The organism is Serratia sp. NCCP-200, from assembly GCF_059697885.1.
This window is the reverse complement of record NZ_BAAKUJ010000002.1, coordinates 115,343-171,915: the sequence shown is the minus strand read 5'-3', so window position 1 is coordinate 171,915 and position 56,573 is coordinate 115,343. Positions and strand designations below refer to the sequence as shown.

Annotated in this window: 53 protein-coding genes, 1 tRNA gene, 1 other RNA gene and 1 pseudogene (1 of these 56 cut by a window edge); 39 read left to right on the top strand and 17 right to left on the bottom strand. The window is 54.8% G+C overall.

The window, feature by feature from the left end:
- Positions 1-293: 293 nt before the first annotated feature.
- The 3 genes from epd to fbaA all read left to right on the top strand — a co-directional run bounded on the left by epd (position 294) and on the right by fbaA (position 3,781).
- Positions 294-1,310, top strand: a complete 1,017-nt coding sequence (gene epd, locus AC6HVW_RS06070; protein ID WP_071681946.1) for an erythrose-4-phosphate dehydrogenase — start codon at positions 294-296, stop codon at positions 1,308-1,310.
- Positions 1,311-1,382: 72 nt separating this feature from the next.
- Positions 1,383-2,546, top strand: coding sequence for a phosphoglycerate kinase (gene pgk / locus AC6HVW_RS06065; RefSeq protein WP_037375818.1), 1,164 nt, complete (start codon positions 1,383-1,385; stop codon positions 2,544-2,546).
- A 155-nt stretch (positions 2,547-2,701) separates the two neighbouring features.
- On the top strand, positions 2,702-3,781 hold the full coding sequence (gene fbaA / locus AC6HVW_RS06060) for a class II fructose-bisphosphate aldolase (protein ID WP_021179781.1): 1,080 nt from the start codon (positions 2,702-2,704) through the stop codon (positions 3,779-3,781).
- A gap of 92 nt (positions 3,782-3,873) precedes the next feature.
- Here the strand turns inward: fbaA and AC6HVW_RS06055 are convergent, their stop codons facing one another.
- Positions 3,874-4,542, bottom strand: coding sequence for a DUF1345 domain-containing protein (locus AC6HVW_RS06055; RefSeq protein WP_071682032.1), 669 nt, complete (start codon positions 4,540-4,542; stop codon positions 3,874-3,876).
- A 230-nt stretch (positions 4,543-4,772) separates the two neighbouring features.
- Here AC6HVW_RS06055 and mscS point away from each other — a divergent pair, with 230 nt between their 5' ends.
- On the top strand, positions 4,773-5,639 hold the full coding sequence (mscS, locus tag AC6HVW_RS06050) for a small-conductance mechanosensitive channel MscS (RefSeq protein ID WP_071681944.1): 867 nt from the start codon (positions 4,773-4,775) through the stop codon (positions 5,637-5,639).
- A gap of 43 nt (positions 5,640-5,682) precedes the next feature.
- Here mscS and AC6HVW_RS06045 read toward each other — a convergent pair whose 3' ends face one another.
- Positions 5,683-6,882 (bottom strand): NAD(P)/FAD-dependent oxidoreductase, encoded by a 1,200-nt coding sequence (locus AC6HVW_RS06045; RefSeq protein WP_497569304.1) that lies wholly within the window; start codon positions 6,880-6,882, stop codon positions 5,683-5,685.
- 229 nt (positions 6,883-7,111) lie between these two features.
- Between AC6HVW_RS06045 and AC6HVW_RS06040 the strand changes: the two genes are divergently transcribed.
- From AC6HVW_RS06040 to AC6HVW_RS06030, 3 genes are all read left to right on the top strand, one after another.
- Positions 7,112-7,618, top strand: a complete 507-nt coding sequence (locus AC6HVW_RS06040) for an RrF2 family transcriptional regulator (RefSeq protein WP_021806214.1) — start codon at positions 7,112-7,114, stop codon at positions 7,616-7,618.
- 124 nt (positions 7,619-7,742) lie between these two features.
- A complete protein-coding gene (gene argO / locus AC6HVW_RS06035; protein ID WP_071681940.1) occupies positions 7,743-8,360 on the top strand; it encodes an arginine exporter ArgO in 618 nt (205 codons plus the stop codon).
- A gap of 82 nt (positions 8,361-8,442) precedes the next feature.
- Positions 8,443-9,174 (top strand): oxidative stress defense protein, encoded by a 732-nt coding sequence (locus tag AC6HVW_RS06030; protein WP_071681938.1) that lies wholly within the window; start codon positions 8,443-8,445, stop codon positions 9,172-9,174.
- A 37-nt stretch (positions 9,175-9,211) separates the two neighbouring features.
- Here AC6HVW_RS06030 and AC6HVW_RS06025 read toward each other — a convergent pair whose 3' ends face one another.
- Positions 9,212-10,105, bottom strand: coding sequence for a LysR family transcriptional regulator ArgP (locus AC6HVW_RS06025; protein ID WP_021179788.1), 894 nt, complete (start codon positions 10,103-10,105; stop codon positions 9,212-9,214).
- Positions 10,106-10,321: 216 nt separating this feature from the next.
- Between AC6HVW_RS06025 and rpiA the strand changes: the two genes are divergently transcribed.
- Positions 10,322-10,981, top strand: coding sequence for a ribose-5-phosphate isomerase RpiA (gene rpiA / locus AC6HVW_RS06020; RefSeq protein ID WP_024530750.1), 660 nt, complete (start codon positions 10,322-10,324; stop codon positions 10,979-10,981).
- A 425-nt stretch (positions 10,982-11,406) separates the two neighbouring features.
- On the top strand, positions 11,407-12,645 hold the full coding sequence (gene serA, locus AC6HVW_RS06015; protein ID WP_021179789.1) for a phosphoglycerate dehydrogenase: 1,239 nt from the start codon (positions 11,407-11,409) through the stop codon (positions 12,643-12,645).
- A gap of 47 nt (positions 12,646-12,692) precedes the next feature.
- On the opposite strand, the gene AC6HVW_RS06010 is transcribed toward serA, so the two are convergent.
- The 3 genes from AC6HVW_RS06010 to zapA form a co-directional block, all read right to left on the bottom strand.
- Entirely contained in the window at positions 12,693-13,301 is a 609-nt protein-coding gene (locus tag AC6HVW_RS06010) for a 5-formyltetrahydrofolate cyclo-ligase (RefSeq protein ID WP_071681934.1), read from the bottom strand.
- A gap of 52 nt (positions 13,302-13,353) precedes the next feature.
- A non-coding RNA gene (gene ssrS / locus AC6HVW_RS06005) (6S RNA) lies at positions 13,354-13,537 on the bottom strand.
- 41 nt (positions 13,538-13,578) lie between these two features.
- Positions 13,579-13,908 carry a cell division protein ZapA gene (zapA, locus tag AC6HVW_RS06000; protein ID WP_021179791.1) on the bottom strand — a complete coding sequence of 110 codons (330 nt, stop codon included), beginning with the start codon at positions 13,906-13,908 and terminating at the stop codon, positions 13,579-13,581.
- A 295-nt stretch (positions 13,909-14,203) separates the two neighbouring features.
- Here zapA and AC6HVW_RS05995 point away from each other — a divergent pair, with 295 nt between their 5' ends.
- The 8 genes from AC6HVW_RS05995 (at position 14,204) to AC6HVW_RS05960 (ending at position 24,813) form a co-directional block, all read left to right on the top strand.
- The gene (locus tag AC6HVW_RS05995; RefSeq protein ID WP_024486381.1) at positions 14,204-14,782 is read left to right on the top strand and encodes a YecA/YgfB family protein; all 579 of its coding nucleotides are present in this window, start codon (positions 14,204-14,206) and stop codon (positions 14,780-14,782) included.
- 90 nt (positions 14,783-14,872) lie between these two features.
- A complete protein-coding gene (gene pepP, locus AC6HVW_RS05990) occupies positions 14,873-16,186 on the top strand; it encodes a Xaa-Pro aminopeptidase (protein WP_071681932.1) in 1,314 nt (437 codons plus the stop codon).
- A 1-nt stretch (position 16,187) separates the two neighbouring features.
- A complete protein-coding gene (ubiH, locus tag AC6HVW_RS05985) occupies positions 16,188-17,366 on the top strand; it encodes a 2-octaprenyl-6-methoxyphenyl hydroxylase (RefSeq protein ID WP_071681930.1) in 1,179 nt (392 codons plus the stop codon).
- A 335-nt stretch (positions 17,367-17,701) separates the two neighbouring features.
- On the top strand, positions 17,702-18,904 hold the full coding sequence (ubiI, locus tag AC6HVW_RS05980; RefSeq protein ID WP_497569303.1) for an FAD-dependent 2-octaprenylphenol hydroxylase: 1,203 nt from the start codon (positions 17,702-17,704) through the stop codon (positions 18,902-18,904).
- A gap of 510 nt (positions 18,905-19,414) precedes the next feature.
- Positions 19,415-20,512 (top strand): glycine cleavage system aminomethyltransferase GcvT, encoded by a 1,098-nt coding sequence (gene gcvT / locus AC6HVW_RS05975; protein WP_059201694.1) that lies wholly within the window; start codon positions 19,415-19,417, stop codon positions 20,510-20,512.
- Positions 20,513-20,541: 29 nt separating this feature from the next.
- Positions 20,542-20,928 (top strand): glycine cleavage system protein GcvH, encoded by a 387-nt coding sequence (gene gcvH / locus AC6HVW_RS05970; protein ID WP_021806203.1) that lies wholly within the window; start codon positions 20,542-20,544, stop codon positions 20,926-20,928.
- Between the two features lie 85 nt (positions 20,929-21,013).
- A complete protein-coding gene (gene gcvP / locus AC6HVW_RS05965) occupies positions 21,014-23,893 on the top strand; it encodes an aminomethyl-transferring glycine dehydrogenase (RefSeq protein WP_071681928.1) in 2,880 nt (959 codons plus the stop codon).
- Between the two features lie 173 nt (positions 23,894-24,066).
- A complete protein-coding gene (locus AC6HVW_RS05960) occupies positions 24,067-24,813 on the top strand; it encodes an SDR family oxidoreductase (protein ID WP_071681926.1) in 747 nt (248 codons plus the stop codon).
- A gap of 33 nt (positions 24,814-24,846) precedes the next feature.
- On the opposite strand, the gene AC6HVW_RS05955 is transcribed toward AC6HVW_RS05960, so the two are convergent.
- The gene (locus AC6HVW_RS05955) at positions 24,847-25,455 is read right to left on the bottom strand and encodes an HD domain-containing protein (protein WP_071681924.1); all 609 of its coding nucleotides are present in this window, start codon (positions 25,453-25,455) and stop codon (positions 24,847-24,849) included.
- Between the two features lie 237 nt (positions 25,456-25,692).
- Here AC6HVW_RS05955 and trhA point away from each other — a divergent pair, with 237 nt between their 5' ends.
- A complete protein-coding gene (trhA, locus tag AC6HVW_RS05950; protein ID WP_071681922.1) occupies positions 25,693-26,367 on the top strand; it encodes a PAQR family membrane homeostasis protein TrhA in 675 nt (224 codons plus the stop codon).
- Positions 26,368-26,598: 231 nt separating this feature from the next.
- Entirely contained in the window at positions 26,599-27,096 is a 498-nt protein-coding gene (locus AC6HVW_RS05945) for a DUF2165 family protein (RefSeq protein WP_071681920.1), read from the top strand.
- A gap of 39 nt (positions 27,097-27,135) precedes the next feature.
- Here AC6HVW_RS05945 and ygfZ read toward each other — a convergent pair whose 3' ends face one another.
- The gene (gene ygfZ, locus AC6HVW_RS05940; RefSeq protein WP_037375809.1) at positions 27,136-28,128 is read right to left on the bottom strand and encodes a tRNA-modifying protein YgfZ; all 993 of its coding nucleotides are present in this window, start codon (positions 28,126-28,128) and stop codon (positions 27,136-27,138) included.
- Positions 28,129-28,428: 300 nt separating this feature from the next.
- Between ygfZ and sdhE the strand changes: the two genes are divergently transcribed.
- The 5 genes from sdhE to creD all read left to right on the top strand — a co-directional run bounded on the left by sdhE (position 28,429) and on the right by creD (position 32,700).
- Positions 28,429-28,695 (top strand): FAD assembly factor SdhE, encoded by a 267-nt coding sequence (gene sdhE / locus AC6HVW_RS05935; RefSeq protein WP_021179805.1) that lies wholly within the window; start codon positions 28,429-28,431, stop codon positions 28,693-28,695.
- Positions 28,676-29,098, top strand: coding sequence for a protein YgfX (locus tag AC6HVW_RS05930; RefSeq protein ID WP_071681918.1), 423 nt, complete (start codon positions 28,676-28,678; stop codon positions 29,096-29,098). Before sdhE ends, AC6HVW_RS05930 begins: the two co-directional genes overlap by 20 nt.
- Positions 29,098-29,793, top strand: coding sequence for a two-component system response regulator CreB (creB, locus tag AC6HVW_RS05925; RefSeq protein ID WP_021806195.1), 696 nt, complete (start codon positions 29,098-29,100; stop codon positions 29,791-29,793). Before AC6HVW_RS05930 ends, creB begins: the two co-directional genes overlap by 1 nt.
- Complete coding sequence (gene creC, locus AC6HVW_RS05920) at positions 29,790-31,208, top strand: two-component system sensor histidine kinase CreC (RefSeq protein ID WP_021806194.1); 1,419 nt, start codon at positions 29,790-29,792, stop codon at positions 31,206-31,208. The genes creB and creC overlap by 4 nt, the downstream gene beginning before the upstream one ends.
- Positions 31,209-31,311: 103 nt before the next feature.
- Entirely contained in the window at positions 31,312-32,700 is a 1,389-nt protein-coding gene (gene creD, locus AC6HVW_RS05915) for a cell envelope integrity protein CreD (RefSeq protein WP_071681914.1), read from the top strand.
- Positions 32,701-32,735: 35 nt separating this feature from the next.
- Here the strand turns inward: creD and fldB are convergent, their stop codons facing one another.
- Positions 32,736-33,254: a flavodoxin FldB gene (gene fldB / locus AC6HVW_RS05910; RefSeq protein ID WP_071681912.1), complete on the bottom strand. Its 519-nt coding sequence runs from the start codon at positions 33,252-33,254 to the stop codon at positions 32,736-32,738.
- Between the two features lie 93 nt (positions 33,255-33,347).
- On the opposite strand from fldB, the gene xerD reads away from it, so the two are divergent.
- The 7 genes from xerD (at position 33,348) to AC6HVW_RS05875 (ending at position 41,444) form a co-directional block, all read left to right on the top strand.
- The gene (gene xerD, locus AC6HVW_RS05905) at positions 33,348-34,247 is read left to right on the top strand and encodes a site-specific tyrosine recombinase XerD (RefSeq protein ID WP_021179811.1); all 900 of its coding nucleotides are present in this window, start codon (positions 33,348-33,350) and stop codon (positions 34,245-34,247) included.
- A 27-nt stretch (positions 34,248-34,274) separates the two neighbouring features.
- Positions 34,275-34,988, top strand: coding sequence for a bifunctional protein-disulfide isomerase/oxidoreductase DsbC (gene dsbC / locus AC6HVW_RS05900; protein ID WP_021806191.1), 714 nt, complete (start codon positions 34,275-34,277; stop codon positions 34,986-34,988).
- A gap of 6 nt (positions 34,989-34,994) precedes the next feature.
- Positions 34,995-36,728, top strand: coding sequence for a single-stranded-DNA-specific exonuclease RecJ (gene recJ, locus AC6HVW_RS05895; RefSeq protein WP_024530769.1), 1,734 nt, complete (start codon positions 34,995-34,997; stop codon positions 36,726-36,728).
- Positions 36,729-36,924: 196 nt separating this feature from the next.
- Positions 36,925-38,023 (top strand): peptide chain release factor 2 gene (gene prfB / locus AC6HVW_RS05890; RefSeq protein WP_098929871.1). Its coding sequence is split into 2 segments (ribosomal slippage): positions 36,925-36,999 and positions 37,001-38,023, totalling 1,098 coding nucleotides; the frame shifts between segments, so codons are not numbered across the junction.
- Between the two features lie 9 nt (positions 38,024-38,032).
- Positions 38,033-39,550 (top strand): lysine--tRNA ligase, encoded by a 1,518-nt coding sequence (gene lysS, locus AC6HVW_RS05885; RefSeq protein ID WP_497569302.1) that lies wholly within the window; start codon positions 38,033-38,035, stop codon positions 39,548-39,550.
- Between the two features lie 157 nt (positions 39,551-39,707).
- Positions 39,708-39,781 (top strand) — tRNA-Gly (locus AC6HVW_RS05880).
- Positions 39,782-40,043: 262 nt separating this feature from the next.
- Complete coding sequence (locus tag AC6HVW_RS05875; protein WP_071681889.1) at positions 40,044-41,444, top strand: HdeD family acid-resistance protein; 1,401 nt, start codon at positions 40,044-40,046, stop codon at positions 41,442-41,444.
- A 3-nt stretch (positions 41,445-41,447) separates the two neighbouring features.
- Here the strand turns inward: AC6HVW_RS05875 and AC6HVW_RS05870 are convergent, their stop codons facing one another.
- From AC6HVW_RS05870 to AC6HVW_RS05855, 4 genes are all read right to left on the bottom strand, one after another.
- Positions 41,448-41,960 carry a DUF3828 domain-containing protein gene (locus AC6HVW_RS05870; RefSeq protein WP_071681887.1) on the bottom strand — a complete coding sequence of 171 codons (513 nt, stop codon included), beginning with the start codon at positions 41,958-41,960 and terminating at the stop codon, positions 41,448-41,450.
- 48 nt (positions 41,961-42,008) lie between these two features.
- Positions 42,009-42,950 (bottom strand): hypothetical protein, encoded by a 942-nt coding sequence (locus tag AC6HVW_RS05865; protein WP_071681885.1) that lies wholly within the window; start codon positions 42,948-42,950, stop codon positions 42,009-42,011.
- 193 nt (positions 42,951-43,143) lie between these two features.
- Positions 43,144-43,479, bottom strand: coding sequence for a low molecular weight protein tyrosine phosphatase family protein (locus AC6HVW_RS05860; protein ID WP_071681883.1), 336 nt, complete (start codon positions 43,477-43,479; stop codon positions 43,144-43,146).
- A 2-nt stretch (positions 43,480-43,481) separates the two neighbouring features.
- The gene (locus AC6HVW_RS05855; protein WP_021806176.1) at positions 43,482-43,700 is read right to left on the bottom strand and encodes a hypothetical protein; all 219 of its coding nucleotides are present in this window, start codon (positions 43,698-43,700) and stop codon (positions 43,482-43,484) included.
- Positions 43,701-44,161: 461 nt separating this feature from the next.
- Here AC6HVW_RS05855 and AC6HVW_RS05850 point away from each other — a divergent pair, with 461 nt between their 5' ends.
- The gene (locus tag AC6HVW_RS05850) at positions 44,162-44,383 is read left to right on the top strand and encodes a hypothetical protein (RefSeq protein ID WP_021179822.1); all 222 of its coding nucleotides are present in this window, start codon (positions 44,162-44,164) and stop codon (positions 44,381-44,383) included.
- Between the two features lie 41 nt (positions 44,384-44,424).
- Here the strand turns inward: AC6HVW_RS05850 and AC6HVW_RS05845 are convergent, their stop codons facing one another.
- From AC6HVW_RS05845 to AC6HVW_RS05835, 3 genes are all read right to left on the bottom strand, one after another.
- On the bottom strand, positions 44,425-44,799 hold the full coding sequence (locus AC6HVW_RS05845) for a lysozyme inhibitor LprI family protein (protein WP_021806174.1): 375 nt from the start codon (positions 44,797-44,799) through the stop codon (positions 44,425-44,427).
- 119 nt (positions 44,800-44,918) lie between these two features.
- On the bottom strand, positions 44,919-47,999 hold the full coding sequence (locus AC6HVW_RS05840) for an efflux RND transporter permease subunit (RefSeq protein WP_497569301.1): 3,081 nt from the start codon (positions 47,997-47,999) through the stop codon (positions 44,919-44,921).
- Positions 47,999-49,084, bottom strand: coding sequence for an efflux RND transporter periplasmic adaptor subunit (locus AC6HVW_RS05835; RefSeq protein ID WP_186485919.1), 1,086 nt, complete (start codon positions 49,082-49,084; stop codon positions 47,999-48,001). The genes AC6HVW_RS05840 and AC6HVW_RS05835 overlap by 1 nt, the downstream gene beginning before the upstream one ends.
- Before the next feature lie 456 nt (positions 49,085-49,540).
- Between AC6HVW_RS05835 and AC6HVW_RS05830 the strand changes: the two are divergent.
- The 3 genes and pseudogenes from AC6HVW_RS05830 to AC6HVW_RS05820 form a co-directional block, all read left to right on the top strand.
- Positions 49,541-49,660, top strand: a pseudogene (locus tag AC6HVW_RS05830) (hypothetical protein); the annotation flags it as partial.
- Positions 49,661-50,013: 353 nt separating this feature from the next.
- Complete coding sequence (locus AC6HVW_RS05825) at positions 50,014-51,666, top strand: multidrug ABC transporter permease/ATP-binding protein (RefSeq protein ID WP_497569300.1); 1,653 nt, start codon at positions 50,014-50,016, stop codon at positions 51,664-51,666.
- Positions 51,667-51,891: 225 nt separating this feature from the next.
- Positions 51,892-52,092 (top strand): YciX family protein, encoded by a 201-nt coding sequence (locus AC6HVW_RS05820; RefSeq protein WP_496543653.1) that lies wholly within the window; start codon positions 51,892-51,894, stop codon positions 52,090-52,092.
- Here the strand turns inward: AC6HVW_RS05820 and AC6HVW_RS05815 are convergent.
- Positions 52,033-53,247, bottom strand: a complete 1,215-nt coding sequence (locus AC6HVW_RS05815) for a CynX/NimT family MFS transporter (RefSeq protein WP_071681875.1) — start codon at positions 53,245-53,247, stop codon at positions 52,033-52,035. The genes AC6HVW_RS05820 and AC6HVW_RS05815 overlap by 60 nt on opposite strands.
- Positions 53,248-53,943: 696 nt before the next feature.
- On the opposite strand from AC6HVW_RS05815, the gene agaR reads away from it, so the two are divergent.
- The 4 genes in view from agaR to agaW are tightly spaced (at most 20 nt apart) and all read left to right on the top strand, a layout consistent with a single transcriptional unit that may run on beyond the window.
- On the top strand, positions 53,944-54,720 hold the full coding sequence (agaR, locus tag AC6HVW_RS05810; protein ID WP_037375671.1) for a transcriptional repressor AgaR: 777 nt from the start codon (positions 53,944-53,946) through the stop codon (positions 54,718-54,720).
- Positions 54,721-54,740: 20 nt separating this feature from the next.
- Positions 54,741-56,024, top strand: a complete 1,284-nt coding sequence (locus AC6HVW_RS05805) for a D-tagatose-bisphosphate aldolase, class II, non-catalytic subunit (RefSeq protein ID WP_071681873.1) — start codon at positions 54,741-54,743, stop codon at positions 56,022-56,024.
- A gap of 1 nt (position 56,025) precedes the next feature.
- Entirely contained in the window at positions 56,026-56,502 is a 477-nt protein-coding gene (gene agaV, locus AC6HVW_RS05800) for a PTS N-acetylgalactosamine transporter subunit IIB (RefSeq protein WP_024529457.1), read from the top strand.
- A gap of 14 nt (positions 56,503-56,516) precedes the next feature.
- Positions 56,517-56,573, top strand: the beginning of a protein-coding gene (gene agaW, locus AC6HVW_RS05795; RefSeq protein ID WP_021179850.1) for a PTS N-acetylgalactosamine transporter subunit IIC. Its footprint extends 723 nt past the window's final position; the window shows 57 of its 780 coding nt (coding positions 1-57); it begins with the start codon at positions 56,517-56,519; the stop codon falls past the right edge of the window.

Genomic DNA, 56,573 nt, shown 5'->3' with positions numbered 1-56,573 from the left:
GTGCGCTAGATCATTTTATTTTCGCAAAGTCCCCTCGACATGACAGGCAGCGCATTGCACCTGTTCCTTTTGGCAAAACTTTGGTTTATGCTCGGCTGAAGCGTTTCAGTTATCACTGTTGTTAGTGGAAATGCAGAGTGAGCGGTTGCGATGAGCAACGGGGTTTGACGAATAATGCAAAGCAGCGATTCACAGCAGGCAGTACGCTAAAGTACTCTAGGCGAGATAATCAGTCTGCGCGATCCTTGAAGTGGAACACCACCGTCAGGGAGCGCCCTTTTTCAGGGAGTAGCATGACCATCCGCATAGCGATAAACGGCTTTGGCCGTATTGGCCGCAGCGTTTTACGCGCACTGTACGAATCGGGACGACGCGCCGAAATTTCCGTCGTCGCCATCAACGAACTGGCACATGCCGAGGGGATGGCCCACCTGCTGAAATATGACTCCAGCCACGGCCGCTTTGCCTGGGATGTGCGTCAGGAATGCGACGTGTTGAGCGTGGGGGATGACAGCATTCGTTTGTTGCATCAGCCAGAGCTGGACCAGTTGCCCTGGGGCGAACTGGGCGTGGATGTGGTGCTGGATTGCAGCGGTGTGTACGGCAGCAGGGCAGATGGCGAAGCTCATCTGGCGGCAGGAGCAAAAAAGGTGCTGTTTGCCCATCCGGGCGGTAACGATCTGGATGCGACCATCGTGTTTGGGGTTAACCACCAAACGCTGTGTGGCGAGCATCGCATCGTGTCCAACGCCTCCTGTACCACCAACTGCATTATTCCGATTATCAAGCTGTTGGACGATGCCTACAGCATTGAGTCCGGCACGGTAACCACCATCCACTCCTCGATGAACGATCAGCCGGTGATAGACGCCTATCATCAGGATTTGCGGCGTACCCGCGCGGCGAGCCAGTCGATTATTCCGGTCGACACCAAGCTGGCAGCGGGCATTACGCGCATCTTCCCGCAGTTTTGCGATCGTTTCGAAGCGATCTCCGTGCGGGTGCCGACGATCAACGTAACGGCCATCGATCTTAGCGTCAGCGTAAGCTCGAAGGTGTTGGTCACAGAGGTAAACCAGCTGTTGCAAAAGGCGGCACAGGGATCATTTCGTGGTATAGTTGACTATACAGAACTACCATTAGTCTCGATTGATTTTAACCATGACCCGCACAGCGCCATCGTTGATGGGACGCAAACCCGGGTCAGCGGACAGCACCTGATCAAGACCTTGGTCTGGTGTGATAACGAATGGGGCTTTGCCAACCGGATGTTGGATACAACACGGGCAATGGCCGCAAGCGGTTTCTAGTAAGGCGCTATCAACGTGGTGTTGATGCGTCGCTCAGGCAACTTTATAGAGAATCAACAAAGAGGGTTCACCATGTCTGTAATTAAGATGACCGATCTGGATCTGGCGGGTAAACGCGTTCTGATCCGTTCCGATCTGAACGTACCAGTGAAAGACGGTAAAGTGACTTCCGATGCGCGTATCCGTGCCTCCCTGCCGACTATCGAAGCTGCGCTGAAACAAGGCGCCCGCGTGATGGTAACTTCCCACCTGGGTCGTCCTACCGAAGGCGAGTACAACGAAGAATTCTCCCTGCTGCCAGTGGTCAACTACCTGAAAGAGCATCTGAAATCCCCAGTCCGTCTGGCGAAGGATTATCTGGAAGGCGTTGACGTTGCAGAAGGTGAACTGGTTGTTCTGGAAAACGTTCGCTTCAACAAAGGCGAGAAGAAAGACGACGAAGTGCTGTCCAAGAAATATGCTGCGCTGTGCGACGTGTATGTGATGGACGCCTTTGGTACCGCACACCGTGCACAGGCTTCTACACATGGCGTGGGCAAATTTGCTCCGGTTGCCTGTGCAGGCCCGCTGCTGTCTGCGGAACTGGAAGCCCTGGGCAAAGCGCTGGGTAACCCGGCTCGCCCAATGGTGGCTATCGTTGGTGGTTCTAAAGTGTCTACCAAACTGACCGTACTGGATTCTCTGTCTAAAATCGCCGATCAGCTGATCGTGGGTGGCGGCATCGCTAACACCTTCGTGGCGGCGCAAGGGAATAACGTGGGGCAGTCCCTGTACGAACCGGATCTGATCCCGAACGCGCAAAAACTGTTGGAAACCTGCGATATTCCGGTGCCAACCGACGTACGCGTAGCGACCGAGTTCTCTGAAACCGCAGTGGCTACTGTGAAGCAGGCCAACGAGATCCAGGACAACGAGCAAATTCTGGATATGGGCGACGTCTCTGCCGAGCGTCTGGCCGTGATCCTGAAGAACGCCAAAACCATTCTGTGGAATGGCCCGGTTGGCGTATTCGAGTTCCCTAACTTCCGTCGTGGCACCGAAATCGTTGCACGCGCTATCGCAGATAGCGAAGCCTTCTCCATTGCAGGCGGCGGCGACACTCTGGCAGCTATCGATCTGTTCGGTATCGCTGACAAAATCTCCTACATCTCTACCGGCGGCGGCGCCTTCCTGGAATTCGTTGAAGGGAAACCTCTGCCTGCAGTAGTGATGCTGGAAGAGCGCGCTAAGCAGTAATTCAGATAACGGGGGGCGCAAGCCGCCCGTTTGTTTATGCTCCCCAGCTTGGCTGTGGGAGTAAAAAATCGCTATTTATCCATCGCTACCACTAGCTTGCAGGTTGTAGCTTGCAAGACGACGGGTATACGGCCAACGAAACAGGACAACGTCTAATGTCTAAAATTTTTGATTTCGTAAAACCAGGTGTCATCACAGGTGATGACGTGCAGAAAGTCTTCGCAGTTGCCAAAGAGAACAACTTTGCACTGCCAGCGGTAAACTGCGTGGGTACCGACTCCATCAACGCAGTGCTGGAAACAGCAGCCAAGGTGCGTGCTCCAGTAATCGTTCAGTTCTCTAACGGCGGTGCTGGCTTTATCGCGGGTAAAGGCATCAAAACTGACGTGCCACAAGGTGCTGCGATCCTGGGCGCAATCTCTGGCGCACATCACGTGCATCAGATGGCTGAGCATTACGGCGTGCCAGTGATCCTGCACACCGACCACTGCGCGAAGAAACTGCTGCCATGGTTAGACGGCCTGTTGGACGCGGGTGAGAAGCACTTCGCGGCGACCGGTAAGCCACTGTTCTCTTCACACATGATCGACCTGTCTGAAGAGTCACTGGAAGAAAACATCGAAATTTGCAGTAAGTACCTGACCCGCATGGCGAAGATCGGTATGACCCTGGAAATCGAACTGGGCTGCACCGGCGGTGAAGAAGATGGCGTAGACAACAGCCACATGGACGCTTCTTCCCTGTACACTCAGCCACAAGACGTTGATTACGCGTACGAAAAACTGAACGCTATCAGCCCGCGCTTCACCATCGCTGCCTCTTTCGGCAACGTACACGGTGTTTACAAGCCAGGCAACGTGAAACTGACCCCAACCATTCTGCGTGATTCTCAGGACTATGTTTCCAAGAAACACAACCTGCCGCACAATGCGTTGAACTTCGTGTTCCACGGTGGTTCAGGTTCTACCGCAGCAGAAATCAAAGAAGCGGTCAGCTACGGTGTAGTGAAAATGAACATCGATACCGACACCCAGTGGGCAACTTGGGAAGGTATCCTGAACTACTACAAAAAGAACGAAGGCTATCTGCAGGGCCAACTGGGTAACCCAGAAGGTGCCGACAAGCCGAACAAGAAATACTACGATCCACGCGTATGGACTCGTGCTGCCCAGACTTCCATGATCACCCGTCTGGAACTGGCATTCAAAGAACTGAACGCGGTAGACGTGCTGTAATAGCGTCCCTCCGTTCATGTCGCTAAAAGGCTCCCGAGGGAGCCTTTTCTTTTTTTGTGCAAAGCTATCTAGGCACCCATTAACCCAGTCAGCTACCCCAATAATCCCGCCCCGACGTTAATCGACAGCCCCAGGATCAAGATATTGAAGACAAAAGCGATCACCGATTGCAACAGGGTGATTTTACGCACGTCCGCGGTGCCCACTGCCACGTCGGCGGTTTGGGTTGCCACGGAAATGGTGAAGGAGAAATAGGCGAAGTCCCAATAGTTTGGCTCCGTCAGCTTGCCGGGGAACAATAGCGGTAACACCTCCGTAACGGCCCGCTGGTGGTAAAACAGGTGGGCGTAGTGCATGGTGAAGGCCGTGGGTAACAGCAGCCAGGAAACTACCAGTGTGGAGCCGGTCAGGGCCAGGTGCAGCGTTTTCAACGTGCCGCTGACGTGTTTGGCGGTGCTCAATTCAAACAGGATGGCCAGAATGCTCACCACGCAGCCCAAAGTGACCATCGCCAATACCTGGCTTGCACTCTCGTCCTGCTTGCGTGCCAATTGCCGGGTACGTTGTGGCGTGCAGCCCAGCATCAGGTGCCAAAGGCACAGTAAATAGATCCATGCCATCACGTTCCAACCAACGATCAAACGTTGCAGCCATGGGAGATGCGCAGGAAGCAGCCCGACACACACAAGCCCAGCACCTACCGAAATCAATAATCTGGGGCGCACTTGCCAATAGTGTTTAAGCGAGGTGGAAATGGCGATCACGATAAGCTCTCCTTGTCCCGTAAATTCATTTCTATCATAGTTGAAATCAGGTTAACCCGAGATTTATTCAGGTTATACCCGCTAAAACCGGTGGAAAATTTTACCCGTAGTGGTTGGCACTGCGGCAAAATGTTGGTTACCCTTAGCTGTGGTTGGTTTATTGGCCCTGTTTTGCCAGTATATTTTGCTCATTTTCCCCGCACGGGGATGTCAAGTAGGACGTCAGAATGGAAGAACTTAACGTAGTAGAAGGCATTAACAATGCCAGCAGTTGGCTAGTCAATCATCAGGATATGCTGATCCAGTATGCGGTGAATATTGTTGCCGCGATCGTGATTTTCATTATTGGTTCAGTAGTGGCTCGCGCAGTGAGTAATGCGCTCAGCCGCGTGATGAAGCTGCGTGGCATCGATGCCACCGTGGCAGATTTCCTGGCTGCGATGGCACGTTACAGCATCCTGGCGTTTACCTTTATTGCGGTGCTGGGGCGTATTGGTGTCCAGACCACCTCAGTGATTGCCGTGCTGGGGGCCGCTGGCTTGGCTGTGGGGTTGGCGCTGCAAGGCTCCTTGTCCAATTTTGCCGCTGGTGTGCTGCTGGTGGCCTTCCGTCCGCTGCGGGCCGGGGAGTTTGTCGATTTGGGTGGCGTTTCAGGTACGGTAGATCAGGTGCAGATCTTCTCCACCACGCTGCGTACTTCAGATAACAAAACCATTGTGGTGCCGAACGGTAAAATCATTGCGGGCAATATCATCAACTACTCCCGTGAGCCAAACCGCCGTGTGGATATCGTGGTCGGTGTGGCCTATGACGCCGATATCGATCTGGTGAAGAAAGTGTTGGGTGACGTGATCGCGGCAGATAAGCGCATCATGCACGATAAAGGCGTGACGGTTCGCCTCAATGAAATGGCACCTTCTTCACTGAACTTTGTGACTCGCTCCTGGACCACCAATGCCGAGTACTGGAACGTGTACTTTGATCTGATGGAAAACTTCAAGCGTCAGTTGGATGCCCACCAGATCGGTATTCCATTCCCGCAGATGGACGTGCATGTACGCCATGTAGCGAAAGCGGCAGAGCAGCCGGAGTAATGATCTGACGTTCCCTCACCTTGTGTGAGGGAACGGATTTCAATCAAACAAACGGTGCTAACGGATCGGCGGCGGCAAAGGCCACTTCACGTTCTGCCTGTGGGGGATAGATCAACTCGTTGGTAATGGAGACTTTGATTTTCTTTCCCTCTTCTTGGGTGAATTTCACCACCTGATCCCAACCTTCGCTGTAAACCGCACCCCATGCTCCAAGATCCAGACAGGTAACGTAATTCACCTGGCGGTAGGGTAGGGGGTCAATACCGATCAGATCGGCGACGACGTTATGGCCGACAAAGCGCCCTAACATAATGGCGTGCTGGCAGGTCATTAGGGCGTGATTGCCCTGATCGTCTGTACTGGCAAAGGCGACATCGCCGGTGGCATAAACCGCGTTCTGCCCAATCACTCTTAAATGCTGATCGACATGCAGCCTGCCTTGCGGATCGCGCTCACCCGGGATTTGCCGGGTTAACGGGCTGGCCTGCACGCCCACGGTTAAAATCACGGTGCTGGAGGCGACATGTTCGCCGTTTTTCAGCGTCAGCCCGCTCTCGTCAATGGCCTTAATCTCGCTATTCAGCCGCCACTCGACGCCTAACTCTAGCGAGGCTTGGCTAATCACGTCGCGCAGTTGCTCGCTGTAACGGCCTCCCGGCACCGGGCTGCGATCGACGACAATCACACGAATTGCAGCAGAGTCACCGAGGATCGCCCGTAAGCGTGCAGGCATTTCGGTGGCCACCTCAATACCGGTAAAGCCGCCGCCACAAACGATGACGGTATTACGTGCGGCGCTGTCAGGCTGATCGGCCAACGCAGCAAGATGCCGCTCCAGGCGGGCTGCGCTTTCCATTTGATCGACGTCGAAGGCGTACTGCTGTGCTCCAGGCAAGGCATGAGCGATGTGGCTACCGGTCGCCATGATCAGGCGATCGTAACGTACGGCAGTCAGTTGGTCCTGCTCGTTGTGGTACCAAACCTGCTGGCTGGCGCTATCAATCTCACTGGCAACCCCAGCGATAAATTTTACTCCGGTTACTGCGAATAATGGCAGCAGCGGAGCGGCGTAGTTCTCCACCTCGGACTCATAGAAACGGGGGCGAATACGCAGCTCTGCCTGAGGGGACAGCACGGTGATCTCGATATCGTGACGACCATGGAGATCGGTTAATCGTGCCGCGCTCAATGCCGCCCACATCCCTGCAAAACCGGCACCCAGGATAAGAATTTGTTGTTTCATGCAGTCACTCCGCTGTTGTTTCATCTGTAAATTGGCTTAATCCTTAACTGCGACTATATTGATCGTAGTTAATGTCATCAAGCCTTTTACACTCAATCGTTGGCGGGATTTATTTAATTATTTGAATTTTATGTTGTTTTAATTTTATTCGGTGTGAGTGTCAGCTGGCATTGCATCGTTGAGGAGAAGAAATTACTATTTAACTCAGAGTCAATCGTGCGGAGAAAACATGGCGTTCTACAGTTCCGGGGTGGAGTATGGCATCCATAGCCTGATGTGTATGGTCGATAGCAAAGGCGAAGGGCGTGAGATGAGCGTGCGCGAAATCGCCGAATTGCAGGGCGTGCCTTATGACTACCTGGCCAAGATATTCACCAAGTTTTCCAAGGCGAAGTTGGTTGAAAGCAGCGAGGGTAAGGGCGGCGGCTTCCGGCTGGCCAAACCGGCCGATCAGATCACCGTACTGGATATCGTGGCGGCTATCGACGGTGAAAAGGCCATCTTCGACTGCAAAGAAATCCGCCAACGCTTGGCCGTCTTTGATGAACCTGCGCCTGACTGGGCCTGTGAAGGCATCTGCGGCGTGCGCCAGGTGATGAATATTGCCCAGCAACGTATGGAAGAGGCGCTATCGCAGCATACCGTGCTGGATCTGGTGCGGCGGATGCTGAGAAAGGCGCCGGATGTCTTCCCGATCCAGATTGAAGAGTGGATAGATCATCGCCGTAACGATTGAGCATTAGTATGACTGATGCCTGATTAGAAATATCCATTTCCCCTAATAATTTTCTCTTCGTATGATGCGCGTGTTGAACAGCACATGCCGCTTTCCCGGTGCTGATATTTCCAGAAGGAACACCATGTTAGCCATCTATCTGCAAGGCTTTGCCTTGAGCGCCGCGATGATCCTGCCGCTTGGCCCACAAAATGTGTTTGTGATGAACCAGGGGATCCGCCGCCATTATCATCTGATGACCGCCTCGCTGTGCGCATTGAGCGATATCATTCTGATTTGCGCCGGTATTTTTGGCGGTAGCGCCTTGCTCAGCAGTTCACCTATGCTATTGGCGTTGGTGACCTGGGGAGGCGTTGCTTTCCTGCTGTGGTACGGCTGGGGGGCTTTCCGCACCGCGTTTAGCCAACATATGGAGCTGGCAGCGGCGCAAGAGATGAAGCAAAGCCGCTGGCGCATTGTGGTGACCATGTTGGCCGTTACCTGGCTGAACCCGCATGTATACCTCGATACCTTTGTGGTGCTCGGCAGCCTGGGAGGGCAACTGACGCCAGACATTCGTTCCTGGTTTGCCCTTGGCGCGGTCAGCGCTTCGGTCGTCTGGTTCTTTGCCTTGGCATTGCTGGCCTCATGGCTGGCGCCGTGGCTGAAAACCCTGACGGCACAACGGATTATCAACGTTCTGGTCGGGCTGGTGATGTGGGTAATTGCACTGCAACTGGCCTGGCATGGCGCTAATTTATAGCTTTTTGTCACTAATCCGAATTTAAGAGGCCGTGGGATGTGTTAGCTTTGAAGGTAAGCATTTAGTCATTCAAGGAGACACTGTGAAGCTTAAAGCATTGGCCATAGCCGCAATGATTGGATTAGGCACGTTACCTCTGGCGCTGCAGGCAGCAGAAGTACCTGAAGGGCCGCATGTGGTCACTTCCGGTACGGCCAGCGTGGACGCCACCCCGGATATTGCTACGCTGGCGATCGAAGTCAGCGTCTCTGCCAAAGATGCCGCCCAGGCGAAAAAACAGGTTGATGAACGCGTAGCGCAGTATTTTGACTTCCTGCAGAAAAACGGCATTGAAAAGAAAGATATCAATGCGGCCAACCTGCGTACTCAGCCAGAATATGACTATCTGAAAACCGGTGAATCGCAGCTGAAAGGCTACCAGGCCGTGCGCCAGGTGCAGGTAACCTTGCGCCAGTTGGATAAACTCAACGAGCTGTTGGACGGTGCGCTGAAATCGGGTTTGAACGAAATTCGTGCGGTTGAGCTTGGGGTAGCCAAGCCAGAGGTTTATCGCGAGCAGGCACGTCAGAAAGCGATTGAAAATGCCACTCAGCAAGCCGCTTCGTTGGCGCAGGGCTTTAAGGCCAAGCTGGGGCCGGTGTACAGCATTCGCTATCACGTTGCCAACTACCAGCCGATGCCGGTAGCTCGCATGTTTAAAGCCGCTTCTGCGGCACCGGAAAGCGATGCCGCTCAGACTTACGAGCAACAAAGCATTCACTTCGACGATCAGGTGGACGTGGTGTTCGAGCTGAAAACCAACGCCGCGCAGTAAGCAATCTCTTACCTGGGCGCGGCGTCATGCTGCGCCTTTAATCCTGCCTTAACACCTGATGCCCATGTGACAGCAGTGCATCGGTGACCTTACGCATCATGCGGCTTTCCGGTGCAAAGCGGTGCCAGAACAGCATACGGCGCTGGAACAGGCCCGGTGTCAGGTCGATCAGTTCTCCGCTGGCCAGCTCTCTCTCAATCTGCAAATGCGGGATCATACAGCAGGTGGTGCCTTGCCGTGCCAACTGAACAAATGCCTCTGACGAGTTAACGATATGGCAGGGAACGCTGCCCGGCGAGAGATCGAAGTTCTGCTGTAAAAACGCCTGATGCATATCATCAAGATGATCGAATGCCACTGCCGGTGCCTTCAGCAGGGCGGAACGGGTCACCCCGTTGGGGAAATAGCGATCGGCAAAGGCCTTCGACGCGACGAACAGATAGTCCAGCGCGCCTAACCGATCGACCAGGCAGCTTGGCAGCGGCTGCGGTTGGATACTGACCGCGCCCACCACTTCCCCCCGGCGCAGACGTTCCTGCGTGCGGGTTTCGTCTTCCACCTGTAAATTCAGGCGCACCGGGGAATCGGCCAGCACCGGTTTTAGCGCCGGTAACAGCCAGGTTGCCAGGCTGTCGGCGTTGACCGCCAGTGACAGCAACAGCGGCGTATCGACCCCATTGTCATTCCCTAACCACTCCTCTTCCAGCAGCTCGACCTGATGCAGCAAGGCCAGCAGTTTTTGACCCTGCTCGGTTGGGCGCGGTGGTACGGTGCGTACCAGTAGCGGTTGGCCGAACAGGTTTTCCAACTGTTTGATGCGCTGGGATACCGCCGATTGGGTGATACAAAGTTTTTGTGCCGCGCGCTCAAAGCCACGCTCACGGATCACCGCGTCCAGCGCTTGCAGCGTTCTATAGTCTGGGCGTTTCATCGGAGAGAAGATCCCTTTTAGTAAATTGATTCAGGCACTATGCCACATTTTTGCACTTTCTCAGGTGAAAAAATCCCGCCGCTCTTTTCAGCGCGGGCGTCGTAGGGAGGAGCAGAAATGTGCGTCAGGTTAAATAAGTGTGTTTTAGCCTAAGTTGCCGTCAGTGATTTACCCTATAATACGCACACGTTTTCGTACATAGGCAATGAGCACATCATGACTCAGGATGAACTGAAAAAAGCGGTAGGTTGGGCAGCATTGGAATACGTGAAGCCTGGCACTATCGTGGGCGTGGGCACCGGCTCTACCGCGGCTCACTTTATTGATGCGTTGGGTTCGATCAAACACCAGATCGAAGGCGCGGTATCCAGCTCAGACGCGTCGACCGCCAAGCTGAAAAGCCTGGGGATCCACGTTTTCGATAGCAATGAAGTGGATTCGTTGGATATCTACGTGGACGGTGCCGATGAAATCAACGGCCACATGCAGATGATTAAAGGCGGTGGCGCGGCTCTGACCCGTGAGAAGATCATTGCTGCCATTGCCCGCCAGTTTATCTGCATTGTCGACTCCACCAAGCAGGTTGATGTGCTGGGTAAATTCCCGCTGCCGGTAGAAGTGATCCCGATGGCCCGTTCCTATGTAGCGCGTGAGTTGGTCAAGCTGGGCGGCCTGCCGGAATATCGCCAGAACGTTGTAACCGATAACGGCAACGTGATCCTGGATGTGTACAACCTGGAAATCCTCGATGCCATCGCGTTGGAAAACAAAATCAACGGCATTGCTGGCGTGGTTACCGTTGGCCTGTTTGCCAACCGTGGCGCGGACGTCGCGTTGGTTGGCACACCGGATGGCGTAAAAAAAGTGGTCAGATAATCTGGCCGTAAAGCGGTGAGCCTGCTGACAAAGTCTCAGCCGGCTCGCCGCTTTTTACTGGCTTACGGTCCGCCACGCATAATTCTTGTCTTAAAATATCTTTTCTTAAAACGGGCGAATTTGGTGACATATGTCACATTGCGTGAATAACCTCCGTTAAGCTTCTGCCTAAATCTTTCCCAATGGCATTTTCCACCAGAAAGCACCGACATCGCTGAGCCTTGTGCTAACGGGCAGGCAATCGTTTGTATTGCCGGGCGCGTTATTTTTGTTATGTTGGAGGGACGTGCTGTTGATTTTGGGTTGCTGCCGGTCTGGCGGTAATGTGAAAGCTATACCCTCTGGATTTCAAGCTGTCGCTTGGAATATGACGGGTATAAAGGGGAAAACAGCCGCTTCTGAAGTCTGATTATAGGGTCGGGTAAATGGCAAAAGTATCATTGGAGAAAGACAGGATTAAGTTCCTGTTGGTAGAAGGGGTTCATCAGAGCACCGTAGATAACCTGCGTGCTGCCGGATATAGCAACATCGAATATCACAAAGGTGCGTTAGACACCGAAGCGCTGAAGGCATCGATCCGTGATGCACACTTCGTGGGTATCCGATCGCGTACGCATCTGTCCGAGGAAGTTTTCGCGGCCGCAGAGAAGCTGGTCGCGGTGGGCTGTTTCTGTATCGGCACCAACCAGGTTGATTTGAAAGCAGCGACCAAACGCGGTATTCCGGTGTTTAACGCGCCTTTCTCCAATACTCGATCCGTGGCCGAAATGGTGCTGGGTGAGCTGCTGTTGATGCTGCGCGGGATCCCAATGGCCAACGCCAAGGCACACCGTGGCCAGTGGCAGAAACTGGCCGTGGGCTCGTATGAAGCGCGGGGCAAAAAGTTGGGGATCATCGGCTACGGCCACATCGGGACTCAGCTTGGCATCCTGGCGGAAGGCCTGGGGATGAAGGTGTTCTTCTACGACATCGAGAACAAGCTGCCGTTGGGTAATGCCCAACAGGTGCGTCATCTGTCCGACCTGCTCAATATGAGCGACGTGGTTACGCTGCACGTGCCGGAAACGCTGTCGACCAAGAACATGATCGGCACCGAAGAGCTGGCGCTGATGAAGCCAGGTGCGATCCTGATCAACGCCTCACGTGGCACCGTGGTAGATATCCCGGCACTGTGTAACGCCTTGGCGAGCAACCATCTGGCTGGTGCGGCAATCGACGTGTTCCCGGAAGAGCCGGCAACCAACAGCGATCCGTTCAATTCTCCACTGTGCGAGTTCGATAACGTGCTGTTGACGCCGCATATCGGCGGTTCAACCCAGGAAGCGCAGGAGAACATCGGTGATGAAGTGGCTGGCAAGCTCGCGAAGTATTCCGATAACGGCTCAACGCTGTCCGCGGTCAACTTCCCAGAGGTATCGCTGCCAGCTCATGGCCCGAACGCCAGCCGTTTGCTGCATATTCATGAAAACCGTCCAGGCATCCTGACGCAGATTAACCAGATCTTCGCCGAAGAAGGGGTGAACATCGCGGCCCAGTATCTGCAGACCAGCTCGGAAATCGGCTACGTGGTTATCGATATCGAAGCGGAAACCGAACGTGCTGATGCCGCGTTGCAACGTATGAAAGCGATCGAAGGGACTATCCGCGCCCGCTTACTGCTCTAGTCGGTAACCGACGGAAAACACCAAGGCCGGAGCAATCCGGCCTTTTGCTATGCGGAGATTGGCCAGGCCCAGGTTTGTGATGGGGTGATAATCTCTGGCAGAGGGATATCCCATTGCTCCACCGGCAGGGCGCTAACTTGTTGGCAATCGTGCGCAATCCCCAGCGGATAGGGGCCTGCGTGTTGCCAGTTTTGTAAGGTGCGATCGTAAAACCCGCCGCCCATCCCCAGACGTTGCCCTGCCGAATCGAAGGCGACCATCGGCGTCAATACCACATCCAACAGTGGCACAGGTAAGACGTGGCGGACATCGAGCGCTGGCTCAAGGATTTTGAAGCGGTTACTCACCAGTGGCGTTTGCGCAGTGTAATGCAGGAACAACAGGTTACCAGGGCTGAATGGATGCAAAACGGGCAGATACACCCGTTTACCCAGCTGCCACAGCCGCTCGATCAGCGGGCCTGTATCTAGTTCGCCATCAAAAGAGAGAAACGCCGCAATGTGTCTGGCTGCCTGAATGCGTGGATGTTGCGCAATATTGCTGGCCATTTGCTGGGCGAAATCATGCTGTTGAGCGGGCGTTAAGGCACGGCGTCGTTGGCGTATTTCGTTACGGATGAGTTGGCGTTGCTGAGCGAACTGAGGTTGCAAAGACATAGTGTTAGATTCGCCAGTAGTGGTGAGTTAACACACTGAAAACGCAGGTGAAGGGATCTCCGAGATGCCGTCGCAGGCTGTAACCCTTGAACCCATGGTTCAAGGTGAACGTGCTGTCACAATCTTAAGGCTTCTCGGACGGGCCGAGCATGCACACCGATCGTGGATCATCACATTCTGTTGGTACTAAATATCGGCTCAGGGGACTGGCCCGCTGGCAAACATCTCAGAGAAATTTTTCACTCATTGTCGGAGCCTTCAACTCCAGCAACTTAAGTTATTCGAATTGTGCATCCTGACGTTCAGAGATGCGACCCTGTTCAAGCAGCGCTTGTTCAATGGTCTGTTGCAGCATACGAATTCGTTGTTCCATATTGGCCGCATAGTCACGCGTTTTCAAGCGTTCTTGAGCAAGTTCGTGACAGACGTTCAATGCTGCGATAAATACGAGCTGCTCTGTATTTGTGACTCTAGTGCGAACTTTAAGATCTTGCAACCGTTGGTTAAGATCTTCTGCTGCCATGTTCAACGCATCTTGTTGTTCTGGCGGGCAATTGACTCTTAACGAGCGGCCAAAAATTTGAATATCTACCGGTTGTGCAGACATGCCACCTTCCTGCCTAAATTTCGCGCCAGCACCGGTCAGCCATTGCCGGGCCACCGAAGCGGGCGCCACTATATATACCTGGGTACCAAGATTCAACACTTTTTCAGTACCTGGTTGTAATCTACCGCGCCTAACATTACCAAACAAAAAACGGTTGCAAAATGCGTATTTACCGTACGTTTGCCCGGACTGCGCTGATTATAACTAGCCACTGAGGTGTTGCCTCAACTGGTATACCAACGGACCTTGGTGGTAGCATAACACGAACTTATCCTGCCAACGATGACGAATGCGCATGTCTATACAGAATACATTTCCAAGTTACCAATCTTTGACCGTGGCTCTTAACCAGCAGGCGGTTGCTTTGACCGCAGCCGAGATGCACGGTTTGATCAGTGGCCTCCTGTGCGGTGGCAACCGTGATGCCAGTTGGCAGACGCTGGTGTTTGATCTGACCAACGAAGGCATTGCCTTCCCGCAGGCGTTGAGCCAACCGTTACAGCAACTGCATGAAATCACCCGTGATACGCTGGAAGATGACGAATTCATGTTCCAACTGATGATGCCGGAAGGCGAAACCGTCAGCGTATTTGACCGTGCGGATGCCTTGGCAGGTTGGGTAAACCACTTCCTGTTGGGGCTGGGCATGATGCAGCCGAAGCTGGCGCAGGTGAAAGATGAAGTGGGCGAGGCGATCGACGATCTGCGTAATATCGCTCAACTGGGTTATGACGAAGGCGAAGACCAGGAAGAACTGGAACAGTCGCTGGAAGAAGTGGTGGAGTACGTGCGCGTTGCTGCGCTGCTTTGCCATACTGAATTTACCCGCCAGAAACCGACGGCCCCGGAAAATAAAAGGCCAACGTTGCACTGACCGGCGGATCCCACGTCCGTTGGCCGAGAGCGCTGATAACCCCTACTGACTGCGTTCAGCAGGTGGCATAAACCGATTTCAGGAGATGTGATGACCCAGCAGGAATTCCATAAACGCCGTCAGGCTTTGTTGGCACAGATGGCTCCGGCCAGCGCGGCAGTGATTTTCGCCGCACCGGAAGCGACGCGTAGTGCAGACTCTGAATATCCTTACCGTCAGAACAGTGATTTCTGGTATCTGACCGGTTTCAACGAGCCGGAAGCGGTGTTGATCCTGGTGAAGAGTGATGAAACTCATAACCACAGCGTGCTGTTCAACCGCGTACGCGATCTGACGGCAGAAATCTGGTTTGGCCGCCGTTTGGGTCAAGACGCGGCTCCGGCCAAGCTGGGGGTAGACCGCGCGCTGGCCTTCGACGAAATCAACGATCAACTGCACCTGCTGCTCAACGGCCTGGACGTGGTGTATCACGCGCAGGGGCAATATGCCTATGCCGATGAAATCCTGTTCGGCGCGCTGGATAAACTGCGTAAAGGCTTCCGCCAGAATCTGGAAGCCCCTGCAACCCTGACGGATTACCGTCCGTGGCTACATGACATGCGCCTGTTCAAATCGGCAGAAGAAGTTGCCGTTATGCGCCGCGCCGGTGAGATCAGCGCCATGGCGCATACCCGTGCGATGGAAAAGTGTCGCCCGGGCATGTTCGAATATCAGCTCGAAGGGGAGATCCTGCACGAGTTTAACCGCTTGGGTGCTCGCTTCCCGTCTTATAACACCATCGTCGGCAGCGGAGAAAATGGCTGCATCCTGCATTACACCGAAAACGAATGTGAAATGCGTGACGGTGATTTGGTGCTGATTGATGCCGGTTGTGAATATCGTGGTTATGCTGGCGATATTACCCGTACCTTCCCGGTTAACGGCAAGTTCAGCAAGCCGCAGCGTGAGGTATATGACATCGTGCTGGAGTCGATCAACAAGGCGCTGGAAATGTTTAAACCGGGTATCAGCATTCGCGAAGTGAACGATCAGGTCGTTCGCATCATGATCGCCGGATTGGTTGAGCTGGGCGTGATGAAGGGCGACGTGGAACAGCTGTTTGCCGAGCAGGCACATCGCCAGTTCTTTATGCACGGCCTGAGCCATTGGTTGGGGCTGGATGTGCATGACGTGGGCCACTATGGCTCAGCGAGCCGCGATCGCGTGCTGGAGCCAGGCATGGTGTTGACGGTAGAACCTGGCTTGTATATCGCACCGGATGCTGATGTGCCGCAGGAGTATCGCGGTATCGGTATCCGCATCGAAGATGACATCCTGATCACCCAGGACGGTAATGAGAATTTGACCGCCAGCGTGGTGAAGGATGCCGACGCGATTGAAGCCCTGATGGCGGCGGCCAGATAACATGAGCGTAATCATTGTGGGCGGTGGGATGGCGGGCGCTACGTTGGCGCTGGCGATTTCATCTTTGACTCAGGGCAAGGTGGCCGTCGATCTGGTGGAGGCAACCCTGCCAGACGATCGTGCGCATCCTGGCTTTGATGCACGGGCTATTGCTTTGGCGCAGGGAACCTGCCAACAGCTGACGCGTATCGGCGTTTGGGCTGCGTTGCGGGACTGTGCCACGGCGATCACTCACGTCCACGTCAGCGATCGCGGGCATGCCGGTTTCGTGAACCTGCATGCGCAGGACTATCAGGTGGAGGCGTTGGGGCAGGTGATTGAACTGCACGACGCTGGGCAGCGGTTATTTGCCCTGCTGGCAAAGGCCCCAGGGATCACCCTGCATTGCCCGGCTAAAGTGGTCGATGTGCTGCGTACCGTCGATCGCGCTGAAGTGCAGTTGGATAACGGGCAGCGCCTGACGGGCCAGTTGCTGGTAGCGGCGGATGGTTCACGTTCGGCGCTGGCGCAGGCCTGCAATATCCAGTGGCAGCAGAGTGATTACCCGCAGTTTGCCACCATTGCCAACGTTTCGACGGCCGAGGCTCCGCAAGGGCGGGCGTTCGAACGTTTCACCCGCTACGGGCCGTTGGCGCTGTTGCCGATGTCTGGCGGGCGTAGCTCGCTGGTGTGGTGCCACGCTCGGGAAGCTCGTCAGCAGGTCGATAGCTGGAGTGATGAGCGTTTTCTCAGTGAGCTGCAACAGGCCTTCGGCTGGCGGCTGGGCAAGATGTTGAAGGCGGGTAAGCGCCACAGTTACCCCCTTAGCCTGCTGAGGGCCAATCAGCACGTTAGCCATCGTCTGGCGCTGGTTGGCAACGCGGCGCAGACGCTGCATCCGATCGCCGGGCAGGGATTCAACCTGGGTTTGCGAGACGTGATGTCGCTGGCGGAAACCCTGGCAGAAGCCGCGCAGGCTGGCACCGATCTGGGTGCCTATGCGCTATTGAGCCAGTATCAGCAACGTCGGCAACAGGATCAGCAGGCGACCATCGGCGTCACCGATGGTTTGATACGCCTGTTTGCCAATAGCTACGCGCCGCTGGTTGCCGGGCGTAATCTGGGGCTGATGGCAATGGAGCAGCTACCGGCCATGCGCGATGCCTTTGCCAAACGCACGTTAGGTTGGGTTGAACGCTAATTTTTCCCTTAGCTATGTGCTGAAGTCGGTCAGAATGTTGACTGTTATCACCGTACCAACTCCCCCTCCTTTGGGAGAGGGTTGGGCCGAAGTTGGGATGAACACTAATTTTTGCCCTACCTGTCTTGCTGATGTGGGGCAATATTTTGAAAAAGTCACCAAATCAGCTCCCTCTCCCTGTGGGAGATAGTAGGGCCTAAGTTGGGATGAACACTAATTTTTGCCCTACCTGCCTTGCTGATGTGGGGCAATATTTTGAAAAAGTCACCAAATCAGCTCCCTCTCCCTGTGGGAGAGGGTTGGGGTGAGGGGCAAATTTAAGGAACTCAAGCAGCATGCAATCATTTGATGTGATTATCGCCGGTGGCGGTATGGTGGGATTGGCACTGGCCTGCGGCTTACAGGGCAGCGGCCTGCGCGTCGCGGTGCTGGAACAACGGCAGCCGGAATTATCGCCGCTGCCAGAACAACCCGCGTTGCGCGTATCTGCCATTAACGCCGCCAGCGAGCGCTTGCTGCAAAGCATTGGCGTGTGGGATGAGATCCGCAACCTGCGCGCCAGCCCGTATAACGCGATGGAAGTCTGGGATCGTGACAGCTTCGGCAAGATCGCGTTTCGCGGCGACGAATGTGGTTTCAGCCACCTCGGCCATATCATTGAAAACGAGGTGATCCAGCAGGCTCTATGGCACAAGGCGGCCACCTTGGCCGACGTGACGCTGCTCGCTCCGGCCGCGCTGAAACAGGTGGCATGGGGGGAAAACGACGCCTTCGTCACGTTGGAAGATGGCCGCATGTTAACCGCCCGGTTGGTGATCGGTGCCGATGGAGCCAACTCCTGGCTGCGCCAACACGCCGATATCCCGCTGACCTTCTGGGACTACCGCCACAGCGCGCTGGTGGCCACCATTCGCACCGAAGAGCCCCATCTGGCTACGGCGCGTCAGGTATTTCATGGCGAAGGGATCCTGGCCTTCCTGCCGTTTAGCGATCCACATTTGAGTTCGATCGTCTGGTCGGTTGCGCCAGAAGAAGCTGAACGGCTGCAACAGCTGGAACCGGAAGCCTTTAACCGCGAACTGGCGATGACCTTCGATATGCGTTTGGGTAACTGCCAGCTCGAAAGCGAGCGGCTGACCTTCCCGCTTACCGGGCGATACGCTCGCAGCTTTGCCGCCCATCGTCTGGCGCTGGTGGGGGATGCGGCACATACCGTGCATCCGCTGGCCGGGCTGGGCGTAAACCTGGGCTTTATGGACGCCGCCGAGCTGATATCCGAGCTAAAACGCCTGCAACGTCAGGGCAAAGATATCGGTCAACACCTGTATCTGCGCCGTTATGAGCGCCGCCGCAAGCACGGTGCCGCAGTGATGCTGGCGAGTATGCAAGGGTTTCGCGAACTGTTTGCAGGTCATAACCCGGCGAAAAAACTGCTGCGTGACGTGGGCTTAAGGCTGGCCGACAGCCTGCCGGGCGTGAAGCCGAAGCTGGTGCGGCAGGCCATGGGGCTTAACGATCTGCCGGACTGGCTCGCCTAGTCAGCTTGGGGCTGACAAACCTCATTATGGGGCGCGGCATGCTGCGCCCGCTAATCTGCATGTTTACCCGTCATCGATTTCCCTTATACCTCCCTTCGTTTGAGAAATTCTAATTTCAGGCAGAATTTATCATTACTTTTTCTAATTCCATGGTCGGTTATCAAAAACCGAAAATCTCTATCCCAGCCTCTGTTTGTTATGTAACTTCGGATTTTTGCCGCTTTAATTGTTAATTTTGTGCCTCAAAGCGCATTTTTCCAGTGAAAAACTCTGCAAACTAACGCGGCATTTTATCGTCCCTGAACCCGGTCGAGCCTATTTTAACTTATGGTTAATAGGGGCGTTCGGTGTTAACGTCAGGGGAAAGGTATCGTTTGCGTCGTTGATCATTGGCGAGGCAATTTGTGTTGAGCAGCCAGCGTGTTTCGCGCAATCAGGCCCGCGAGCTACACCCGCCTTATTGCGTAATAACACCCTGTCTTCGGCTACTTGAGTGGAAAGAGGGAAAAGATGGCAAAGCAAACCCCACTGTACGACCAGCACGTGGCGTGCGGTGCGCGCATGGTTGATTTTCATGGCTGGATGATGCCGCTGCACTATGGCTCCCAGATTGATGAACACCACGCCGTGCGTCAGGATGCCGGCATGTTCGATGTCTCCCATATGACCATCGTGGATCTGCACGGTGCTCGTACCCGTGAATTCCTGCGTTACCTGCTGGCGAACGATGTCGCCAAACTCACTCAATCGGGTAAAGCGCTGTATACCGGCATGCTGAATGCGTCCGGCGGCGTGATCGACGATCTGATCGTCTATTTCTTTACCGAAGACTATTTCCGCCTGGTGGTGAACTCCGCCACCCGCGAAAAGGATCTGGCCTGGATCGAACAGCATGCGGCTCCGTTCAACGTTGAGCTGACGGTGCGTGACGATCTGGCGCTGGTTGCGGTGCAAGGCCCACAAGCCAAAGAGCGCGCCGCCACCTTGTTTACCCCAGAACAGAAGCAGGCTGTGGAAGGCATGAAGCCGTTCTTCGGCGTGCAGGCGGGGGATCTGTTTATTGCTACCACCGGCTATACCGGCGAAGCGGGCTATGAAATTGCCCTGCCGAAAGAGCAGGTGGTGGATTTCTGGCAGAAACTGCTGGCAGCAGGGGTGAAACCTGCCGGCCTGGGCGCCCGCGATACTCTGCGCCTGGAAGCCGGTATGAACCTCTACGGCCAGGAAATGGACGAAGGCGTTTCACCGTTAGCCGCCAATATGGGCTGGACCGTTGCCTGGGAACCGCAGGATCGTCAGTTTATCGGCCGTGAAGCGTTGGAGCAGCAGCGCGAAAAAGGCACCGAACAACTGGTCGGCTTGATCATGACGGAAAAAGGCGTATTACGTAATGAGCTGCCGGTACATTTCACCGATGCGAACGGTCAACCCCAGGTTGGGGTGATCACCAGCGGTTCTTTCTCACCGACCCTGGGCTTCAGCATTGCGCTGGCAAGGGTTCCGGCCGGTATCGGTGAGCAGGCTATCGTACAGATCCGCAACCGTGAAATGCCAGTGAAAGTCTGTAAGCCAGGTTTTGTACGTGCCGGTAAGTCACTGATCAATTAGTTTTTATTCTTTGAAGGAGTAGCAGGCCAATGAGCAATGTGCCAACAGAATTGAAATACGCCACCTCCCATGAGTGGGTGCGTGACGCAGGCAACGGCGAATACGTTGTTGGTATCACCGAACACGCGCAGGAACTGCTGGGCGATATGGTGTTTGTCGATCTGCCGGAAGTCGGCACCACGGTTTCCGCGGGTGATGACTGTGCCGTCGCAGAGTCGGTCAAGGCCGCTTCCGATATTTATGCGCCAATCAGCGGTGAGATCATCGCGGTTAACGGCGAACTGGAAAGCTCCCCGGAGCTGGTCAACAGCGAGCCATACGGCGAAGGTTGGCTGTTCCGCATCAAGGCGTCCGATGCGGCAGAGCTAGACAAGCTGCTAGATGCGGGTGCTTACCAGGCCTCCATCGACGAATAATCACTATCACGCCCCACCACCCTGTGGGGCGTTTTGCAGTTCAGGCTATATCCCGTACCCCGCAAGCATTCAGGAATTTGTAGCAATGACTCAGACACTCAGCCAACTTGAACACAGCGAAGCGTTCATCGAGCGCCACATCGGCTCTTCCGCAGAGCAACAGCAGCAGATGCTGGAAGCCGTGGGCGCTCGCTCGCTCAGCGCGCTGATCCAACAGATTGTGCCAGCCGATATCCAACTGCCAGGGCCTCCGCCGGTAGGCGATGCGGCCACGGAACATCAGGCGCTGGCCGAACTGAAGGCAATTGCCTCACAGAATCAGCGCTACAAATCCTATATCGGTATGGGCTACAGCGCGGTGCTGACGCCGCCGGTGATCCTGCGCAACATGCTGGAAAACCCAGGCTGGTATACCGCTTATACCCCTTATCAGCCGGAAGTGTCGCAAGGCCGCCTTGAGGCGCTGCTCAACTTCCAGACGCTGACCCTCGATCTGACCGGGCTGGATCTGGCCTCTGCCTCCTTGCTGGATGAAGCTACCGCTGCAGCAGAAGCGATGGCGTTGGCCAAACGTGCCAGCAAACTGAAAGACGCCAACCGCTTCTTTGTGGCTGACGATGTGCACCCACAAACGCTGGACGTGGTACGTACCCGTGCCGAAACCTTTGGCTTTGACGTGATCGTCGATAAACCGGCGAAGGTGTTGGAGCTGCAAGGCGTGTTTGGCGTACTGCTGCAACAGGTTGGCACTACCGGTGAATTGCACGATTACAGCGCCCTGTTGGCAGAGCTGAAAACGCGCAAAATCATCACCAGCATGGCTGCCGATATCATGGCGCTGGTGCTGCTGACAGCACCGGGCAAGCAAGGTGCCGACGTGGTATTCGGTTCTGCGCAACGCTTCGGCGTACCAATGGGCTACGGTGGCCCACACGCGGCGTTCTTCGCCTGCCGTGACGAATTCAAACGCTCGATGCCGGGCCGTATTATCGGGGTATCACGCGATGCTGCCGGCAATACTGCGCTGCGCATGGCGATGCAAACCCGTGAGCAACATATCCGCCGCGAAAAGGCCAACTCGAATATCTGTACTTCGCAGGTGCTGCTGGCCAATATCGCCAGCCTGTATGCGGTGTACCATGGGCCACAAGGCCTGCAACGTATCGCCGGGCGCATCCATCGCCTGACCGATATCCTGGCCGCTGGCCTGCAACAAGCGGGTCTGACACTGCGCCATAAAACCTGGTTCGACACGTTGACCGTGGAAGTGAAAGACAAAGCGGCGGTGCTGGAACGCGCGCTGGGCTTCGGCATCAACCTGCGTACCGATATCCACGGGGCAGTCGGCATCACGCTGGATGAAGCCACTTCCCGTGAAGATGTGCAGACGCTGTTTGCCCTGTTGGTCGGCGATAACCACGGTTTGGATATTGATGCGCTGGATGCTGCCGTGAGCAAAAACAGCCAGTCGATCCCTGCGGCCATGCTGCGTAAAGATCCGATCCTCACGCATCCGGTGTTTAACCGCTATCACAGCGAAACCGAGATGATGCGTTATATGCACCGTCTGGAGCGTAAAGATCTGGCGCTGAACCAGGCGATGATCCCGCTGGGCTCCTGCACCATGAAGCTGAACGCCGCTGCGGAAATGATCCCGATCACTTGGCCTGAATTCTCTGAACTGCACCCGTTCTGCCCACCAGATCAGGCCGCAGGTTATCAAGTGATGATTGGGCAGCTTTCCCAATGGTTGGTGCAACTGACCGGTTACGATGCGGTGTGCATGCAGCCCAACTCGGGCGCTCAGGGTGAGTATGCCGGTTTGCTGGCGATCCGTCGCTACCATGAAAGCCGCAACGAGGCTGGGCGTAATATCTGCCTGATCCCAAGCTCGGCGCACGGTACCAACCCGGCTTCTGCCCAGATGGCGGGCATGGGCGTGGTGGTTGTGGCCTGTGACAAGAACGGCAACATCGATCTGCACGATCTGCGGGTGAAAGCCGAGCAGGCCGGGGAAGCCTTGTCCTGCATCATGGTGACCTACCCGTCAACCCATGGCGTGTATGAAGAAACCATCCGCGAAGTGTGCCAGATCGTGCATCAGTTTGGCGGCCAGGTTTACCTGGATGGTGCCAACATGAACGCGCAGGTGGGGATCACCACGCCGGGCTATATCGGTGCGGACGTATCGCACCTCAACCTGCATAAAACCTTCTGTATCCCTCACGGCGGTGGCGGTCCAGGCATGGGACCTATCGGCGTGAAGTCTCACCTGGCGCCGTTTGTTCCAGGCCACAGCGTAGTGCAGATTGATGGCGTTACCACTCAGCAGGGCGCGGTTTCTGCGGCACCGTTCGGCAGCGCCTCTATCTTGCCGATCAGCTGGATGTATATCCGCATGATGGGCGCGGAAGGACTGAAGCAGGCCAGCCAGGTGGCGATCCTGAATGCCAACTACATCGCAACCCGCCTGAAAGACGCTTATCCGGTGCTGTATACCGGCCGCGATCACCGCGTGGCGCACGAATGTATTCTGGATATTCGCCCGCTGAAAGAAGAGACAGGCATTAGCGAAATGGATATCGCCAAGCGTCTGATCGACTACGGTTTCCATGCGCCGACCATGTCGTTCCCGGTGGCAGGCACGCTGATGGTTGAACCGACCGAGTCGGAAAACAAGGTGGAGCTGGATCGCTTTATCGATGCGATGCTGGCTATCCGCAGCGAGATTGACCGCGTGCAGCAAGGCGAATGGCCACTGGAAGACAACCCATTGGTTAACGCACCGCACGTGCAGGCGGAACTGGTTAACGACTGGCAGCATGCTTACAGCCGCGAGCTGGCGGTATTCCCGATAGCTGGCGTGCGTGAGAATAAATACTGGCCGAGCGTGAAGCGCCTGGATGATGTCTACGGCGATCGTAATCTGTTCTGCTCTTGCGTACCGATGAGCGACTACGAATAACACCATCTGCCAAAATGATGATCGAGGGACACGGCATGAAGCCGTGTCCCTTTTTTATTGCAGCACCGCAGCAATTGCGGTTCACTGATTAATCTACCGTCGAGCAGCAAGTTGCCTGACTTGCTTGCGTAAATACCCGCTATCGTTTCTGATCTCAATAGCAAGGAACAATAATGACAAAAGTAGTGTTAGTGACCGGTGCCAGCCGGGGCATAGGCCGCGCGACGGCATCATTATTGGCCCAGCAGGGCTATGCGGTGGGCGTCAATTATCTGCGTGATAGTGCTGCTGCTGAGTTAGTGGTGGCGCAGATCCGCCAACAGGGTGGCAAGGCGATGGCTCTGCAAGCAGATATCGCCGAGGAAGCTGAGGTGGTGGCGATGTTTGCCGAACTGGAAGCCACGTTGGGGCCAATTGATGCACTGGTCAATAACGCAGGTATTCTGTTCCAACAGGCGAGCATTGAGCAACTCACCGCCGAGCGGATCAATAAGGTGCTGACGACCAACGTCACCGGGTATTTTCTCTGCTGCCGCGAAGCGGTAAAACGTATGGCGTTACGCCATGGTGGGCAGGGAGGAGCGATCGTCAACGTGTCTTCCGCTGCGTCGCGTCTGGGGGCTCCGTGGGAATATATCGACTATGCGGCTTCAAAAGGGGCGGTGGATACGTTAACTACCGGTCTGGCGTTGGAAGTCGCAGCACAGGGGATACGCGTCAACTGCGTAAGGCCAGGTTGTATTTACACCGAGATGCATGCCAGCGGAGGAGAGCCGGGGCGGGTAGATCGGGTGAAGTCAGCGTTGCCAATGCAACGGGGTGGTCAGCCAGAGGAAGTGGCGCAAGCTGTTGCCTGGCTGCTTTCCGATGCGGCGTCCTACGTCACTGGCACTTTTATCGAAGCCGCTGGCGGGCGTTGAATCAGCAAGGGCGCCATCGGCGCCCCTCATCGATTACTTCAACCAGCCTTTACGCTGTGCATCCTGCAAATGCAGCTCCAAATGTTGCCACAGCTCGGGATGGATATCGGCAATCATCGTATTACGGTCCAATACCTGTTGCAGGCTGATATCATTTTCAACCCAGCTCTGACCGCCGTTGTGCAGGTTCATCAGCATTGGCATGCAACGATCCAGCACCAACGCGAAGCGGGCATCGGCGCTTTCGCCTGCTTCATACTCCTGCCACAGCGCGGTGAAAACCCCACGTTGTGGTTCCGGCAATATCCCGAATAACCGTTTTGCCGCCGCCACTTCCTGGTCGTGGATCGCCGCTCGTGCCGCCAGATCGTAAACCATGACGTCACCGGCATCGATCTCGACGATATCGTGCAGCAGGGCCATCTGGATCACGCGCTGAATATCCACCTCATCGCTGGCATAAGGGGCCAGACTCAGGGCCGCAATGGCAAAGTGCCAACTGTGCTCGGCCGAGTTTTCCTGACGCTGGGTGCCCATCACCTTGGTACGGCGTTGCACGCTTTTAAGTTTGTCGATTTCCATCAGAAACTGGATGGTTTGAGTCATGGAGCCAAAGTCTAACGCGGGTACAGCGGATGACATGGTACGAACCTCGAGGTGAATGATGGGATACCCGCCGTCTTCCAGCCGTAACTGAAATCCATAGGGTGCAAAGCATATCGATTGTAGCCCAGCGGGCTGAGGATTTCGATGTTAGCGTGGTGTTACAAGCGCTCACAGTTTTATTTTAGCGTACACGTGTACACTGGAATCGTTCTCAGTTAATCTCATTTGCAGTTAATTCGCACAATATGCGTTGTTTTTGAGGGGTTGCGCTTTATGGGGAAAAAGGACGAAGTGAAAGTCGGGGCCGACCAGTTGCCCGCCACGGCTTATCCATGGGCAGAGGAAATTGCCAACAGCATCAGCCACGGTATCGGCTTGGTGTTTGGGATTGTCGGCCTGGTGCTGCTGTTGGTTCAGGCGGTAAACGACGGCGCTGGGGTAACGGCCATCACCAGCTATAGCCTGTATGGCGGCAGTATGATCCTGCTGTTCCTGGCTTCCACGCTGTACCATGCTATTCCACATCAGAGAGCCAAGCACTGGCTGAAAAAATTTGACCACTGCGCCATCTACCTGCTGATTGCCGGAACCTATACGCCGTTCCTGCTGGTGGGGCTGGACTCGCCGTTGGCGCGGGGGCTGATGGCGGTGATCTGGGGGCTGGCGTTGTTCGGCGTGATTTTCAAACTGGCATTTGCGCACCGTTTCGAGGTGTTGTCGCTGGTGACCTATCTGACTATGGGCTGGCTATCACTGATCGTAATCTACCAGTTGGCAATGCGCCTGGAAATCGGAGGGGTAACCTTACTGGCGGTAGGGGGCGTGGTGTATACGCTAGGGGTGATTTTCTACGCCTCGAAACGCTTTCGTTTTGGCCATGCGATCTGGCACGGTTTTGTGCTCGGCGGCAGTGTGTGCCACTTTATGGCGATCTACCTTTACGTCTAACCCGCCCACCTGTTGTTGATATATTGCCAAAGCGTTTCTTTTGGGTTAAAAAGAGGCGCTTGTTTCTTTCGGGTATCCAGCAAGCCTTAGCTTTATTTCTGAGCCCGCCAAACCCCTCGCTTTCAAGTCGCAGGGGGTTGGCTGCGCTTGCTGCTGGCTGACCTGCATCTTGAGATCTATGGGGTATTTGCACCTCCCGGTGCCTTTAATCATTACCCAGGACCCTTCACTATGATCGTTCGTTTATCCAAAGCCCTGCTGGTTTGTGCTATCGCGCTATTTGCCTCACTGGTAGCCTTTGGCAATATCACCGATTACGACACCAACTTTGCCTTCGTACGCCATGTTTTTATGATGGATACGATCTTCCCTGATGCCACTATCACCTATCGCTCCATCCAGTCGCCATGGCTGCATCAGGTGGGGTATATCGGCATTATTGCGTTGGAAACCCTCACCGCGATTTTGTGCTGGATTGGGGGGATCCGTCTGCTGCGCGGCCTGAAACTGCCTGCGGCCAGCTTTAACCGGGCCAAGACCTTTGCCATTGCAGGGTTGACGTTAGGCTTCCTCACCTGGCAGGTGGCCTTTATGTCGGTTGGTGGCGAGTGGTTTGGCATGTGGATGTCAAAACAGTGGAACGGGGTGCCCGATGCCTTCCGCTTCTTTGTCACTATTTTGCTGGTGCTGATTTATCTGGTGCCGCGTGATGGGGAATTGGACGATTAACTCGTTTGGCCGCAGGCGCGATGCCTGCGGCCAAACCACTTACTTTTCTTCCGCCAGTGAGTAAGGCAGAGGCTTGATGGCGAGCTGGCTGCTGGCGTCATCGCGTACGCGCAGCACGCTGTCCGCTTCCAGATCGTTATTCATAACCACCTGCACCCACAGCGTTCCGTCAGCCAGCGAGATTGCCGCCAGCACGGTGCCGGTGCGGCGCCAGTTGTCACCCAGCTTCAACTCCAGATCGTCACCTGCTTGTGGAACCTGGCTACCTTTACCTTCCAGCCAGTACAGGGCGCGCTTGTTGGCTCCCCGGAACTTGGCGCGAGCCACCATTTCCTGCCCGGTGTAGCAGCCTTTGCTGAAGCTGATCCCGTCCAGCGCCTGTAGATTGGTCGCCTGAGGGATCAACTGCGCACTGTTTGCTGCATCAATCACCGGATAACCGGCCTCAATATCCAGTGCCAGCCATTGGCGACTGTCGTTCAGCTCAGCCTGACCTTCCAGCTTGGAGGCTAGCAGAGCGGCGGTTTCTGCCGTGGTAATCAGCACAAAACGTTCTGCTGGCAGCGCAAAGTGCAGCAAGGTGGTATCGCCATCTTGCACCACTTGGTGTTCTGCATCTGGCAGGGTGCTAAACACCTTCGCCAATGCGGCCCGCGCCTCAAGGCCAGCGAGGCCCAGCAGCACCGCATTGCTGTCTGCCGCGATGGTGATTTTGGAAAACACCGCGTATTTCTTTATTTCCGCCAGTTGGCTTTCCAGCACGCTGCGACGCTCAAGATAGGCAAAGCCTTCACCTCGGTGGAATAAACGCAGGTTGCTCCACATTTTGCCTTTGGCATCGCAATGGCCGCACAGCACGTGTTGATCGGCCGCCAGTTTGTCGATATCGGCCGTTACCTGGCCCTGAAGATATTTTACCGTGTCTGGCCCGCTCAACTGCACCATGGCCCAATCTTCCAGTGAGATCAGCGTCAGTGGCAGATGGGAAGAGGCGGAAGGTTGACGGGGTGGAAAAGGAATATTGAACGCCATAATCGGTTCCTGCTGCATGTTTAGCATACCTGTTGGGGTTGCTACCATGGTAAAAGAGGTGGCTGGCTTTGCAAACAGTTATTACCAGGCAGCGCTTTTTTTGACATTTTACGTTTTGTTGGGTGAACGCCCTTCCCGGCGAGTATGTCAAATTGTTACTCTAGGCGCTTACGGCCAACGAAACCCAATTGCACCCAAATCGTTGGCTGACGGAATTAAATTGCGCGCGCGTTGCCATACCAAGTGTCGGTTGCCCAAGAGCATGGCAAGCCATGCCGAAAAGAGGTTAGTCATAACAACATGGATATTAATAATAAAGCACGTATTCACTGGGCCTGCCGCCGCGGCATGCGCGAGTTGGATATCTCGATCATGCCGTTTTTCGAACATGAATACGATACGCTGAGTGATGCAGACAAGGCCGTATTCATCCGCTTGCTCGAATGTGACGACCCCGATTTGTTCAACTGGCTGATGAATCATGGCGCTCCGCAGGATCAAGATCTGCAGAGAATGGTGTCCCTGATCCAAATGCGAAATAAAGCCCGTGGCCCTGTGGCGATGTGATGTCCGCGTTTCCTGGCGTACCCAGTTAGTCTCGTTGCTGACTCACGGCCTGCTGATTTTGCTGATCCTGATCGCCCCGTGGCCGGAAGGCTATGGCCCGATCTGGTTGGTGCTGTTGACGTTGGTGGTGTTTGAGTGCATTCGCAGCCAAAAGCGCATTGCATCCAGGCAGGGAGAACTGCGGTTGCTGGCTGAACGCCGGATTGAGTGGCATGGCCGAGAATGGCTGATGGTGAACAAGCCCTGGATGCCTGGGTTCGGTATTTTGCTGTCGCTTCAGCAGATCGACGGCAAGAAACGCCATCGGCTGTGGTTGGCTTCGGATTCCATGAGCAAAGCGGATTGGCGCCAACTGCGTCAACGGTTGTTGTTTGAACAATCCGCTACTGATGAGGACGTATAATGAAACCGCTGCTTTGGCTGGTAGAAGACGAGCCCAGCATTGCGGATACGCTGATTTATACCCTGGAGAGCGAAGGCTTTCAGGTGCGTTGGTTTGAACGTGGCGAGCCTGCTTTGCAGGCTCTGCAACAGGGCTTACCGGCGTTGGTGATCCTCGACGTCGGCCTGCCCGATATCAACGGTTTTGAGCTTTGCCGTCGGCTGCTGGCGCAGGCGGCGGATTTACCGGTCCTGTTTCTTACCGCGCGCAGCGGCGAACTCGATCGTCTGATCGGGCTGGAAATCGGTGCCGATGACTATGTAGCCAAACCCTTCTCCCCGCGTGAGGTCAGCGCCCGCGTGCGTACGATCCTGCGGCGTTTACACAAGCAGCAGCGCTTGCAACAGCCTGCCCTTTATCATTTTGGTGCCTTTAGCCTGGATGAAGAGGGAGCCACGATCTGCTACCACCAACAGCCGCTGCCGCTGACCCGCTATGAATTCTTGTTGCTGAAAACCCTGTTGCAAGCGCCTGGCCGGGTGTTCTCCCGCCAGCAGTTGATGGATATCGTTTGGGCCCAGGCGGAAGAGAGCCTGGATCGTACCGTCGATACCCATATCAAAACGCTGCGTGCCAAACTGCGGGCGATCGATGCCGCAGAACCCCCTATCCATACCCATCGTGGTTTAGGCTATAGCGTGAGCCGCCAGCCATGAGGATTGGCCTGCGCCTGCTGTTGGGCTATTTCCTGATTGTGGCGGTGGCGGGCTATTTCGTGCTGAGCATTTTCGTGCAGGAGGTCAAACCTGGCGTACGGCGTGCCACCGAAGGCACGCTGGTGGATACCGCCAACCTGCTGGCACAGGTGGCGCGGCTGGATATGAGACATGGGGATGCGGCAAAAGGTCAGTTGGCACAGGCTATCGCCCAGCTAAATCAGCGGCCGATCGGGGCCAATATCGCCGGGATCCGCAAAGATAGGAACGAATATCGTGTCTATCTTACCGATGGGCGCGGCAAGGTGATTTTTGATTCCTCAGGCCAGGCGTTGGGGCAGGATTACTCCCGCTGGAACGATGTTTATCTGACATTACGTGGTCAATACGGTGCGCGCAGCACCCGGACGATTGCCGATGACGAGAGCAGTTCGGTGATGTACGTGGCCGCACCGGTGGTGGAGCAAGGGCAGATTATCGGCGTGTTGAGCGTCGGCAAGCCCAACAGCACCATGGCACCGGTGATCCGCCGCAGCGAACGGCGTATTTTGCTGGCGGGCGCGGTGCTGCTAGGGATTGCGCTGGCGATCGGGCTGGGCTTCGTCTGGTGGATTAATCGCTCGATCAACCGTCTGGTGCGTTATGCCGACGGAGTGGCGCACGGCGAGGCGGTGCCATTACCACGCATGGGCAGCGTTGAGCTAACCCAACTGGCGCAAGCGCTGGAAAGCATGCGCATGAAGTTGGAAGGCAAGGCTTATATTGAACAATATGTGCATACCCTGACACACGAGTTGAAAAGCCCGCTGGCGGCGATCCGTGGCGCGGCGGAACTCTTGCAGGAATCACCGCCTCCGGCGACGGCGAAACGCTTTTTGACCAACATTGAACAGCAGAGTGCCCGCATTCAGCAATTGGTCGATAAGTTGCTGGTGCAGGCGCAGTTAGAAAGCCGGCCCGGTTTGGAACTGGCTGCGGTAGCGATGGTGCCGTTAGTCCGGCAGATTGTCGCGGGTAAAGAAGCACAGGCGGCGCAGCGTGGTGTCACGATTGAATTGGGGGCGTTAGCGGAAGCATCGCTGACTGGAGATGCCTTTTTGCTGGGGCAGGCGCTGAGCAATCTGTTGGATAATGCCCTGGATTTCACCCCTGCCGGTGGCTCGGTCAGTATCAATGGCGAGCGGTTGGAGCATCATTACCAGCTCACCCTTTGCGATACTGGCAGCGGCATACCCGACTATGCGCTGGATAAGGTATTTGAACGCTTCTATTCGCTGGCGCGGGAAGATAAACCCAAGAGCAGCGGCCTGGGCCTGAACTTCGTGCAGGAAGTGGCGCGCCTGCATCGTGGCACCATCCGTTTGCAAAACCTGCAACCCACAGGCGCGAAGGCCATCCTCACGTTACCACTCTGAATATAACTTATTGCTCGCACTTCACCTTCCCTTCACATAACCACATTCTGATTTCACTTGCCGACTTTATCGTAGCGACATTACCTACAAGGAGTCTGCCACGATGTTTAAATCGGTACTGTTTTGGAAAATAACCACTCTGCTGGGATTGATGATCCTGATGATGATCCCGGTGGGTATGCTCATGGATGTGGTACAGGAACGTAGCGGCTATCGCCAGAGCGTAGTGGGGCAAGTGAGTGAAAGCACCAGCCGGGCGCAGCGTATTCTTGGGCCAGTGATCGTGATCCCGTACACCTTCCGGGAAGAGAAGAAGAACGAAAAAGGCGAAATCAAGATAGAGACCACTCGCTATCAACGCTTTGTTTTGCCCGAATCTTTGGTGGTCAATGGCAAGCCCAACGTTGAGATCCGTAAGCTGGGTATCTACCAGACTCAGGTATATCAGGGGCCACTGGATTTCCAGGTGAAATTCGGCCAACCCGATCTGGAGGATTTGCAGCATAGCAACATTACGATCGGCCAACCCTTCCTGATGCTGTCATTGAGCGATTCTCGTGGTATCAAAAGCATCTCTGCCCTCAACGGCATTCAACAGCAGGCCAAGTTTGAGCCGGGTACTTTGGTCAGTGGGCTTTCTCAGGGGATCCATGCACCGCTGGCCCTGGCCTCGTTGCAGAAAGAAGGGCTGACGGCGGATTTCACCCTCAACCTGGCAGGGACCAGCAGCTTGTCCCTGGTGCCGGTAGGGCGCAGTTCCGAGCTGCTATTACAAAGTAACTGGCCGCATCCGAATTTCTTGGGCAACTTCCTGCCGGATGAGCGCAAGGTGACCGATAGAGGCTTCTCTGCCCGCTGGCGCAGCACCTGGTTTGCCAACAATATCAATAGCTCATTCATGTATGATAACGGCATCATGGAAGAGGAAAAGCTGCCGACCTTCACGACGAGCCTGATCGAACCGGTCGATCACTATCAACTGACCGAGCGGGCGGTGAAGTATGCGGTGCTGTTCCTGGGACTGACGTTTATGGCGTTCTTCCTGTTCGAAACCCTGACCGGGCTGCGGGTGCACCCAATCCAGTATCTGTTGGTGGGGGCGGCGCTGGTACTGTTCTATCTGATCCTGCTGGCTTTCTCGGAACATCTGGGGTTCGACGTGGCGTACCTGCTGGCAAGCGTGGCCTGTAGTGGACTGATTGCCTTCTACCTCAGCGCCGTGCTGCGCGGGATGCGTCGTGGCATGCTATTCGCCGCCAGTCTGCTCCTGCTGTATGGCATTCTGTATATGCTGTTGCAGTCGGAAGATAACGCACTGGTATTGGGTTCGGTGCTGCTGTTCGGGGTTCTGGCAGGCATTATGCTGCTGACGCGTAAACTGGACTGGTATCAGGTGGCCGACCCGGCTCGCTTGAAGGGTAATGCTGCCGAGCCAGAAGCTGTTGAGACTCCGGCCAGCAATGGCGAGAGCCGTTTCAGGTTGTGGAAATAAAGACGTTGTTGGGCGCGATATCGCGCCCAATTTCGTTACAGCAGCGGTTCCATCTCCAGCAGGATCTGTTCACACCACTGTTGCAGACGCTCTTCGCTCAGGTCGTATTGGTTCACCTCATCCAGCGCCAGGCCAACAAAGTGTTTGCCGTCGGCGCTGAGCGGTTTGGGGCTGGTGAATTCAAACCCGTCGATCGGCCAGAAACCGATAAACTGCACGCCCTGTGGGGCAAGCTGGTCGTGCAACATCCCCAGCGCATCCAGGAACCATTCGCCATAACCCAACTGATCGCCCATCCCGTACATGGCGACGATCTTGCCTTTCAGGTCTAGTTCAGTCAGTTGCGGCCAGACCGCTTCCCAATCCTCTTGCAGCTCACCAAAATCCCAGGTTGGAATACCCAAGATCAGGATGGAATAGTCTTCCATCAGCTTGGGGGAAACGTCTTTCAGGTTGTGCAGGTCGACCAGGTCTTCACCCAGAATCTCACGGATTTTTTCTGCTGCCATCTCGGTGTAGCAGGTGCTGGAGCCGTAAAACAGACCAATCTTCATGTTTAAACCATTTATAATGCCGTAGGTAGAATTGCAACGAGTATACCTTAAGGCATAATGCCTGTGGCAGAAACGTAACCAAGAGAGGACCGCGTGCAACAGCAAGACAGTGCGCTGATTGAGCAATTCCTGGATGCGTTGTGGATCGAACGCAATCTGGCAGAGAATACGCTGGCCTCTTATCGGCTCGATTTACAGGCGCTGGCCGGTTGGCTGGCTCTCAACAACCGCAGCCTGTTACAGGCCGAAGCGTTGGACTTACAGGCCTTCCTCGCCGAACGGGTGGAGGGAGGATACAAAGCGACCAGTTCAGCCCGGTTGTTAAGCGCGATGCGCCGCCTGTTCCAATATCTCAACCGTGAAAAAATGCGGGCAGATGACCCCACCGCGTTGCTGGCCTCGCCCAAATTACCGCAGCGGTTACCCAAGGATCTGAGCGAAGCGCAGGTTGAGGCCTTGCTACAGGCACCTTGCGTCGATCAACCGTTGGAGCTGCGTGACAAGGCTATGCTCGAAGTGTTGTATGCCACCGGGTTGCGTGTGTCGGAACTGGTGGGGTTGACCATCAGCGATGTCAGCCTGCGCCAGGGCGTGGTGCGGGTGATCGGTAAAGGCAACAAAGAGCGCCTGGTGCCGTTAGGTGAAGAAGCGGTGTACTGGATCGAAAATTATCTGGAACACGGCAGGCCCTGGATGCTGAACGGCCAGACGCTGGATGTGCTGTTCCCCAGCAACCGCAGCCAACAAATGACTCGCCAGACGTTCTGGCATCGGATTAAACACTATGCGATCCTAGCGGGTATCGACAGCGAACGGCTGTCTCCGCATGTGCTGCGCCACGCTTTCGCCACCCACTTACTGAACCATGGGGCCGATCTTCGTGTCGTACAGATGTTATTGGGGCATAGCGACCTCTCAACCACACAAATTTATACTCATGTAGCCACTGAAAGATTGAAACAGCTACATCAACAGCATCACCCGCGCGCCTGACGCGCAGGGATCGAAAGGATTGGAAGAATGAAAAAAGGTTTAATGCTGCTCTCCCTGCTGGTGGCTTCGGTTACCGGCGCGGCCCATGCTGACGATGCAGCCATTCAGAAAGCACTAGGTAGCCTGGGCATTAAGCAGGCAGACGTGCAACCCTCGCCGGTCGCCGGTTTGAAAACCGTATTGACCGAAGGCGGTACGCTGTATGTGACGGAAGATGGCAAACACGTGTTGCAAGGGCCGCTGTTTGACGTCAGCGGCGGCGAGCCGGTCAACGTGACTAACCAACTGTTGATGACCCGTCTGGAAGCGCTGAAAGATCAGATGATCGTCTACAAAGCGCCGAAAGAGAAACACGTGATCACCGTGTTTACCGATATCACCTGTGGCTATTGCCACAAGCTGCACGAGCAGATGAAAGAGTACAACGATCTGGGGATCACCGTGCGCTATCTGGCGTTCCCGCGTCAGGGGCTGGAATCTCAGGCAGAGAAAGATATGCGTTCCATCTGGTGTACCGCTGACCGGGCTAAGGCCTTCGATGCTGCCATGAAGGGCGACGCGGTGTCTCCGGCAACCTGCAAAACCGATATCAGCCAGCATTATGCGCTGGGCGTTCAGTTTGGTATCAACGGCACCCCGGCTATCGTGCTGAAAAACGGCATGGTTGTCCCTGGCTACCAAGGGCCGAAAGAGATGGCCGCGATGTTGGATGCGCATGCAGCCTCCGCAGCCACGAAATAAGTCACGGTGAGTATTAAAACCCAATTACGCCGCCGCGAGGCGGCAGATGCCAGCCATTTACCCGCCAGCCTGCCCCCCCTGTTGCGTCGCTTATACGCGTTGCGCGGAGTTAAGGGCGAGCAGGAGCTGGAGCGTAGCGTCAAGGGCATGTTGCCTTGGCAACAGTTGAGCGGTATCGATGCTGCGGTAGCGATATTGCAGCAGGCACTGGCCGATGGCCGCCGCATCATGGTGGTGGGCGACTTTGACGCCGACGGCGCCACCAGTACCGCACTGACGGTGCTGGCCTTGCGTAGCATGGGCTGTAGCTCTATCGAATATCTGGTGCCCAACCGTTTTGAAGATGGCTATGGCCTTAGCCCCGAAGTAGTGGAACAGGCGGCGGCTCGGGGGGCTGAGCTGATCGTCACGGTCGATAACGGTATCTCCTCGCATGCGGGCGTTGATGTTGCGCATGGCTTGGGAATACAGGTGCTGGTCACCGATCACCATCTGCCGGGGGATACGCTGCCTGCGGCAGAGGCGATCGTTAACCCGAACCTGCGTGACTGCGATTTTCCCTCCAAATCTCTGGCTGGTGTAGGCGTTGCCTTCTATCTGATGTTGGCTTTGCGGGCCAAGCTGCGTGACAGCGGCTGGTTCGAACAGCGTGCGCTGGCTATGCCTAATCTGGCCGAACTGCTGGATCTGGTGGCGTTGGGCACAGTGGCGGACGTGGTGCCGCTGGATGCCAACAACCGTATTCTGGTGTATCAGGGGCTGAACCGCATCCGGGCTGGCAAGTGTCGGCCAGGTATTCGCGCTCTGCTGGAAGTGGCCAACCGCGATGCGCGGCAATTGGCGGCCAGCGATCTCGGCTTTGCTCTTGGGCCACGGCTGAACGCGGCAGGGCGGTTGGACGATATGTCGATCGGCGTCGCCATGCTGTTGAGCGACGATATTGCCCAGGCGCGTATGCTGGCCAACGATCTCGACGCGCTCAACCAGACCCGGCGTGAGATTGAGCAAGGGATGCAGGTGGAAGCGCTGGAGCTGTGCGATCAGTTGGAACGCACCACCACCGAATTGCCTTACGGGTTGGCGATGTATCACCCAGAGTGGCATCAGGGCGTGGTGGGCATTCTGGCTTCACGCATCAAAGAGCGTTTCCATCGCCCGGTGATCGCTTTTGCCCCTGCGGGCGACGGCATTCTGAAAGGTTCTGGCCGCTCGGTGGCCGGGTTGCATATGCGTGATGCGCTGGAGCGGCTCGATACCCTGAATCCTGGGCTGATGATGAAGTTCGGCGGCCATGCGATGGCGGCGGGCTTGTCGCTGGAAGAGGCCAAGTTTGACGAGTTCCGCCAGCGTTTTGGCGAGCTGGTCGGCGAATGGCTAGATCCAGCCATGCTGGAAGGCGTGATCTGGTCGGACGGCGAGTTGATGATGCAAGAACTGACCCTGACCACCGCGGAGCTTCTGCGTGAGGGCGGGCCTTGGGGGCAGGCGTTTCCTGAGCCAACCTTTGACGGCAAGTTCCGTATTCTGCAACAGCGGCTGGTGGGCGAGAAACACCTGAAGCTGATGATCGAACCGCTTGGTGGCGGCCCATTGTTGGACGGCATCGCCTTCAATATCGACACCACACAGTGGCCGGACAGCAGCATCAAAGAAGTGGAACTGGCGTACAAACTGGACGTAAACGAGTTCCGTGGCAACCGTAACGTGCAGTTGCTAATCCAACACCTCTGGCCGCGTTAACCGGCTAGCCCCTCACCCTAACCCTCTCCCAAAGGGAGAGGGGACTTGACGTGCCACATGTTGATTCCTGCATCTGAACGTTGATCCCCCACAAAAACTGACCAACTCGCTATAAACTGGCCGCTGGATCCGCTAGAATTACCGGTTCCAATGGCATTTCGCCATCGACGACATCAACGTAAGAACACAAAAAATCATGTTTGAAATTAATCCGGTAAAAAACCGCATTCAGGATGTGTCCGAGCGGACAGCCGTTCTCAGGGGGTATCTTTGACTATGATGCCAAGAAAGAACGCCTAGAAGAAGTTAACGCCGAGCTGGAACAGCCGGACGTTTGGAACGAACCTGAACGCGCACAGGCATTAGGCAAAGAGCGCTCGTCGCTGGAAGCCATTGTCGAAACCATCGATCAGTTGGAACAGGGCTGTGAAGACGTCACTGGCCTGCTGGAACTGGCGGTTGAGGCGGAAGACGAAGACACCTTCAACGAGACCGTGGTTGAGCTCGATCAACTGAGCGCCAAGTTGGAACAATTAGAATTCCGTCGTATGTTCTCTGGTGAATACGACAGTGCGGACTGCTACCTGGATATCCAGGCAGGCTCCGGCGGCACCGAAGCGCAGGACTGGGCCAGCATGCTGCTGCGCATGTACCTGCGTTGGGCGGAATCCAAAGGCTTTAAAACGGAAGTGATTGAAGAGTCCGACGGCGACGTCGCGGGCCTGAAGTCGGCAACCATCAAGATTATCGGCGACTACGCGTTTGGCTGGTTACGTACTGAAACCGGCGTGCATCGCCTGGTACGCAAGAGCCCATTCGATTCCGGCGGCCGCCGCCATACCTCTTTCAGTTCCGTATTTATCTATCCGGAAGTGGATGACGATATCGATATCGAAATCAACCCGGCCGATCTGCGCATTGACGTTTACCGCGCCTCCGGTGCCGGTGGTCAGCACGTTAACAAAACCGAGTCGGCGGTGCGTATTACCCACTTGCCAACCAACATTGTGGTGCAGTGCCAGAACGACCGCTCTCAGCATAAGAACAAGGATCAGGCATTCAAACAGCTGCGCGCCAAGCTGTATGAATACGAGATGCAAAAGAAAAATGCTGACAAGCAAATGCTGGAAGACAACAAGTCCGATATCGGCTGGGGCAGCCAAATCCGTTCTTACGTGCTGGATGACTCCCGCATCAAGGATTTGCGCACCAACGTCGAAACACGTAATACGCAGGCCGTACTGGATGGCGACCTGGATAAATTCATTGAGGCAAGTTTGAAAGCCGGGTTATGAGGAACAGAAATGTCTGAGCAACAAGCACAAGGCGCCGAACAGGCGTTGGATCTCAACAACGAGCTGCAGTCACGCCGTGAAAAACTGGCCGCGCTGCGCGAGAACGGCATTGCGTTCCCGAACGACTTCCGTCGTGATACCACCTCTGACAAGCTGCATGTCGAATACGGCAGCAAAGAAAACGAAGAGCTGGAATCACTGGGTATCGAAGTGACCGTAGCTGGCCGTATGATGACCCGCCGTATCATGGGTAAAGCCTCCTTCGTGACGCTGCAGGACGTGGGTGGCCGCATTCAGCTCTACGTCGCACGCGACGATCTGCCTGAAGGTGTTTACAACGAGCAGTTCAAGAAATGGGACCTGGGCGATATCCTCGGCGCACGCGGTAAGCTGTTCAAGACCAAAACTGGCGAACTGTCTATCCACTGTACCGAGCTACGTCTGCTGACCAAAGCACTGCGTCCACTGCCAGACAAGTTCCACGGCCTGGCCGATCAGGAAACCCGTTATCGTCAGCGTTATCTGGATCTGATCGCCAACGAAGAATCCCGCAATACCTTCAAGATCCGTTCGCAGGTGATGGCGGCGATCCGTAACTTCATGGTGGGCCGAGGCTTTATGGAAGTCGAAACCCCGATGATGCAGGTGATCCCTGGCGGCGCGTCTGCTCGTCCGTTCGTCACGCACCACAACGCGTTGGACATCGACATGTACCTGCGTATCGCGCCAGAGCTGTATCTGAAGCGCCTGGTGGTAGGTGGCTTCGAGCGCGTGTTCGAGATCAACCGTAACTTCCGTAACGAAGGCGTTTCCCCGCGTCATAACCCAGAGTTCACCATGATGGAACTCTATATGGCGTATGCGGATTACAAAGACCTGATCGAGCTGACCGAGTCGCTGTTCCGTACGCTGGCGCAGGACGTGTTGGGTGACGTCAAGGTGCCTTATGGTGATGAGGTGTTCGACTTCGGCAAGCCGTTTGAAAAGCTGACCATGCGTGAAGCGATCAAGAAATACCGCCCGGAAACCAACCTCGACGATCTGAACGAGATGGCTAGCGCGGTAGCGATTGCCGAATCCATCGGCATTAAGGTAGAGAAGAGCTGGGGTCTGGGTCGCGTGGTTACCGAGATCTTCGAAGAGACCGCAGAAAGCCATCTGATCCAGCCAACCTTCATCACCGAGTACCCGGCAGAGGTTTCTCCGCTGGCACGTCGTAACGACGAGAACCCGGAAATCACCGACCGTTTCGAATTCTTCATCGGCGGGCGTGAAATTGGTAACGGCTTCTCAGAGCTGAACGACGCAGAAGATCAGGCGCAGCGTTTTGCCGATCAGGTTAGTGCGAAGGATGCTGGTGACGACGAAGCGATGTTCTACGACGAAGACTACGTCACCGCGCTGGAACACGGCCTGCCGCCAACCGCGGGCCTGGGCATCGGTATTGACCGTATGGTGATGCTGTTGACCAACAGCCACACCATCCGCGACGTGATCCTGTTCCCGGCCATGCGCCCGAGCAAGTAACGTTTGCTGAGTGATTAAGCCGGTACAGGCGACTGTGCCGGTTTTTTTTCGCCCGAAGAGAACCGGTTGTTGCTAACCGCTTAAAACATCGGCAGTTATGCGTTATCTTCGCTTGCCCGGCGCGCATAACCGGTTATAATGCCAGTCGCACACCTAAGCGGGTGTAGTTCAATGGTAGAACGGCAGCTTCCCAAGCTGCATACGAGGGTTCGATTCCCTTCACCCGCTCCAATCTCAAGTCACTCCGAACTCCACTAAATTCAACTACTCTCTGATTTAATAGCGTTTTTATCATTTTCCATATCAACTTGGTTCAACCCGTGTTTCCCCAATTAATCCATTATCTTGTACAGAAGTGTGTTTAGTTGCACCTATGCAGTTTGAAACGACACAAATTGCGTGATTTCAGCGGTGGAAACTATACTCATGCCATCTTGGAAAACCACTTCTGCGTAGATCTGACAAGCCGCCTTACAATGAGAGGGGATAAGGCATGGTTCGGTTGGTAATGATTTTACTTGGGGTAGATTATTTGCGTAATCGCTGGCGAGGGTTGATGATTGCCGGTTGGTTAGGCGTGTTAGCGGGCTTAATCGTTTTCATCGATGCGTTGGATAACGCGATTTATTTCCCTTTGCATCCCTTTGCTTTCCTGTTGTTGATCGAGGGAATGGCAACGCTGATGGTCGCGCATACCGGCATCGGCGGGCAACGTACCTTGCGTTACGTAAAAGGAGGCGCATTTTCCCTGGCCGCGATATTGATATTGAGTGGGCAACACCATGGCCACTTTATTTTATCGATGATTTTTGGCACGTTGTTTTTGGCTGATGGGCTATTGCAAATTGTCTCCGCTGGGGTCGTGCGCTATAAAAACTGGAAGTTGGTGGTGGCTGGCGGTGTATTGGAAGTGATGTTGGCTATTTTCTTCTTTCAGCCCTATCCGACCCATTATGTCGGCACCGTGCCTTATTGTTTAGGACTGGGGTTGATGTTTGGTGGGTGGAATATGGTTATGTTGGCGATGCGCGTCAAAAAGCTGGAGGTCAACCCCGCGGTTTTGGGTAATAAGGCCGCAGAGGAAGCCAGTAGTGCAATCACCACGCCTTTGGTGACTGAATGGGAAGGCCCTCCGGCTGATGATGAACCTGCACTGACCATACATGTCTGGACTCCCGTGGGATCCTCGAAGAGTAAAACGGTGCCTCATCCTGTGATTGATCGTTATATTGCTGCGGTGGATAAAAATGGGGTGATTTCCACCGGCCATGCTGCACTTGAATCTCCGGAAGGTATATATATCAGTTTGTATCCAGCGGTCGATATTGATCGGTCGCCAGATCAATTTACCCGCTTGCTGCGGGCAACCGCAGACAATAATGTTGAAGGGAAATTCCAACCGGATTATGTGACGGAGTCAGGGGCATGGTGTCCTTCAACCCAGCGTGTGCGGATCAGGAACTACGATGCTGAACGTCTGAAACGGTTCTGGGAAGTTTATCGTGAAGACAATACGTATAATCTCACGCATCGTAACTGCTCAAGCAGTGTGGCGCGGGGTCTTGAAGCAGCGCTGGAAGGCGTAGTGAGTAAGATATGGGGACAACGTGGCCACTGGTGGGTGTTGAGTAAAATTCTCACGACGCCGGAATTATGGGTGGCGGTACAAATACGTAAACGCGCAAAAACAATGGCCTGGACACCAGGGCTGATGCTTGACTATGCACGTGCATTAAGCATGTTGGCGGATCCCCGGCCGGCCGGTTGGATAACCACCATACGACGAGCCCTGGAGAAAATGTTATCTTTGCGCAAGCAATGGCGTGATGAAAAAGCGCAGGGCACGATAGCGTCAGATGTTCGCAGTGAGCCCTCAAATGACAAAGGCAAGTAGCGATTATGGTAATGTTTCCCCTTTTATACGCAGGGCTTTGTTATTTGCATCAATAGCATTACGAACACTGTGCTGATTGGCATCAAAAATATCGTCAATAAACCACTGCCCATTCTCAGCCACTAAATCAAACGTGGTGGTAGTCGTGAGACTGTTATCACTAAAAGCGCGAAAAGTGACTGCGGCATGCGATTGTTTATTATCGTTCGAGAGAATATTGATATCCGTCACCACCAGGTTCTGATAATCCTGACACTGGCAGATCGGGTCGGCGTCAAGATAGCCTATATCGCCCGGTAAGGTTAGCGCCTGATCCTCTTCCAACACCGCGAGGAATTGCTTTGAAGCAATCCGTTTCGGGCCCGTTTCGCCGATGAATGCGGTTGAAACATCATCATGGCCATAGGTGGCATAGATCCGTGCTATAAAGTTACTGGGATTTTCAATGGCCGATGCGGGCTGCGTAAGTGCAGCAAACGAAAGCAGAGAGAAACAGAGCAAAGCAAAAATGCGCATGGTTACAATTCCTTAATCGTTCTCTATCCCTTAAATCAACGGTCCATACTACGGTGTGCTCACCTTGATGGCAACGCTTGGTCGTTCTTGTTCAGCCCTGTACGAAACCAAGGTATACGCTGGAAAACTATTCCTAAAGAAAGGGATGCGCTCAAAGATCACCACGGTGAACGCGATGATTAATATCATAACCAACAACAAAACCACCAGAGACAACACAAACCAGAAGCCACTCATTTCAATCGTTGTAAGCCCTATAGATGCACTATACAAAGCCCCGAAAATGAGGATAAGTGATATAGTGATCCCAACGAAATTTGCCAGCCTTCTTCGTCGGCTTTTCTTCTGAAACTCAAACGTCGAGGGGTTAACATTGAAGTCATAGAAAACCTCCTCAGAAATCACCAGTTCGGGCCGTTGTAGAGAGGCAATCTGCATCAGTATTGCACGTGTAATCTCCCAGTGATGCTTGAATTTCTTTATTTCATGCACCGGGATTAAATTTTCTTTCGTTTCACCGGATTGGTTTAGGGTGTAGATAGTCAGGTTTTTAGTGTTATTTTTATAGCCCGTATTACGAAAGCCAATCGTGGCCTTGGTGCCGTCCTCTAACGAACCTGTGACTTCTGGCCATAATAGCTGATAATGACTTACACCGCCTGAAAGATCGTTGTATCGCGTATAGGAAACACCTTGAGAGGTGACGTTAAAGTATACCTCTCCATGCTTTAATTTTAAGTTGTCGCTAATTCTTTTAAAAAATAAATAATTCAGGGGGAGAAGGATCAATAAAAATAAAATACCAAGTAGAAAGGTGTCACCCTCGATAAAAAATAGGGTTGGCGTAGCCAGAGATGCAATGAAAACAAGTGTGAAAACGGGAGAAAGCAATAAGTAGAGCGTCTTTGTCGCTATTCTACGCTCGATGGCAGACACATCATCACATCGCTTGGAGGGGCTGGCGAAAAACGCGGTATGTTCGGTAATCATACTTTTATATCCCTATAATCAATCACATAATCCTGAATTAGTGTCTTACTGTACCCTAGCTAGTTAGCCGGAAGGCTTAAAACCCAAGAACTCAAGCCTGGTAGATTACCAAACTTAGGGGCTATTTTCTGCTTACGATAAACCGCTCACTGCAAGGGAGAACACCGCTTTCGAGGACATGTGCCCGACAAGATTATTTCAGGATGAAAGGCGCCAGGAACGGCTCCGTAGAATGCTCTAGCAGAGTGATAAGCTCAGGAGCCATATATTGATAGTCATCGGGGATATCGAGAACGTGCAGCGGTTTGTGTTCCAACAGGCGGCGATACTCGGCCAGCAGCCGATTTTTGTGTTTTTGCTCCATGACAAAAATCATATCCGCCCAGTGCAACAATTCTGGCGTCACCGTTTTTATGGCATTGCGGCTGGTCCCGGCCGACCTGGTGGTCAGGCCGGGAGTCCGTTGCCATATGCGTTCTGCGGTAGGGCTGCGCCATTGGTTACGGCTACAGACAAACAGCACATTCATGGTTAATCAATCTCATCAAGTGAGTTACGCCGGGCTACGGCGCGGGATACTTGTGGGTATTCAATGCCTAGTTGCCTCGCCCGGGTCACTTTATGTGAGCGGGTATAGAGCATTTTCCACTTTTTCTCTTTGGTGAACTTGGGTTGAAAATCCCCCATCTCACGGTGTTTGTTGCGTTTGTTATTTACCAGGCGCCAGGCCCGGCCACGTATGTCAGTCATGTTAATGCCTCATCGGTGTTATCGGGGTTCAGCAGCCGCGATAATACGAGAGGTGGTGCAGCAGCATCTTATGCCGCCCGGTAATGCTAACATTTTGGCAATAAACAATAAATCGTCTTGATACAGATGGCCGCAGACCTGAAGAGGTCGCAGCCTCTCTACGGGAATAAAAAGGAATGCATGATGTCAGTAAAGGATAAGTTGTTGGCGCTGTTTGTGGTGGAGCCTGGGGGCTGAACTTTGTGGTCATCAAAGTTGGCTCTTATCGTGCTGTGCCGCCATCCATTGAAGGCAGCGCGATAAACCATGAACCACCTGCTATTACAGGCCCGAATTTAATTGTTTCACCCCCACACATTTTGCGACTATTCCGGATCCATCGCGATAGGCATCGGTGGTACAGTGGCCCGATTTTCATTCATTTTGATGTTTTTTTGGCTGTTGAACGCCGAGGTGTGAGTATGAGTAAGTTTATTGCAGCGGGCCTGCTGGCCGTTTTACTGTCCGGGTGTGCTACCGAGTCGCCTTGCGTACCGGTCTATGACGACCAAGGCCGTCTGGTTCATACTAATACCTGTATGAAAGGCACCACCCAGGATAACTGGGAAACTGCCGGGGCGATTGCAGGCGGGGCGGCAGCGGTCGCTGGCCTGACATTGGGTATTATCGCGTTAACCAAATAGTGATTTTTTAGTCGGGGCGCAGCATAGGCGCCCCGATCCTATTACTGCTGTTGAGCCAGTTTTTTGCTGTCACAGCCGGTACTTTTACATTCCCGCTCTACGCTTTTCAGAAAATCGATACGGCTTTGCATGGTCTTGTTTGAGCAGGCGACATTGATCATGGAATCGTCGCTACATTGACTGTCCCGATTTTTAAGCCATTCGATCTGCGACTGCTTCAGCGTCTGCTTTTGCGGTTGGGTCAGCAACCCCATCACCTTCTTGTATTGCACATTGATCTCTTGATCCAGTTGCACCATCTCCAATGCCGCGCAGTAGGTCACGTCATAAGGGGTGCGCGGGCTGTCACAACCACCGGCCAACGTAGTGGCAGAGACCAACAGCAGCGAACATCCCAAGATTGTTTCTTTAATCACTTTGCACTTCTCCGTGTTTGGTTTTGAACTGGCTACACAGTAAACCAATGCCGCATTTTGCAATAGCCCGATTGAAGACAAAAATTCAACCGGGCGTATGCGGTGCCCTTACTTAAGTCTCAAGCCTCGGTATGCGGTGTGACCTTTTGCTTATCGGAGTTCATACAGCTGTAGATCACCGGCAGCACCAACAGCGTCAGCACGGTAGCAAAGCCCAGGCCGAACATGATCACCACCGCCATGCTTTGGAAGAAGGCATCGCTAAGCAGTGGGGCCAGGCCGAGTACGGTGGTAAAGGCCGTCAGCAGGATAGGGCGCAAGCGTGAGGTAGAGGCATCGATGATGGCCTCCAGGATCGGTTTTTCCTGCCGCTGTAACCCGATCTCCTCTACCAGCACAATGCCGTTACGTATCAACATGCCGCTTAAACTCAACAGGCCAATCAGCGCCATAAAGCCAAACGGAATACCGGTTAGCAGGAAGCCCACGGTTACCCCAATCAACGCTAGCGGAATGGTCAGCCAGATGGCGACGGCATTTTTTAGTGAGCTGAACATCAGCACGGTGATGATGAACATGATCACAAAGGCCACCGGCAGGCTGGTGAACAACCCTGCCTGGGCTTCCTTGGTACTTTCATAGTCGCCGCCCCAATTCAGTTCATAGCCGCGCGGTAATGGGATGGCATCAATATCCGGTTTGATGCGTTGCAACAGTTCGGCAGAGGTTTCACCGCTCTGGGAGCTAGGATCGGCCTGAACCGTCAGGGTGCGTTTGCGATCCCGGCGCATGATCAGTGGATCTTCCCACTCGGTAGTAAAGCCGTTAACCACGTTGTCGATAGGAATAAACGCCTGCCGTGCCTGGCTCCAGATCATCACGTCGTTCAGCCGTTCGGCATTCAACCGCTCCGAGTCCGGCGTTCTTAACACAATCGGCATTAACCGCGTGCCATCACGATATAGGCCAACGGCGATCCCGCCAAAACTCATGCGCAGCGCACTGTCGATTTCGCGTTTATCCACCCCTAATTCACGGCCAAGATAATCCGAGAACTGCGGACGAATGACCTTGCTGCGTTGTTGCCAATCGTGCATCACGCCGTCGGCATTGGGGTCGGCGCTGGCGATGGTTTCTGCCTTGGCCGCCAGCGTTCGCAGCACGTTCGGATCCGGGCCGATAAAGCGCGCTTCGATGGAACTGTTATTCGAAGGCCCGAACATGATGCGCTTGGCCTGGGCGTTCACCTGAGGGAAATTGTTGCGTACGTAGCCCTCTATTTGGCCGATCATACCGGGGATCTGGTTGAGCTGTTTGGCTCGTACCATGATCTGTGCATAGTTGGAATATTGCCGCTGTGCGTTGTAGGTGAGCATAAAGCGCATCGCACCCTGGCCGATGGTGACCATGGTATCGCTGACGCCTTCTTGCGCCTGGATATGCTGCTCGATCTCGGCGGCTATCTTTTCGGTGTAGGCGATATCGGTGCCGTAGGGCAGCCAGAGATCGACGAAGAAGATCGGCGTATTGGACGGCGGGAAGAAGCTTTGGCGCACGTTGCCAAAGCCGATCACCGAGGCGACCATCAGCGCGGCCAGCACCCCCAGCGTAATGGTGCGCTGGCGCAGCAGTTTGCCCAACAGATTGCGATAGACGCGGAATAGCCAACCATCATAAGGCGATTTGACCGGCTCATCGGGTTTTGGCTCGGCCATTTTCTGTTTTTCAAACGCCCATTTGGTGAATACCGGCGTCAGGGTCAAGGCGGTGAACCAGCTCAGCATCAGGGAGATCAGCAGCACCTGGAACAGTGACTTACAGTATTCCCCGGTGGCATCGTTGGATAAGCCGATCGGTGCAAACGCCAGAATGGCAATCACCGTCGCCCCCAGTAGCGGGAACATGGTGCGTTTGACCACGTTATTAATGGCCTGCAGGGTTTTCTCACCCTGTTGTCGCCCAACCAGCACGCCCTCGACGATCACAATGGCGTTATCCACCAACATACTTAAGGCGATCACCAACGCCCCTAGCGAAACGCGCTGCAGCTCAATGTTAAACAGCTTCATGATCAGCAGGGTGCCAAGCACGTTCAGCGCCAGCGAGGCGGCGATCACCAGCCCGCTGCGCACCCCCATAAAGATCAGCAGGGTGCCGACCACGATCAGCAGCGCCAGCAAGAAGTTCATGATAAAGCCGTTCACCGCGCCTTCTACTTCATGGGACTGATCGTAGAAAACGCTGATATCCATCCCGGCGGGGCGTTCGGCTTGCAGTTGGGCCAACCGGGCCTTGACCGCTTCGCCCACCACAATCACGTTCACATTCGGGGCAAAGGATACGCCGATGGAGAGCGCAGGCCGCCCGTTGGCACGGTAGATATTATTGGGGGAGTGGGTTACGCCCTGGCTGATAGTGGCGATATCGCGCAGGTAAACGCTGCGCGGGCTACCCGGCTCGCTAATCAGCAGGTTACCCAACTCTTGCACGCTGGCAAATTCCCCGGTGGGATGCAGCCTGATCGACTCGCTGCCCACCAACAGATCCCCGGCGTTGGACACCACGTTCTGCCGGCTCAACAGATCGTAAAGCCGCTGTGGGATAATATTGGCGGCGGTCATCTGGGCGCGGGAAATCTCAATCTGTACTTCTTCCGGGATCACCCCGACAATCCCCACCTTGCCCACGCCTGGCACCACCACTAACTCACGGCGTAACAGCTCGGCAAAGTTGCGCAGCTCCTGATTGCTAAAGCCGTCGCCATACAGCGAGAAGAAGAAGCCGTACACATCGCCAAAATCATCGTTCACTATCGGTGGGCTGGCACCGGGCGGCAACCGTATCGCGGCATCGCCAATGCGCCGGCGCAGCACATCCCAGATTTGCGGCAATTCGGCGGCTCCGTATTCGGCACGGATATTAATGGTGATCTGCGACAGCCCCACGCTGGAGATGGAGGTCACGTTGTCGATATATGGCAACTGCTGAATGGCATTTTCCAGCGGCAGGGTGACTTCTTCCTCCACCTGCTGGGCCGAAGCGCCGTCATAGCGGGTGACCACCACCGCAGTCTTGATGGTAAAGGCCGGATCCTCCAGCCTGCCGATGTTGAGAAACGCCAGCACGCCGCCAATACCTAGCAGCAGGATAGCCAGCCAGATTCGGGTGCCGTTGTTGATAAAGTTCTCTGTCAGTTTCATTACAGACCTCGCTCACGGACCCAGGCGCGCACTTCCTGATTGGGGCGCAGTTCGCGAGTACCGGCGGCGACGATCCGTTCACCATCGGCCAGACCGGAGACGATCTGTATTCCGTTAGCGGTCAGTTGCCCGGTTTCAACCTGACGAGATTCAACAAACAGTTTGCCATCACGCTCTTTGATCACCCACACGTGGGGCTGATTGCGTGGGCTGTTATCCGGGTTAAATACTGCCTCGACGGGAACAATAACGCTGGTCGTCTGAGCAGCCCCAGCCAGATTACCGAGATTGATTTTCACGCTGCCGCTCATCCCCGAGAGCAGTGGCAGATCTTTTGGGCGCGGCATGGTCAGGGTCATTTGATAGGTCAATGAGCCTGCGGTGGTATTGGTGGTGTGTTCTTTATAGCGGGCGGTAAACTCGCGGCCCGGTAAGTTGTTCAACAGAACAATAGGTTGGTACTGTGCATTGTTTTCATCAATCACAATAAACAGATTTTCGGGGATGCTGAAGACCACATCCAGCGAATCCAGTGAGTTCAGGGTCGCTATCGGTTGGCCTGCCGGGATCACTTGATAGTTACGGGCAGTGAGCGTGGCAATCACACCGGTAAAGGGGGCACGGATTTGCATATCGCTGACTTCTTCCCTGGCCAACTTCAAGGCGGCCTGGGCCGAATCACGCGCTGCGCGATGAACATCCAGTTCGGCACGGGGAATAACATTGCGGGCACTCAGGGTGGCGAAACGATTGAATTGCGCCTGGGCCAGATCGAACGTGGCCTGCCGATCACGTAGCCGCAGGCGTGCGTCATTACTGTTTAGCTCGGCAATCACTTGCCCCTGGTTGACTCGTTCCCCTTCGCGTACCAGCAATTGTTGCAGTTGCCCCGGGCGCTTAAAAGCCAGGTCGGTACGGTCACCCGCGATAATCCTGGCTGGGAAGATGCGTACTCCTTGCTGGGCACTGTTGCTAACTTCAAAGATATTCACCGGACGGACGCTTTCGAGTTCTTCAGGCGTCTCTCTGTCGCAGGCGGTAAGAAAAAGTGTGCAAAGCACAACGGCAACCAGTTTTATATTCACGATGCAATCTCTTAGGATCGGATTTTAGGGGAGCGATGAGTTAACTCGTTGACCATATGCATCACGTCTTACCGCTCGTCTAGGCCAGCTCCGGCCTTTGTTCACGCTGCTGCGGGAACGTAATCTTGCTACTGTGACCGTAGGACACAACCACCTCGGATTTCACGCACTCCCGGCGCTATACCCCTTACCCGCTAGTGGGCGTGCGTAATCAATGTTGTTTCCTTCAGTTTCAACCACTCGTAGACTCTTCAAGCTTAGTATGCCGTTTGCCAACGTGAGTAAATTATCTTCAGTTCATGCCGTTGGCCCGGTTTTGGGCTATGGCTAATTCATTAATGCTAATGATTTCGAGACTAAGATAATGAGTACCCACGGTGGCAGGATGCCGATGATGGTACGGATTAAGATGATTCTTGGTTATGATCTAAATCATTTTCCGTCTTATGGTTTTGGCTATTCCTACGGTATTATGATGTCCAAATTGGAGAAACTATGCCCATGTTCTGTGCTTTAAACAAAATGACGCGTGCAGGTATGCCAGAAAGTGTAAGTATTGTCTGGGAAAATAACTGATAGGAGGAGCTGATATCTAAATCTGATTTGTTCAACAAAGCGTTGGAAAGGTTTAAACCATATGTTTAGAAATGATTTACCCAACCTAACCGTTTAGCTGTTTAACTAAAACGACTTGAACATATATTGGATTATGTCTATTTCTGAGATTTTTATTATTGTGTTAATAATGTTTTTTTGCTCGACAAGCAACTACTTGCCCTCTCTTTTCCTTAGTCATCGTCCCGCGTTTGGCCTGCACAGGAAGGTCTGCACCAGCATCTGCTCAGCCAACAAAATGAGAATTGTTATTGATATCACGCTTTCGCCCACTACAATGCCCGCCAGTGCATGATTTTTGAATAGGGTTTCTGATGGAGTTGTTACGGGTAGTGTTCCAGCAGTATCGCTGGCCGTTTCTGGCGGTAATGGCGTTAACCATGGCCAGTGCGGCGCTGGGGATTGGTATCATTGCATTTATTAACGTGCAACTGATGGGCGCGGCGGGTAACCCGCTAGTGGTGTTGCCGCAGTTTCTTGGCCTGTTGGCTCTGTTGATGGCAGTTACGCTCGGTTCTCAGTTGGCGTTGACCACTTTGGGGCACTATTTTGTTTATCGGCTGCGTGGTCAACTGGTAAAGCGCATATTGGATACCCATATTGAACGGTTGGAGCAGTTGGGCAGTGCCTCACTGTTGGCTAGCCTATCGAGCGATATTCGCAATATCACCATTGCTTTTGTCCGCCTACCGGAGTTGGTTCAGGGAGTGATCCTGACCCTGGGATCGGCTGCCTATCTGGGCTGGCTGTCGCCTGCCATGCTGGGTGTGAACGCGATATGGGTGACGATCACCATTTTGGGAAGTTGGTATCTGGTCTCGCGGGTTTATAGCCACCTGAGCAGCGTGCGCGAAGCGGAAGAGCGGCTCTATCTGCATTATCAAGCGGCGATCGACGGGCGTAAAGAGTTGGCGCTGAACCGCGATCGGGCAAAAATGTTATTCCAGCAGGCTTACCAGCCCGATGCCGGTGACTACCGTTACCATATTATCCGCGCAGATACCTTCCACCTTAGTGCCGTGAACTGGTCGAATATCATGATGCTGGGCGCCATCGGCCTGGTGTTCTATATGGCAAACAGCCTGGGCTGGGCGAACACCACGGTGGCGGCGACCTATTCCCTGACATTATTGTTCCTGCGTACCCCCTTATTACAGGCGGTTGGGGCATTCCCGACGCTGATTGCGGCCGAAGTGGCCTTCAATAAAGTGAAGGCGCTCAAACTGGCGGACTATGATCCGGCATTTCCGGCCCCACAGACTCGCGCGTGGCAAACGCTGGAACTGCGCGACGTGGCATTCCACTATGCGGCGGGTGAAAAGCAATCAGGGTTTGCGGTTGGACCGATCAATTTGACGTTACGGCGGGGCGAACTGGTATTCCTGATTGGCGGCAACGGCAGCGGTAAATCGACGCTGGCCATGCTGCTCACTGGGCTGTATGTGCCCGTTAGTGGGCAGATCCTGCTGGATGGTCAACCGATTACGGTTGCCGATCGTGAGGATTATCGCCGCCTGTTCTCTGCCATCTTTACGGATTTCTACCAGTTTCATCATCTGTTGGGGCCGCAAGGGGAACAGCCGGACGCCGAACTGGTGGAAACCTGGTTGCAGCGCCTGAAAATGAAAAGCAAATTGGAGTTCGACGGTACGCGCGTCACCAATCCGCAACTGTCACAAGGGCAGCGCAAGCGCCTGGCTCTGTTGCTGGCGGTAGCTGAAAAGCGGGATATTTTACTGCTGGATGAGTGGGCGGCGGATCAGGATCCCCAGTTCCGCCGTACTTTCTACCGCGAGTTACTGCCTCAGCTGCGCGAAATGGGAAAGACCGTATTTGCCATCAGCCATGACGACCATTACTTTGAACATGCGGATCGCCTGTTGCAAATGCGAGATGGCCATCTGAGCGAACTGATTGGGGATGAGCGCCATCAGGCGAGCCGGGACTCCGTTAGCCAGCTTGATTGAATTGCTTAATTTATTGAGGCGCTAATATTCGCCCCGACATAGCGAGTCGGTTAAGGAATATCTGTCGCCTCATAGGTTTAGGCTAGTTGAGTGATTGTTTATATCGATAATCAAAATCGCCGCCAATGATTTACTCTGTGTCTTGGGGAAAACGGTACATGGCATTGCGCTCGTGGTACCGATTTTAATTGGCAACAGGGTAGTCAGGGGAGCAGGAACGCGCCGATGGATAATCACTCACTCATTCCCACCACAGAGGTCCCAATAGCGGAAACACTAAGATTTCCGCCATCCTGGCAGCTCAATGAGCGGCAACAGCGCTTCATCGAAGATCTTTGGCTGGCGGAAAATCATACCGTGCCCGGTTCAGCCGATAATCTTGCGTCGCCCGGCCAAGATGCCGAACAGCATCTGCAGCAGCGTTAACCCTAGCAAAATCGTCAACGGCACCGTCCAGCCTTGCGTCAAATCATGCACCAGGCCAAACAAGGTCGGCCCCAGTGCGGCCAGCAGATAGCCGATGGACTGCGCCATCCCTGACAGCACCGTTGCCTGATGATGGTGCTGGCTGCGCAGACCAAAGAAGGACAGCGCCAACACCAACGAACTCCCCGCCCCCAGCCCGGCAAATATCAGCCAGATAAGCGAGTGCGCAGGCAGCAACAGCAATCCGCCGACGCCAATAAAGATCAACAGCGAACTGACCAGTGCGATCCCCCGCTGGTCGCGCGCGCGCGGCAGTGCAAACACCATCACAAAGTTGGCGGCGATCGCCACGATCTGATAAACAAACAGCTCGAATCCTGCCTGCTGCGGTGAGGTGCCGTGGCTGGCGGCAAAGGCGCTGAACCAACCGATAATGGTGTAGAAGGTGATGGATTGCAGCCCCATGAACAAGGCCACCTGCCAACCCAGGGCGCTGCTCCAGGGGGAGCGAAAGGTTTCCGTCGTCACTGGCGTGCCGGTTCGGGTAACCGGGGTGGGCTTGCGCTTCAGTTGGGGTAGCCAGATCGCCAATGCGATAAGCGCCGGCAGGCTCCAGCATAGCAGTGAAAAACGCCAGCCGTTATCGTTGAATGCCGCTAACGGTACCGCCATGCCGGAGGCGATAGCGGCCACCAGTGACATCACGGCCGCATAGGTACTGATCATCACCGCAGCCCGATGAGGAAAATCGCGTTTTACCAGCGTGGGTAATACCACGTTGGCAAAGGCGATGGCTGCGCCGATCAACACCGTTCCCAACCACAGCATGCCATCCCACGGTTGTGAACGCAGCACGATCCCGGCGACCAGCAGCGCCAGCGCCAGCCCAAGGGTACGCTCAATCCCGATGCGCTTGGCCAGCGATGGCGTTAATGGCGATAACACCGCAAACAGGATCAGCGGCAGGGAGTTGAGTAACCCGGCGGCAGTGGCAGAAAGCATTAGTTGGCGCTGGATCTGTTCCAGTAACGGGCCTACGCTGGTTAAAGGAGCGCGCAGATTAGCCGCCACCAGCATGATACCGGCCAGCAATAAGAAACGCGTCAAACGGCTGCGTTTAACAACACAATTTGCGGATGGTTCGGGTTGGGGCATGAGATCCTCGCATCAGGCATGCAGCCAATCATTACTGCATGACGAGATGCGTTGATTGACGTTAACGCTTACGTACAGGCAGGGCTGCCAGTATCTACGCGCCAGTTTAGGAAAGATATCCCCGCCTGACAAGAGGTTAAGGAAGCGGCGCTTGGCACCCGCCAGGTGACTTTGATCAAAGCGAGGGAAACTATTGCTGGCAGCATTGCTCGCCATAACGGATAGTAACAGCAGTAAACTTATTGTGAGGAATCGCTATGTCTTCTTTCTACAGCCCCCGCCGTATTGTGCTTTACACCATCGCCGTGATCGTGATTTTGGTGATTGTCGGTCTGGTGACCCACCTGGGTGTCGGTTGGCTAAACTGAGCCAATTAACAGTTTTGTGATGTTGATCACCTAAGGAAAGAAAAGCCTTTCCGCTGCTGCCCGCCAAAGCCGCTTTCACTGTGCTATTTTTCACATACTCTTAACCTGCCGCCCTATCGGCCTGCGGCAGATTTCACTTTTCTCGCGCCCGCCGAGGAAATAGTTTCATTTCATTTCGATCCGAAAGCTTTTTACCCCCATTTGCTGCTAAAACTGCCCTGTAACCCCGATCACAATTTCATTGCTTTCGCTTTGTTGTAATACCGCCGCAGTAGAGCGAAAGCCATCATCTCCCGGCCAAAACCGGAAATCTGAGGACCTATTGCTCATGCCAGTGAACACCGCTAAACGACGTGAACACATTATCGATCTGCTCTGCGAGCACGGAAGCGTGCGGGTGGAACAGCTCAGCAAACAGTTTGCCGTTTCCACGGTGACGATCCGCAACGATCTGCGCTTTCTGGAACGCAAAGGCTGTGCGCTGCGTGCCTATGGCGGGGCGATGCTCAACCAGCAGTTTGCCTTCGACCGCCCGCTACATGACAAGGGGCGCTTGAACCGCGATGTGAAATCACAGATTGCCTGCCGAGCGGCAAGCTACGTGCGTGACGGTGATGCGCTGATCCTGGACTCCGGTTCCACCACGGCCCAGATCGTGCCCTGGTTGAAACCGCGCCGCGATCTGGTGGTGATGACCAATGCGCTGAACATTGCCTATGAGCTGTCAGGTTACGACGGGGTGGAAGTGATGGTATTGGGGGGAAGCGTCCGGCAGAACTCCTATTCGCTCTATGGCCCGGCTGCCGAGCAGCAATTGCGCCAGTACCGCTTCGACAAACTGTTTCTGGGCGTCGACGGTTTCGATCTGGTTGCGGGGATCACTACGCCTCACCCCGGTGAGGCACACCTCAATCGTGTGATGTGCGAGGTGGCGCGCGAAATAATCGCGGTAGCGGATGCCAGCAAGTTTGGTCGCAAGAGCTTTTGCATGATCCGCGAAGTCGGGCAAATTCATCGGCTGATCACAGATAGCCGTCTTCCACAAGATTATCAGCAGGCGCTCAGCGATTTAGGCGTAGATGTGGTGATAGCCGATCGCGAGTAGGGCGCCCTCATGGGGGATTCATGCAGCAGTGGTTACAACTGGTAGCACAGCACAAGGCCGGCCAGCCGGTGGGGATATTTTCCGTTTGCTCCGCGCATCCTTGGGTATTGCAGGCCGCCTTGCGGCAGGCAAAGGCACGTGGCACGTCGGTATTGATCGAAGCGACGTCAAACCAGGTTAACCAGTTTGGCGGCTACACCGGCCAGACCGCCGCACAGTTTCGTGATGCGCTGTGGCAGATGGCGGATGACATCGGGTTACCAAGGAGCGCTATTTGGCTGGGGGGCGATCATCTTGGCCCCAACGCCTGGCAAGACCGTCCGGCACAAGAGGCGATGGCGCTATCCGAAACCCTGATTGACGACTATGTGCGCGCCGGATTTCGCAAGATCCACCTCGACTGCTCCATGTCCTGCGCTGACGATCCCACCCCGTTGGGTGATGAAGTGGTGGCGCAGCGTGCGGCGCGTCTGTGTGCGGTGGCAGAACGAGCCTGGCAGCAAGCGGGTGGTGAAGCTCCGGTATATGTGATCGGAACCGAAGTACCGGTGCCGGGCGGTGCGCAGGAAACGCTGCAAGGCATCCAGGTGACTACGCCACAGGCAGTCTCCGCCACGTTAGAAGCGCACCGTCATGCCTGGCAGCAGGCAGAGCTGAGCAGCGCCTGGTCACGAGTGATCGCCTTGGTGGTGCAACCCGGCGTCGAGTTCGACCATCACAGCGTCGAACATTACCAACCGCAGGCGGCGCAGGAATTGAGTCGCTTTATCGAACGCCAACCGGGTTTGCTGTATGAGGCCCATTCGACCGACTACCAGGCACCGAAGGCTTATTCGCAACTGGTGCGTGACCATTTCGCCATTCTGAAAGTCGGCCCGGCGCTCACCTTTGCGCTGCGTGAGGCGCTGTTTGCCCTCGATCGGATCGAGCGTGAATGGTTGGGGGAGCATTGTTCAGCCCAGTTGTGCGCCACGCTTGAGCAGGTGATGCGTGAACAGCCGCAGCAGTGGAGCCGCTATTATCACGGCAGCCCGCATCAACAGTATCTGGACCGGCACTACAGCCTGAGCGATCGCGTGCGCTATTACTGGCCGCAGCCACAGGTTCAGCAGGCAGTGAATGCGCTGATGGACAATCTACGGAGCAACCCAATCCCGCTGGCCTTGCTCAGCCAGTATTTACCCGATCAGGCACGGGCCTTGAATGCCGGTGAGCTGAGCCAGGATCCGCAAGATTGGGTGATCCACAAAATTACCCAGGTGCTCGACGACTACCACTCAGCCTGTTACCCGGAGGTGCGCTGATATGCCCAATATTCTGATGACCCGTATCGACAACCGCCTGGTGCATGGCCAGGTCGGGGTGACCTGGACCAATACGCTGGGAGCCAATCTGGTGGTGGTGGCCAACGATGATGCCGCTGCCGATCCGGTACAGCAAAACCTGATGGACATGGTGGTAGCCGAAGGCGTGCAGACTCGGTACTTCACCCTGCAAAAAACCATCGATGTGATCCATAAGGCGGCGGATCGGCAAAAGATTTTTCTGGTGTGCAAAACGCCGCAGGACGTATTGAAGCTGGTGCAGGGCGGGGTGCCCATCACCTTCGTCAACGTTGGCAATATGCACTTCGCCGCAGGGAAACGGCAAATCCACAAGACGGTCTCGGTGGATGACGATGACATTGCCGCCTTTCGTGAGCTGGCGGCGTTGGGCGTAGCCTGCGAGGTGCGCCGGGTGCCGGATGAAGCCGGCGAAGCGATAGGCAAACTGCTCGCTTGAGCGCAGGGGGAAGCATGTTAACTGACGCGTTATTGATTGCATTGCTGGCGGGGTTGGCCGGGGTCGACCTG

Bases quoted from the DNA above. Each gene is read 5' to 3' on its own strand.
- AC6HVW_RS05945 (WP_071681920.1), top strand. From the start codon at position 26,599: ATGATCGTTCGTTTATCCAAAGCCCTGCTGGTTTGTGCTATCGCGCTA.
- AC6HVW_RS05855 (WP_021806176.1), bottom strand. From the start codon at position 43,700: ATGACTGACATACGTGGCCGGGCCTGGCGCCTGGTAAATAACAAACGC.
- agaV (WP_024529457.1), top strand. From the start codon at position 56,026: ATGCCCAATATTCTGATGACCCGTATCGACAACCGCCTGGTGCATGGC.
- fldB (WP_071681912.1), bottom strand. From the start codon at position 33,254: ATGAAGATTGGTCTGTTTTACGGCTCCAGCACCTGCTACACCGAGATG.
- AC6HVW_RS06040 (WP_021806214.1), top strand. From the start codon at position 7,112: ATGGCGTTCTACAGTTCCGGGGTGGAGTATGGCATCCATAGCCTGATG.
- gcvP (WP_071681928.1), top strand. From the start codon at position 21,014: ATGACTCAGACACTCAGCCAACTTGAACACAGCGAAGCGTTCATCGAG.
- AC6HVW_RS05870 (WP_071681887.1), bottom strand. From the start codon at position 41,960: ATGCGCATTTTTGCTTTGCTCTGTTTCTCTCTGCTTTCGTTTGCTGCA.
- ubiI (WP_497569303.1), top strand. From the start codon at position 17,702: ATGCAATCATTTGATGTGATTATCGCCGGTGGCGGTATGGTGGGATTG.
- trhA (WP_071681922.1), top strand. From the start codon at position 25,693: ATGGGGAAAAAGGACGAAGTGAAAGTCGGGGCCGACCAGTTGCCCGCC.
- ygfZ (WP_037375809.1), bottom strand. From the start codon at position 28,128: ATGGCGTTCAATATTCCTTTTCCACCCCGTCAACCTTCCGCCTCTTCC.
- ubiH (WP_071681930.1), top strand. From the start codon at position 16,188: ATGAGCGTAATCATTGTGGGCGGTGGGATGGCGGGCGCTACGTTGGCG.
- AC6HVW_RS05825 (WP_497569300.1), top strand. From the start codon at position 50,014: ATGGAGTTGTTACGGGTAGTGTTCCAGCAGTATCGCTGGCCGTTTCTG.
- AC6HVW_RS06025 (WP_021179788.1), bottom strand. From the start codon at position 10,105: ATGAAACGCCCAGACTATAGAACGCTGCAAGCGCTGGACGCGGTGATC.
- creB (WP_021806195.1), top strand. From the start codon at position 29,098: ATGAAACCGCTGCTTTGGCTGGTAGAAGACGAGCCCAGCATTGCGGAT.
- gcvH (WP_021806203.1), top strand. From the start codon at position 20,542: ATGAGCAATGTGCCAACAGAATTGAAATACGCCACCTCCCATGAGTGG.
- AC6HVW_RS05960 (WP_071681926.1), top strand. From the start codon at position 24,067: ATGACAAAAGTAGTGTTAGTGACCGGTGCCAGCCGGGGCATAGGCCGC.
- fbaA (WP_021179781.1), top strand. From the start codon at position 2,702: ATGTCTAAAATTTTTGATTTCGTAAAACCAGGTGTCATCACAGGTGAT.
- pgk (WP_037375818.1), top strand. From the start codon at position 1,383: ATGTCTGTAATTAAGATGACCGATCTGGATCTGGCGGGTAAACGCGTT.
- pepP (WP_071681932.1), top strand. From the start codon at position 14,873: ATGACCCAGCAGGAATTCCATAAACGCCGTCAGGCTTTGTTGGCACAG.
- AC6HVW_RS05860 (WP_071681883.1), bottom strand. From the start codon at position 43,479: ATGAATGTGCTGTTTGTCTGTAGCCGTAACCAATGGCGCAGCCCTACC.
- creC (WP_021806194.1), top strand. From the start codon at position 29,790: ATGAGGATTGGCCTGCGCCTGCTGTTGGGCTATTTCCTGATTGTGGCG.
- AC6HVW_RS05875 (WP_071681889.1), top strand. From the start codon at position 40,044: ATGGTTCGGTTGGTAATGATTTTACTTGGGGTAGATTATTTGCGTAAT.
- agaR (WP_037375671.1), top strand. From the start codon at position 53,944: ATGCCAGTGAACACCGCTAAACGACGTGAACACATTATCGATCTGCTC.
- lysS (WP_497569302.1), top strand. From the start codon at position 38,033: ATGTCTGAGCAACAAGCACAAGGCGCCGAACAGGCGTTGGATCTCAAC.
- mscS (WP_071681944.1), top strand. From the start codon at position 4,773: ATGGAAGAACTTAACGTAGTAGAAGGCATTAACAATGCCAGCAGTTGG.
- sdhE (WP_021179805.1), top strand. From the start codon at position 28,429: ATGGATATTAATAATAAAGCACGTATTCACTGGGCCTGCCGCCGCGGC.
- AC6HVW_RS05840 (WP_497569301.1), bottom strand. From the start codon at position 47,999: ATGAAACTGACAGAGAACTTTATCAACAACGGCACCCGAATCTGGCTG.
- AC6HVW_RS05820 (WP_496543653.1), top strand. From the start codon at position 51,892: ATGGATAATCACTCACTCATTCCCACCACAGAGGTCCCAATAGCGGAA.
- AC6HVW_RS05995 (WP_024486381.1), top strand. From the start codon at position 14,204: ATGTCTATACAGAATACATTTCCAAGTTACCAATCTTTGACCGTGGCT.
- serA (WP_021179789.1), top strand. From the start codon at position 11,407: ATGGCAAAAGTATCATTGGAGAAAGACAGGATTAAGTTCCTGTTGGTA.
- AC6HVW_RS05805 (WP_071681873.1), top strand. From the start codon at position 54,741: ATGCAGCAGTGGTTACAACTGGTAGCACAGCACAAGGCCGGCCAGCCG.
- argO (WP_071681940.1), top strand. From the start codon at position 7,743: ATGTTAGCCATCTATCTGCAAGGCTTTGCCTTGAGCGCCGCGATGATC.
- AC6HVW_RS05850 (WP_021179822.1), top strand. From the start codon at position 44,162: ATGAGTAAGTTTATTGCAGCGGGCCTGCTGGCCGTTTTACTGTCCGGG.
- AC6HVW_RS06010 (WP_071681934.1), bottom strand. From the start codon at position 13,301: ATGTCTTTGCAACCTCAGTTCGCTCAGCAACGCCAACTCATCCGTAAC.
- zapA (WP_021179791.1), bottom strand. From the start codon at position 13,908: ATGTCTGCACAACCGGTAGATATTCAAATTTTTGGCCGCTCGTTAAGA.
- rpiA (WP_024530750.1), top strand. From the start codon at position 10,322: ATGACTCAGGATGAACTGAAAAAAGCGGTAGGTTGGGCAGCATTGGAA.
- AC6HVW_RS05955 (WP_071681924.1), bottom strand. From the start codon at position 25,455: ATGTCATCCGCTGTACCCGCGTTAGACTTTGGCTCCATGACTCAAACC.
- AC6HVW_RS05865 (WP_071681885.1), bottom strand. From the start codon at position 42,950: ATGATTACCGAACATACCGCGTTTTTCGCCAGCCCCTCCAAGCGATGT.
- AC6HVW_RS05815 (WP_071681875.1), bottom strand. From the start codon at position 53,247: ATGCCCCAACCCGAACCATCCGCAAATTGTGTTGTTAAACGCAGCCGT.
- creD (WP_071681914.1), top strand. From the start codon at position 31,312: ATGTTTAAATCGGTACTGTTTTGGAAAATAACCACTCTGCTGGGATTG.
- dsbC (WP_021806191.1), top strand. From the start codon at position 34,275: ATGAAAAAAGGTTTAATGCTGCTCTCCCTGCTGGTGGCTTCGGTTACC.
- AC6HVW_RS06045 (WP_497569304.1), bottom strand. From the start codon at position 6,882: ATGAAACAACAAATTCTTATCCTGGGTGCCGGTTTTGCAGGGATGTGG.
- gcvT (WP_059201694.1), top strand. From the start codon at position 19,415: ATGGCAAAGCAAACCCCACTGTACGACCAGCACGTGGCGTGCGGTGCG.
- epd (WP_071681946.1), top strand. From the start codon at position 294: ATGACCATCCGCATAGCGATAAACGGCTTTGGCCGTATTGGCCGCAGC.